Source organism: Streptomyces sp. NPDC104761 (genome assembly GCF_055583445.1).
The window spans coordinates 390,024-440,702 of record NZ_JBVJNZ010000006.1 but is presented as its reverse complement, the minus strand read 5'-3'; the positions used below and the strand labels follow the sequence as shown (position 1 = coordinate 440,702).

At 71.7% G+C, this 50,679-nt stretch carries 45 protein-coding genes and 1 pseudogene (1 of these 46 cut by a window edge); 27 read left to right on the top strand and 19 right to left on the bottom strand.

The window, feature by feature from the left end:
* Positions 1–143: 143 nt before the first annotated feature.
* From ACZ63F_RS19675 to ACZ63F_RS19665, 3 genes are all read right to left on the bottom strand, one after another.
* Positions 144–2,234 carry a SpoIIE family protein phosphatase gene (locus ACZ63F_RS19675; protein ID WP_469712464.1) on the bottom strand — a complete coding sequence of 697 codons (2,091 nt, stop codon included), beginning with the start codon at positions 2,232–2,234 and terminating at the stop codon, positions 144–146.
* Positions 2,235–2,538: 304 nt separating this feature from the next.
* On the bottom strand, positions 2,539–3,252 hold the full coding sequence (fomD, locus tag ACZ63F_RS19670; RefSeq protein ID WP_469712463.1) for a cytidylyl-2-hydroxypropylphosphonate hydrolase: 714 nt from the start codon (positions 3,250–3,252) through the stop codon (positions 2,539–2,541).
* Positions 3,253–3,336: 84 nt separating this feature from the next.
* Positions 3,337–4,722 (bottom strand): class II fumarate hydratase, encoded by a 1,386-nt coding sequence (locus ACZ63F_RS19665; protein ID WP_469712462.1) that lies wholly within the window; start codon positions 4,720–4,722, stop codon positions 3,337–3,339.
* Positions 4,723–4,907: 185 nt separating this feature from the next.
* On the opposite strand from ACZ63F_RS19665, the gene ACZ63F_RS19660 reads away from it, so the two are divergent.
* Complete coding sequence (locus tag ACZ63F_RS19660; protein ID WP_352354459.1) at positions 4,908–5,282, top strand: hypothetical protein; 375 nt, start codon at positions 4,908–4,910, stop codon at positions 5,280–5,282.
* A 358-nt stretch (positions 5,283–5,640) separates the two neighbouring features.
* Here the strand turns inward: ACZ63F_RS19660 and ACZ63F_RS19655 are convergent, their stop codons facing one another.
* Positions 5,641–7,311: a fumarate hydratase gene (locus ACZ63F_RS19655; RefSeq protein ID WP_352366510.1), complete on the bottom strand. Its 1,671-nt coding sequence runs from the start codon at positions 7,309–7,311 to the stop codon at positions 5,641–5,643.
* A 181-nt stretch (positions 7,312–7,492) separates the two neighbouring features.
* On the opposite strand from ACZ63F_RS19655, the gene ACZ63F_RS19650 reads away from it, so the two are divergent.
* Positions 7,493–8,194, top strand: a complete 702-nt coding sequence (locus ACZ63F_RS19650) for a DUF1707 SHOCT-like domain-containing protein (protein ID WP_469712461.1) — start codon at positions 7,493–7,495, stop codon at positions 8,192–8,194.
* Positions 8,195–8,347: 153 nt separating this feature from the next.
* Positions 8,348–8,731, top strand: a complete 384-nt coding sequence (locus tag ACZ63F_RS19645; protein WP_089099070.1) for a WhiB family transcriptional regulator — start codon at positions 8,348–8,350, stop codon at positions 8,729–8,731.
* A gap of 153 nt (positions 8,732–8,884) precedes the next feature.
* On the opposite strand, the gene glpX is transcribed toward ACZ63F_RS19645, so the two are convergent.
* Positions 8,885–9,922, bottom strand: a complete 1,038-nt coding sequence (gene glpX, locus ACZ63F_RS19640; protein WP_093499329.1) for a class II fructose-bisphosphatase — start codon at positions 9,920–9,922, stop codon at positions 8,885–8,887.
* 126 nt (positions 9,923–10,048) lie between these two features.
* Between glpX and ACZ63F_RS19635 the strand changes: the two genes are divergently transcribed.
* Positions 10,049–10,573: a DUF4245 domain-containing protein gene (locus ACZ63F_RS19635; RefSeq protein ID WP_351959530.1), complete on the top strand. Its 525-nt coding sequence runs from the start codon at positions 10,049–10,051 to the stop codon at positions 10,571–10,573.
* A gap of 91 nt (positions 10,574–10,664) precedes the next feature.
* Here the strand turns inward: ACZ63F_RS19635 and ACZ63F_RS19630 are convergent, their stop codons facing one another.
* The 4 genes from ACZ63F_RS19630 to ACZ63F_RS19615 all read right to left on the bottom strand — a co-directional run bounded on the left by ACZ63F_RS19630 (position 10,665) and on the right by ACZ63F_RS19615 (position 13,100).
* Positions 10,665–11,255 carry a malonic semialdehyde reductase gene (locus tag ACZ63F_RS19630; protein WP_352366515.1) on the bottom strand — a complete coding sequence of 197 codons (591 nt, stop codon included), beginning with the start codon at positions 11,253–11,255 and terminating at the stop codon, positions 10,665–10,667.
* Between the two features lie 163 nt (positions 11,256–11,418).
* Complete coding sequence (locus ACZ63F_RS19625) at positions 11,419–11,655, bottom strand: exodeoxyribonuclease VII small subunit (protein ID WP_469712459.1); 237 nt, start codon at positions 11,653–11,655, stop codon at positions 11,419–11,421.
* Positions 11,656–11,690: 35 nt separating this feature from the next.
* Entirely contained in the window at positions 11,691–12,899 is a 1,209-nt protein-coding gene (gene xseA / locus ACZ63F_RS19620) for an exodeoxyribonuclease VII large subunit (protein ID WP_469712457.1), read from the bottom strand.
* A gap of 66 nt (positions 12,900–12,965) precedes the next feature.
* A complete protein-coding gene (locus tag ACZ63F_RS19615) occupies positions 12,966–13,100 on the bottom strand; it encodes a hypothetical protein (protein WP_469712455.1) in 135 nt (44 codons plus the stop codon).
* Between the two features lie 151 nt (positions 13,101–13,251).
* On the opposite strand from ACZ63F_RS19615, the gene ACZ63F_RS19610 reads away from it, so the two are divergent.
* Positions 13,252–14,265 carry a 4-hydroxy-3-methylbut-2-enyl diphosphate reductase gene (locus ACZ63F_RS19610; RefSeq protein WP_469712454.1) on the top strand — a complete coding sequence of 338 codons (1,014 nt, stop codon included), beginning with the start codon at positions 13,252–13,254 and terminating at the stop codon, positions 14,263–14,265.
* Between the two features lie 76 nt (positions 14,266–14,341).
* On the top strand, positions 14,342–15,091 hold the full coding sequence (ppgK, locus tag ACZ63F_RS19605) for a polyphosphate--glucose phosphotransferase (protein ID WP_469712452.1): 750 nt from the start codon (positions 14,342–14,344) through the stop codon (positions 15,089–15,091).
* 50 nt (positions 15,092–15,141) lie between these two features.
* On the opposite strand, the gene ACZ63F_RS19600 is transcribed toward ppgK, so the two are convergent.
* Positions 15,142–15,705, bottom strand: coding sequence for a DUF6542 domain-containing protein (locus ACZ63F_RS19600; RefSeq protein WP_469712450.1), 564 nt, complete (start codon positions 15,703–15,705; stop codon positions 15,142–15,144).
* 197 nt (positions 15,706–15,902) lie between these two features.
* On the opposite strand from ACZ63F_RS19600, the gene ychF reads away from it, so the two are divergent.
* The 3 genes from ychF (at position 15,903) to ACZ63F_RS19585 (ending at position 17,951) form a co-directional block, all read left to right on the top strand.
* A complete protein-coding gene (ychF, locus tag ACZ63F_RS19595; protein ID WP_469712449.1) occupies positions 15,903–16,991 on the top strand; it encodes a redox-regulated ATPase YchF in 1,089 nt (362 codons plus the stop codon).
* 280 nt (positions 16,992–17,271) lie between these two features.
* The gene (locus tag ACZ63F_RS19590; protein ID WP_081551891.1) at positions 17,272–17,556 is read left to right on the top strand and encodes a hypothetical protein; all 285 of its coding nucleotides are present in this window, start codon (positions 17,272–17,274) and stop codon (positions 17,554–17,556) included.
* Positions 17,538–17,951: a DNA-binding protein gene (locus ACZ63F_RS19585; RefSeq protein WP_469712447.1), complete on the top strand. Its 414-nt coding sequence runs from the start codon at positions 17,538–17,540 to the stop codon at positions 17,949–17,951. The genes ACZ63F_RS19590 and ACZ63F_RS19585 overlap by 19 nt, the downstream gene beginning before the upstream one ends.
* A gap of 113 nt (positions 17,952–18,064) precedes the next feature.
* Here ACZ63F_RS19585 and ACZ63F_RS19580 read toward each other — a convergent pair whose 3' ends face one another.
* A complete protein-coding gene (locus ACZ63F_RS19580; RefSeq protein WP_469712445.1) occupies positions 18,065–18,373 on the bottom strand; it encodes a hypothetical protein in 309 nt (102 codons plus the stop codon).
* 36 nt (positions 18,374–18,409) lie between these two features.
* On the opposite strand from ACZ63F_RS19580, the gene ACZ63F_RS19575 reads away from it, so the two are divergent.
* On the top strand, positions 18,410–18,607 hold the full coding sequence (locus ACZ63F_RS19575; RefSeq protein ID WP_469712444.1) for a hypothetical protein: 198 nt from the start codon (positions 18,410–18,412) through the stop codon (positions 18,605–18,607).
* A 931-nt stretch (positions 18,608–19,538) separates the two neighbouring features.
* Here the strand turns inward: ACZ63F_RS19575 and ACZ63F_RS19570 are convergent.
* The 3 genes from ACZ63F_RS19570 to ACZ63F_RS19560 form a co-directional block, all read right to left on the bottom strand.
* Complete coding sequence (locus ACZ63F_RS19570; protein WP_469712443.1) at positions 19,539–21,029, bottom strand: aldehyde dehydrogenase family protein; 1,491 nt, start codon at positions 21,027–21,029, stop codon at positions 19,539–19,541.
* 39 nt (positions 21,030–21,068) lie between these two features.
* Positions 21,069–22,262, bottom strand: coding sequence for a serine hydrolase domain-containing protein (locus ACZ63F_RS19565; protein ID WP_469712442.1), 1,194 nt, complete (start codon positions 22,260–22,262; stop codon positions 21,069–21,071).
* Between the two features lie 120 nt (positions 22,263–22,382).
* The gene (locus ACZ63F_RS19560) at positions 22,383–23,816 is read right to left on the bottom strand and encodes an aldehyde dehydrogenase (RefSeq protein WP_469712440.1); all 1,434 of its coding nucleotides are present in this window, start codon (positions 23,814–23,816) and stop codon (positions 22,383–22,385) included.
* Positions 23,817–23,970: 154 nt separating this feature from the next.
* Between ACZ63F_RS19560 and ACZ63F_RS19555 the strand changes: the two genes are divergently transcribed.
* Together ACZ63F_RS19555 and ACZ63F_RS19550 are read left to right on the top strand one after the other, a co-directional pair.
* A complete protein-coding gene (locus ACZ63F_RS19555; protein WP_469712439.1) occupies positions 23,971–24,525 on the top strand; it encodes a TetR/AcrR family transcriptional regulator in 555 nt (184 codons plus the stop codon).
* Between the two features lie 22 nt (positions 24,526–24,547).
* Positions 24,548–25,216 (top strand): Rossmann-fold NAD(P)-binding domain-containing protein, encoded by a 669-nt coding sequence (locus ACZ63F_RS19550; RefSeq protein ID WP_469712438.1) that lies wholly within the window; start codon positions 24,548–24,550, stop codon positions 25,214–25,216.
* A 383-nt stretch (positions 25,217–25,599) separates the two neighbouring features.
* On the opposite strand, the gene ACZ63F_RS19545 is transcribed toward ACZ63F_RS19550, so the two are convergent.
* Positions 25,600–26,178, bottom strand: coding sequence for a Uma2 family endonuclease (locus ACZ63F_RS19545; RefSeq protein ID WP_469712437.1), 579 nt, complete (start codon positions 26,176–26,178; stop codon positions 25,600–25,602).
* A 199-nt stretch (positions 26,179–26,377) separates the two neighbouring features.
* A complete protein-coding gene (locus tag ACZ63F_RS19540) occupies positions 26,378–27,682 on the bottom strand; it encodes a M14 family zinc carboxypeptidase (RefSeq protein ID WP_469712530.1) in 1,305 nt (434 codons plus the stop codon).
* Positions 27,683–27,903: 221 nt separating this feature from the next.
* Here ACZ63F_RS19540 and ACZ63F_RS19535 point away from each other — a divergent pair, with 221 nt between their 5' ends.
* Together ACZ63F_RS19535 and ACZ63F_RS19530 are read left to right on the top strand one after the other, a co-directional pair.
* Positions 27,904–29,181: a HesA/MoeB/ThiF family protein gene (locus ACZ63F_RS19535; protein ID WP_469712436.1), complete on the top strand. Its 1,278-nt coding sequence runs from the start codon at positions 27,904–27,906 to the stop codon at positions 29,179–29,181.
* Entirely contained in the window at positions 29,178–30,422 is a 1,245-nt protein-coding gene (locus ACZ63F_RS19530; RefSeq protein ID WP_469712434.1) for a hypothetical protein, read from the top strand. The genes ACZ63F_RS19535 and ACZ63F_RS19530 overlap by 4 nt, the downstream gene beginning before the upstream one ends.
* A gap of 146 nt (positions 30,423–30,568) precedes the next feature.
* Here ACZ63F_RS19530 and ACZ63F_RS19525 read toward each other — a convergent pair whose 3' ends face one another.
* Positions 30,569–31,570: a LacI family DNA-binding transcriptional regulator gene (locus tag ACZ63F_RS19525; RefSeq protein WP_469712433.1), complete on the bottom strand. Its 1,002-nt coding sequence runs from the start codon at positions 31,568–31,570 to the stop codon at positions 30,569–30,571.
* 244 nt (positions 31,571–31,814) lie between these two features.
* Between ACZ63F_RS19525 and ACZ63F_RS19520 the strand changes: the two genes are divergently transcribed.
* From ACZ63F_RS19520 to ACZ63F_RS19490, 7 genes and pseudogenes are all read left to right on the top strand, one after another.
* Positions 31,815–33,149 carry an ABC transporter substrate-binding protein gene (locus ACZ63F_RS19520; RefSeq protein ID WP_469712431.1) on the top strand — a complete coding sequence of 445 codons (1,335 nt, stop codon included), beginning with the start codon at positions 31,815–31,817 and terminating at the stop codon, positions 33,147–33,149.
* 7 nt (positions 33,150–33,156) lie between these two features.
* Positions 33,157–34,104 (top strand): carbohydrate ABC transporter permease, encoded by a 948-nt coding sequence (locus ACZ63F_RS19515; protein WP_469712429.1) that lies wholly within the window; start codon positions 33,157–33,159, stop codon positions 34,102–34,104.
* A 56-nt stretch (positions 34,105–34,160) separates the two neighbouring features.
* Positions 34,161–34,958, top strand: a complete 798-nt coding sequence (locus tag ACZ63F_RS19510) for a carbohydrate ABC transporter permease (RefSeq protein WP_469712528.1) — start codon at positions 34,161–34,163, stop codon at positions 34,956–34,958.
* 41 nt (positions 34,959–34,999) lie between these two features.
* Positions 35,000–37,726 carry a glycoside hydrolase family 38 N-terminal domain-containing protein gene (locus ACZ63F_RS19505; protein ID WP_469712428.1) on the top strand — a complete coding sequence of 909 codons (2,727 nt, stop codon included), beginning with the start codon at positions 35,000–35,002 and terminating at the stop codon, positions 37,724–37,726.
* 139 nt (positions 37,727–37,865) lie between these two features.
* Positions 37,866–40,844: a glycoside hydrolase family 2 TIM barrel-domain containing protein gene (locus tag ACZ63F_RS19500; RefSeq protein WP_469712425.1), complete on the top strand. Its 2,979-nt coding sequence runs from the start codon at positions 37,866–37,868 to the stop codon at positions 40,842–40,844.
* Positions 40,845–41,029: 185 nt separating this feature from the next.
* A pseudogene (locus ACZ63F_RS19495) lies at positions 41,030–41,298 on the top strand (ATP-binding protein); the annotation flags it as partial.
* A 56-nt stretch (positions 41,299–41,354) separates the two neighbouring features.
* The gene (locus tag ACZ63F_RS19490; RefSeq protein WP_469712424.1) at positions 41,355–42,182 is read left to right on the top strand and encodes an oxidoreductase; all 828 of its coding nucleotides are present in this window, start codon (positions 41,355–41,357) and stop codon (positions 42,180–42,182) included.
* A 177-nt stretch (positions 42,183–42,359) separates the two neighbouring features.
* Here ACZ63F_RS19490 and ACZ63F_RS19485 read toward each other — a convergent pair whose 3' ends face one another.
* Positions 42,360–43,538 (bottom strand): serpin family protein, encoded by a 1,179-nt coding sequence (locus ACZ63F_RS19485; RefSeq protein WP_469712423.1) that lies wholly within the window; start codon positions 43,536–43,538, stop codon positions 42,360–42,362.
* Positions 43,535–44,740, bottom strand: coding sequence for a serpin family protein (locus ACZ63F_RS19480; protein WP_469712421.1), 1,206 nt, complete (start codon positions 44,738–44,740; stop codon positions 43,535–43,537). The genes ACZ63F_RS19485 and ACZ63F_RS19480 overlap by 4 nt, the downstream gene beginning before the upstream one ends.
* A gap of 100 nt (positions 44,741–44,840) precedes the next feature.
* On the opposite strand from ACZ63F_RS19480, the gene ACZ63F_RS19475 reads away from it, so the two are divergent.
* From ACZ63F_RS19475 to ACZ63F_RS19450, 6 genes are all read left to right on the top strand, one after another.
* Complete coding sequence (locus ACZ63F_RS19475; protein WP_469712419.1) at positions 44,841–46,058, top strand: DUF4190 domain-containing protein; 1,218 nt, start codon at positions 44,841–44,843, stop codon at positions 46,056–46,058.
* 147 nt (positions 46,059–46,205) lie between these two features.
* The gene (locus ACZ63F_RS19470) at positions 46,206–46,958 is read left to right on the top strand and encodes a GntR family transcriptional regulator (RefSeq protein WP_469712418.1); all 753 of its coding nucleotides are present in this window, start codon (positions 46,206–46,208) and stop codon (positions 46,956–46,958) included.
* 327 nt (positions 46,959–47,285) lie between these two features.
* Positions 47,286–47,483, top strand: coding sequence for an SPOR domain-containing protein (locus ACZ63F_RS19465; protein ID WP_352365188.1), 198 nt, complete (start codon positions 47,286–47,288; stop codon positions 47,481–47,483).
* 21 nt (positions 47,484–47,504) lie between these two features.
* On the top strand, positions 47,505–47,912 hold the full coding sequence (locus ACZ63F_RS19460) for a (deoxy)nucleoside triphosphate pyrophosphohydrolase (RefSeq protein WP_469712417.1): 408 nt from the start codon (positions 47,505–47,507) through the stop codon (positions 47,910–47,912).
* A gap of 226 nt (positions 47,913–48,138) precedes the next feature.
* Positions 48,139–48,549, top strand: coding sequence for an ATP-binding protein (locus ACZ63F_RS19455; protein ID WP_469712415.1), 411 nt, complete (start codon positions 48,139–48,141; stop codon positions 48,547–48,549).
* 250 nt (positions 48,550–48,799) lie between these two features.
* Positions 48,800–50,679: the 5' portion of a SpoIIE family protein phosphatase gene (locus ACZ63F_RS19450; RefSeq protein WP_469712413.1), read on the top strand. The gene runs 709 nt beyond the window's last position; only the first 1,880 of its 2,589 coding nucleotides appear in the window; it begins with the start codon at positions 48,800–48,802; the stop codon falls past the right edge of the window.

Below are 50,679 nucleotides of genomic sequence, written 5' to 3'. Positions count from 1 at the left end.
CGTGCCCTGCTGCCGCGTGCGCTCTCCCTCTCCTTCTCCCCCCCTCCTCCCCCCTCCCCCCCCCCCCCCCCCCCCCCCCCCCCCCCCCCCCCCCCCCCCACCGGCCCGCAGCTCCCGGACGACATCAAGCAGCCCCCACCGCGCTACCTGTTGAGCTCGAACCAGACGACCTTCCCGGTACTGAGCCGCGTCGCCCCCCACCGCCGTGCCAGCCGGTTCACCAGGTACAGGCCCCGGCCGCCCTCGTCCGTCGCGCGGGCCTGCCGCAGCCGGGGCAGCTGGGGCACGTCGTCCCCGACCTCGCAACGCAGCACATCGGTCCGCAGCAACCGCAACGTCACCGGCCGCGACGCGTACCGCACCGCGTTCGTCACGACCTCGCTGACCAGCAGCTCGACGGAGTCGGTGAGCTCCTCGAGGCCCCAGCGGGCCAGCGCCCGCCGCGCGAGCCGCCGGGCCCGCCCCGGCGCCGCGTCCTCCGGCTCCAGGAACCAGTACGCCACGTCGCTCGGCGCGATCCCGTCGAACCGGGCCGCGAGCAGCGCGATGTCGTCGTCGCGGTCACCCGGCCCGAGCATGTCGAGCACCTCGTCGCACAGGGCCTCGAGCGGCGGCGGATGGTCCGGCCCCGTCAGCTGCGCCGTCGCGGCGAGCTTCTCGCGCAGCTGCTCTATGCCGGTCCACACGTCCCGCAGCCGGGACTCCACGAGACCGTCGGTGTACAGCAGCAGCGTCGCCCCCGCCGGCGCGTCCAGCTCCACCGCCTCGAAGTCGACCCCGCCGACGCCGATCGGCGCCCCGGCCGGCACCCGCAGCACCTCGGCGTGCCCGCCCAGGTGCAGCAGTACCGGCGGCGGATGACCGGCGTTGGCGATGGTGATGCGGTGCGACACCGGGTCGTAGACGGCGTACAGGCAGGTCGCCATCCGGTCACTGCCGAGCCGCTGGGCCTGCTCGTCCAGGTGGTGCAGGACCTCCTGCGGCGGCAGATCGAGGCCCGCCAGCGTCTGCGCGGTCGTCCGGAGCTGGCCCATGATGGCCGCCGACGTCATGGAGTGACCCATGACGTCACCGACGACCAGCGCCACCCGGCTCCCGGGCAGCGGGATCGCGTCGTACCAGTCGCCGCCCACCCGGGCCGTCTCGGCGGCCGGCAGGTAGCGGGACGCCAGCCGCACGCCCGTCGCGCTCGGCAGGTTCTCCGGCAGCATGGTCCGCTGCAACTCGTCGGCGATGTACGCCTCCCGGCCGTACAGCACCGCCTTGTCGATGCCGAGCGCGCTGTGCGTGGCCAGCTGGGCGGCGACCAGCAGGTCGTCGGTCTCGAACGCCAGCCGCTCCGGGCGGCGCAGGAACAGGGCCGCGCCGATCACCCGGCGCCGGCCGCGCAGCGGGGCGAGGATCGCGTGCTGGGCACCGGGGACGAGCGACTCGTTGCCCTCGCCGAGGAGTTCGGGCAGCGCCGCGCGTGCCGCGGGGGAGTCCGCGAAAACCGGACGCACGCCCCGCAGCACCTCGTTCAGCGCGCCGCCCGGCCGTACCTCGCACAGCTCCGCGGTGAGGGCGGCCAGGCCGATGTCGGCGGGATCCGGCTCCGGGACCGGCAGGGGCGGGAAGCCCTCGCCGTCCCGCTCCTCCGGGATCCGGTCGGTGCGGCGCAGCCGCAGCACCACCGGGCCGACGGGCCGCTCGTCGCCGACCGGCAGCGGGTCGCGCAGATAGACCAGGATCGCGTCCGAGAAGGTCGGCACGGTCGCCCGGCACAGCCCCATCACGATCTCGTCCAGGTCGATGCCCCGGGCGATCCGCCGGGTCGCGGCGCCCACGAAGCGCAGCCGGTCGCCGTCCCGCCGCATCGGCATCGGCCGGCCCGGCGGCAGTCCGCGTCCGGTACGCCGCTCCTGCGCGCTCGCCACCCGCTCCGGCTCGGCGGCGGGCTGCGGCGGGATGCCGTCGGGGGCGGGGCGCGGCCGGTGCGGATCGGGCTCAGCGCTGGTGGGCTGGGCGTGCTCGGGGCCGTTGACGGAGTGCTCCTCGGACGTGCTGGTACCGGGGCCGGAAGGCGTCTCGCCCGCGCGGGCCTGTGCCGGTAAGGCGGTGCCGCCGCGCGGACAGGGCTGGGGTTGTCCCTGCGTCTGCAACTGCGGCTGCGGGGTACGCAGGAGCGCCCCGCGGGCCTCCGCGGGGTCGGCGCCCGGCTGTGGGCGCTCGTAGGAGGTGGGGTGCTCCGTCACGCGTGTCGAATCCGTCCGTCCGGGGCTGCGCGCCGGGCGCGCAGGTGGTCCCGCCGAAGTGCCGATACCCGGATTACGTGTCCCAGGAACGGAATTTCGGCGTGGCTGGAGGCTGTTCCTGTGCCACCGGCGAACGATCTGCGGCCCGTGCGCCGCTCGCCGGTGTTGCCCTCGTACCCCTCGCTCACGTCCTGCCGCCCCTCGGTGACGTTCGGTCAAGCCCGGCGCATGATCCGGGAGTTGTGCTCACGCTTCCTTGCGGAGGACGATCCTACGGTTGTGGACCGGGGGCGCATCAAGGGTCTCATGAGGACACGTGCGCGGGCGTACGGTCCCAGTCCTTCGGCAGTGACGGTACCTCCCAGGACGGGTCCGGGCGCCAGTGCTGCCAGCCGGCCGAGAAGGGCGCCTCCCAGGCCTCGACGGCGGCCACCGCGGCCAGGCCCGCCGCCCGCACCGCCGCGGCCGTCTGTGCGCCCATCAGCCCGTCCCGCTGGGCCTGCGCGAACTCGTCCTCGTCGAGCCACCGCCAACTGCGGTCCGGGTGCACGGAGATGTCCAGAAAGTGGTCCTCCGAGTCCACTCCGCCGTCCCAGCGGGCCAGCGGCTGCTCCAGGTTGACGTACCAGTTCTTGAACTGCCAGCCCGGCTCCCAGAACAGCCACACCGACCAGGGCTGACCGGGCCGGGCCAGCTTCAGCACGCCGGTGCCGTGCCAGTGGCCGTGCGTGACGGACCGGGGTTTGGTGTAGCGGGACTCCAGCGGTTCCTCACCGACCGACGAGCCGTCGGCGAGCACGGGTCGGACGCACTCGGTGCCGGGGGCCAGCCAGACGGCGAGCAGCTCCTCGTCGTCCCGGACGACGGTGACGGGGCGCGCGATGTGGAAGCCGTGCCCGGCGTTCTCCCGGTACCGCCACAGGATCTGGCTCCCAGGAGTCCAGAAACCGGTCCCGTCGCCGGTCGCACCGCCCGTTTCCCCGCGCATCACGCGTCTCACCGCTCCACCGTCTGCCATGGACAGATATTAGGTGCCGTAGGCATACGACGCTGCGGTGGACGTCACGGTTCTGGCCGGGCGGCGCGAAACGTTCGCACGTGGTTACGGCCGTGTCATCCGCAGGACATCCAGCGCCTCGTCCAGCTGCTCGACGGTCAGGTCGCCCCGCTCGACGTACCCGCTCTCGATGACCACCTGGCGGATCGTCTTACGTTCCGCGAGCGCCTTCTTGGCCACCTTGGCGGCCTCCTCGTACCCGATGTACTTGTTGAGCGGCGTGACCACGGACGGCGACGACTCGGCGTACTCCCGGGCCCGCTCCCGGTGCGCCGTGATCCCGTCCACGGTCCGGTCGGCCAGCAGCCGCGAGACGTTGGCGAGCAGCCGGACGGACTCCAGCACGTTCTTCCCGATGACCGGCAGCATCACGTTGAGCTCGAAGTTCCCGGCCGCGCCGGCCACGGCGATGGTCTGGTCGTTCCCGACGACCTGCGCGGCCACCATCAGCACGGCCTCGGGGATGACCGGGTTGACCTTCCCCGGCATGATCGAGGACCCCGGCTGCAGGTCGGGCAGCGAGATCTCGGCGAGCCCGGTCCGCGGCCCCGAGGACATCCACCGCAGGTCGTTGGCGATCTTCGTCAGGCCGACCGCGACGGTCCGCAGCTGCCCGCTGGTCTCCACGATCCCGTCCCGGGCGCCCTGCGCCTCGAAGTGGTTGCGGGCCTCCGTGAACGGCAGCCCGGTGACCCGCGCGACCTCCTCGATCACCGCGGCGGAGAACCCGGGCGGGGTGTTGATCCCGGTGCCCACCGCCGTCCCGCCGAGCGGCAGTTCGGCCAGCCGGGGCAGCGAGGCCCGCAGCCGCTCGACGCCGTACCGCACCTGCGCCGCGTACCCGCCGAACTCCTGCCCCAGCGTGACCGGCGTCGCGTCCATCAGATGGGTCCGCCCCGACTTCACCACATCGGCGAACTCCTCGGACTTCCTGGTGAGCGAGTCGGCGAGGTGCTCCAGGGCCGGAATCAGGTCACGGGTGACGGCGGCGGTGGCGGCGATGTGGAGGGACGACGGGAACACGTCGTTGGAGGACTGCGAGGCGTTCACGTGGTCGTTCGGATGGACGTCCCGCCCCAGCCGCTCGGTCGCCAGCGTCGCGAGGACCTCGTTGGTGTTCATGTTCGACGAGGTGCCGGACCCGGTCTGGAACACGTCGACGGGAAAGTGCTCGTCCCACTTCCCCGCGGCGACCTCCTCGGCCGCCTCCTGGATCGCTTGCGCGACGTCCTTGTCGACCACCCCCAGCTCGGCGTTCACCTTGGCCGCCGCGCCCTTGATGCGGGCCAGCGCCTCGATGTGCGCGCGCTCGATCCGCTGCCCGGAGACGGGGAAGTTTTCGACGGCCCGTTGCGTCTGGGCCCGCCACTTGGCGTGCGCGGGGACCCGGACCTCGCCCATGGAGTCGTGTTCGATGCGGTAGTCGCTCATGCCCTTGTCAGCGATCGGGGGGCGGCGGTTGTTCCGGGCGCCTGCTGCATTGGCACCACCGACGTCACCGGGTCGGGGGACTGCCCCTCCGCTCGCCGGGCGGGACATCCAGGACAAGTGTGACGATCAGCCCAAGGCGGCAGGGCGACTCCCTGCCGTCACCACGGCTACCAGGAGGGCCACTCATGAACTTCACTCCAAAGGGTCTGCTCGGCGCCCTGGCGGCGGTGTCCATAGGCACGGCGACCCTGCTGGGCGCGGGCGCCGGCACCGCCGCCGCCGACGGCGGAGCCCACCGGGCCCACTGCGACCGCGCCGAACGCCCGGTGTGGAGCGGCGATCCCAGCCGCAACATGACGAGCCACGGCTGCACCCTGCCGTCCAGCAAACGTCCCTGGTACCGCGTCGCGATCGACAACCTGGCGCAGCCCCACCACACGACGGACTACGCGAACGGCCCGGTCGACCACACCGAGAAACTGCACGACGAAACCGTCCGGTGCATGGGCTACACCAAGGACGGCGACTCGGTGAACTGGTTCGGCTGCATCCCCGACTGACGACGCTCGTTCATCACCCCGCACGGCGGACGAGGCAGGCCGGCACCCCCACTGTCCGGCCTGTCCGGCGTTCGGGGACGAGGCCGGCCCGCACCTCCACCCTCCAGCCCGTCCGGCGTTTGAGGACGACGACGGGCCCGCGCCCCCACTGTCCAGCCCGTCCGGCGTTTGAGGACGGCGACGGGCCCGCGCCCCCACTGTCCAGCCCGTCCGGCGTTTGAGGACGAGGCCGCAGGCCGATGCGGGGGTCCGGGGGCGGCAGCCCCCGAACCGGGCGGTCGAAGGGGGCCCACCCCCTGGAGGGACGGGACGGGTAGGGGCGGCGGGGGCGACATCCTCCCTCGCCGCCCCGGACGCACTACGCCAGCCCGGGCCCTCGCACCGGGATCGTGGTGAACGTCGGAGCCGGGGCGGGGTCCTGGAAGAAGTCGTTGCCCTTGTCGTCCACGACGACGAACGCCGGGAAGTCCTCGACCTCGATCTTCCAGACCGCCTCCATGCCGAGCTCCTCGTACTCGACGACCTCGACCTTCTTGATGCAGTCCTGCGCGAGCCGCGCGGCCGGCCCCCCGATGGAGCCGAGATAGAACCCGCCGTGCGCCTCGCACGCGTCGGTGACCTGCTTGCTGCGGTTCCCCTTCGCGAGCATCACCTTGGAGCCCCCGGCCGCCTGGAACTGCTCGACATAGGAGTCCATGCGCCCGGCCGTCGTGGGCCCGAAGGACCCGGAGGCGTACCCCTCGGGCGTCTTCGCGGGCCCCGCGTAGTACACCGGGTGGTCCTTCAGGTACTGCGGCATCTCCTCACCCGCGTCGAGCCGCTCCTTGATCTTGGCGTGCGCGATGTCCCGCGCCACGACCAGCGGCCCGGTGAGCGAGAGCCGCGTCTTGACCGGGTACTTGGTCAGCTCGGCGAGGATCGTGTCCATCGGCTGGTTGAGGTCGATCCGCACCACGTCCGAGGACTCGTCGAGGTGCTCGTCCGTCGTCTCCGGCAGGAACCGCGCCGGGTCCGTCTCCAGCTGCTCCAGGAACACGCCCTCGGCGGTGATCTTCGCGACCGCCTGGCGGTCCGCGGAGCAGGAGACCGCGATGGCGACCGGGCAGGACGCGCCGTGCCGCGGCAGCCGCACCACCCGCACGTCGTGGCAGAAGTACTTGCCGCCGAACTGCGCGCCGATCCCGATCTTCTGGGTCAGCTCGAAGACCTTCTGCTCCAGGTCCTTGTCCCGGAAGCCGTGCCCGAGCTCCGAGCCCTCGGCGGGGATCTCGTCCAGGTAGTGCGCGGAGGCGTACTTGGCGGTCTTCAGCGCGTACTCGGCGCTCGTACCGCCCACCACGATCGCCAGGTGGTACGGCGGGCAGGCGGCCGTGCCGAGCGAACGGATCTTCTCCTCCAGGAACTTCATCATGGAGGCCTCGTTGAGGACGGCCTTCGTCTCCTGGTAGAGGAACGACTTGTTGGCCGAGCCGCCGCCCTTCGCCATGAAGAGGAACTTGTAGGCGCCGCCGTCGGTGGCGTACAGCTCGATCTGGGCCGGCAGGTTCGACCCCGTGTTCTTCTCCTCCCACATGGTGAGCGGAGCCATCTGCGAGTAGCGCAGGTTGAGGTTCAGGTACGCGTCGTAGATGCCGCGGCTCAGCGCCGCCTCGTCGCCGCCCTCGGTCAGCACGTTCTGCCCGCGCTTGCCCATGACGATCGCCGTGCCGGTGTCCTGGCACATGGGCAGCACGCCGGCCGCCGCGATGTTGGCGTTCTTCAGCAGGTCGAGCGCGACGAACTTGTCGTTGCCCGACGCCTCCGGGTCGTCGACGATCCGGCGGAGCTGGGCGAGGTGGGCCGGGCGCAGGTAGTGCTGGATGTCGTGGATCGCCTCCTCGGCGAGCTTGCGCAGCGCCTCCGGCTCCACCTTGAGGAACGTCCGCCCGTCCGGTCCCTCGACGGTGGACACGCCCTCCGAGGTCACCAGCCGGTACGGGGTGGTGTCCTCGCCCTGGGGGAGCAGATCGGTATACGCGAACTCAGGCATCTCAGCCCATTCCTCACTCTGACGGACGGCCGCCCGCCGACGCTGGCGGGCGCTGTCCAGCGTAGAACCTGCCGCTGACACGGAACCTGTGAGGTAAGGCTCAGTTCGCGGAGCGTACGGGTTTTCCACAGGTCGCGGCGAAGGGTAGTCGCGATCTATCGCGTTTCGGTACGCTGCTGCCGTGGACCTTCAGAAGCAGACCCCTCAGGAGCGGGCCGGGGCGCCGGTGGCCGAGCTGCGCGCCTCCGACGCGGACCGCGACCGTATCGCCGACATCCTGCGGGAGGCCCTCGCCGAGGGGCGCCTGACCGCCGACGAGCACGCCGAGCGCGTGGAGGGGGTGCTGAACGCCAAGACGGTGGGCGAGCTGGAGGTCTTCATACGGGACCTGCCCGCGGCCCACGCCCGCCCGGCCGCCCCGGCCTACACGCCGGTGCCCCCGCGGCCCACTCCCGGCGCGATCCCCGTCGAGGCGGACAGCAACGTGGTCGCCGTCTTCAGCAGCGCCCGCCGCCGCGGCCGCTGGCGGGCCGGCCGCCGGCTGCACGCCTACGCGGTCTTCGGCTCCGTCGAGCTGGACCTCACCGAGGCGATATTCGAGTACCAGCAGGTCGTCATCAAGGCGATCTCGGTCTTCGGCGACATCCAGATCCGCGTCCCGGAGAACGTGTCGCTGCGCGGCACTGGGGGCGGCGTGCTCGGCAACTTCGAGGCGGACACGCTGGATTCGGTCGACTCCGACGCGCCGGTCGTCTACGTCGACGGCTGGGCCGTCCTCGGCAACGTGGAGGCGCGGCCGAAGCGCGGAAAGCTCATCGCCGACATCCTGGACCGGGTTCAGGACAAGGTCGACCGGACGGTGCGCAAACACCTGGACCGTTGACGGTCGCGAATCACTCCTTGCCCAGCGGCCCCAGGGGTCGTGAACAAGCCTACGGGCTACGGCTGTTGAGAACGCTGTGCATAGGCCCGCGCACAGCGGGTAGGCCTTGCTGCATCGTCTCTCGCTCGCGAAGCCGTCGTCAGGAGTAGACCCGTGCTGCAACCGCCGCATTCGTCCCTGCAGGTAGCTGCCGTTCCGGCCCAGCGGGTGCCAGTGCGGGACAGGGACCAAGACGCACCCTGGCACACCGAGGCGGTGTGCCGGCGCGACGAGGCCGGCCTGTTCTTCGCACCCTCCAAGGAACCCACCGCCGCCCGGCTGTCCCGCGAGGAGGCGGCCAAGCGGGTCTGTGCCCGCTGCCCTGTGATGGTCGAGTGCCGCGAACACGCGCTGCTCCAGCCCGAGCCCTACGGCGTCTGGGGCGGCCTCACCGCGGCGGAGCGCCGCGTGGTCCTGGCCCGCCGCAGGCGCCGCGACATGGAACTGAAGAAGGCGGCGCGAGCGGCAGCGGCGAACCGCATAGCGCAGGCAGGCTGACGAAAAGGCGTCCTCTCCGCACCGAGGGCGCCTTCTCGCTTGCCGAGGGGGCATCGCCCCTGTCTTTTTTAGGGGCGCTGGGGGAGGAACTGCGCGACCAGCCACGACGCGCCCGCACTCACCGGCGCACCGCAGCCCCCTGCCCCGACCGCGTTACTTCGGCCGGTCGAAATCCACCGTGCTGTACGCCCGCAGCTTGCGCAGCCGGTGCTCGGAGTCGATCCGCCGCACCGTCCCCGACTTCGACCGCATCACGATGGACTCGGTCAGCGCGGTCTCCGACCGGTACCGCACCCCCCGGAGCAGTTCGCCGTCGGTGATGCCCGTCGCGACGAAGAAGACGTTCTCGCCGGTCACCAGGTCCTCGGTGGTCAGCACCCGGTCCAGGTCGTGCCCGGCGTCGATCGCCCGCTGCCGTTCCTCGTCGTCCTTGGGCCACAGCTTGCCCTGGATGGTCCCGCCGAGGCACTTCACGGCGCACGCCGAGATGATGCCCTCGGGCGTGCCGCCGATCCCGAGCAGCATGTCGACGCCCGTGCCCTCGCGCAGGGCGTAGATCGACCCGGCGACGTCACCGTCGGAGATCAGCTTGATGCGCGCGCCGGCCTCCCGGATCTCCTTGATGATCCCTTCGTGCCGCGGCCGGTCGAGGATGACGACGGTCACGTCCTCCGGGGTGGCCCGCTTCGCCTTGGCGACCCGCCGGATGTTGACGGAGACGGGCGCGTCGATGTCGACGAAGTCCGCCGCCTCCGGGCCCGTGACCAGTTTGTCCATGTAGAAGACGGCGGACGGGTCGAACATGGCCCCGCGCTCGGCCGCGGCCAGCACGGCGATCGCGTTGGGCATGCCCTTGGCGGTCAGCGTCGTCCCGTCGATCGGGTCGACGGCGATGTCGACCTCGGGCCCGGTGCCGTCGCCGATGCGCTCTCCGTTGAAGAGCATCGGCGCCTCGTCCTTCTCGCCCTCGCCGATGACGACCACGCCGTTCATCGACACGGTGGAGACGAGGGTCCGCATCGCGCGCACCGCGGCGCCGTCGGCGCCGTTCTTGTCGCCGCGGCCGACCCAGCGTCCCGCGGCCATCGCGGCGGCCTCGGTCACCCGGACCAGCTCCAGGGCGAGGTTGCGGTCGGGGGCCTCGGAGGGAACATCGAGTTCGGACGGCAGGTGATGATGATTCTCGGTCATCGGAGCGCACCTTTCTGATACGACGACGGCCGGATGAGGGTTTCCCGTCGACTCTATCGCCAGGCTGACAAAATGAGCAGGGGACCCCACGGATGAGCGCAGCGGGCACCTGCGACGATAGGGGACGTGGCAGGCACGAACGGCAAGCAGAAGACGGTCCGGGACATGATTCTCTCCCTGGCCCTGATCGGCCTCGCGGCGGGCTTCATCTACCTGCTCGTCCCGCACGACGATCACGCTCCCGACATCCAGCGGGTCGACTACCGGGTCGAGCTGCTGACGGCACGGCGCGCGGCGAGCTATCCGGTGGCCGCGCCCCAGGGCCTGCCCAGCACCTGGAAGGCGACCTCGGTCCGCTTCCAGGGTGAGGCCGGGGACCGCTGGCACCTCGGCTACCAGACCCCCGACGGTCAGTACGTCCAGATCGAGCAGTCGACTCAGAAGCGCGCGGACTTCATCGACGACGCCAGTCAGGGCGCGTCGGCCACGAAGACGACCGAGAAGATCGGCGACCGCACCTGGACGCACTACACCGGCGGCCGCTACGACGCGCTGGTGCTCGACGGCACCACCGGCTCCACCACGGTCGTGGCCGGCACCGCCTCCTTCACCGAGCTGACGAAGATGGCCGCGGCCCTGAAGCTGTCCTGACGGAAGCTGTCCTGACGCGGGCGTCACGACGTGAACGCGAGAGGCCCCCGGCGCCGTTGCCGGGGGCCTCTCACCGTTCTTTCCGGCGGGCTCAGACGGTCGTGACGACGTCGTCGTAGGCCAGGCGCGGGGAGCGCGGGAACCAGGCGTCCGGGCCCGGCTTGCCGATGTTGACGACCACGAACGGGGTGTGGTCGTCGTCCAGGAACTCCTTCTGGATGCCCGCGAAGTCGACGCCGGTCATCGGGCCGGCGGCGAGCCCGGCGGCACGGATGCCGATGATGAAGTAGGCGGCCTGGAGGGCGGCGTTCAGGGCGGCGCTGCCCTCGCGCACCGCGCGGTCGCCGAAGAAGGCGTCCTTGGCCTGCGGGAAGTGCGGGAAGAGCTCCGGGAGCTCCTCGTGGAACTCGTTGTCCGCGGCGAGGATCGCGACCAGCGGGGCGGTGGCGGTCTTCTTCTGGTTGCCCTCGGCCATGTGCTGCACGAGGCGCTCGCGGGCCTCGGGGGAGCGGACCAGGACCACGCGCAGCGGCGACTGGTTCATGGAGGTCGGGCCGTACTTGACCAGGTCGTAGATCGCCTGCACCTGCTCGTCGGTCACCGGCTCGTCGGTGAAGGTGTTGGCGGTGCGGGCCTCGCGGAACAGCAGGTCCTGAGCGGCGGGATCGAGAACGAGAGACATGGTTGAACTTCCTGGGGGTCACATCGCGTTCAAATCCGGACCGCGGTCCGGATAGCCTGACGGCACGACCATACGCCAGGAAGGTTCAAGGTTCAACAAAGACCGGACCTCGCTCGGTGATCCGCCTCACACCGGCACCACGAAGCCCCCGCGAGCCCCCCGCTCAGCCCTCCGCCTCGGCCTCGTCCCCCCCGTCCTCCTCCTCGGCCAGGGCCGCGTCCAGCCGGGCCCGCGCCCCCTCCAGCCACCGCCGGCACACCTTGGCCAGCTCCTCGCCCCGCTCCCAGAGCGCCAGCGACTCCTCAAGGCTCGTCCCGCCGGCCTCCAGCCGCCGCACGGTCTCGATCAGCTCGTCCCGCGCCTGCTCGTAGGAGAGCGTCTCCTCGGCCCTGCCGCTCATGCACACACCTCTCTCATCCGCCCGTACGGCATGGACTAGCCGTCCACCCGCACCGTGAACTCACCCTCGGCGACGCGCGCCCGCAGCGCCTCGCCCGGCTCGACCTCCGCGCCGTCGCGCACCACGTGGCCGTCGCCCTTCTGCAGCACGGCGTAACCGCGCTTCAGCGTGGCGGCCGGGGAGAGGGCCACCACGCGCGCGTGCGTGTGCGTCAGCTCGGAGTCGGCGCGGTCGAGCAGATGCCCGAGGGTGCGCCGCGAACGGTCCACCAGCGAGGCGACGTGATCGGCCCGCTCGTCGACCATCCGGTGCGGGTCCTCCATGGCCGGCCGCGCGAGCGCGTTGGCCAGTCCCCGCTCCTCCCGCGCCACCAGCGCGTCGACACACCGCCGCCCGCGGTCCCGCAGCATCCGCACCCGCTCCGCCTCTTCCCCCACGTCCGGGACGACCTTCTTCGCGGCGTCGGTCGGGGTGGAGGCGCGCAGGTCCGCGACGTAGTCGAGCAACGGGGTGTCGGGCTCGTGCCCGATGGCGGAGACGACCGGCGTACGGCACTCCGCGACGGCCCGCACCAGCTGCTCGTCGGAGAACGGCAGCAGATCCTCCACGCTGCCGCCCCCGCGCGCGACGATGATCACATCCACCTCCTCGATCGCGTCCAGCTCCTTCACGGCCTGCACGACCTGCGGGACGGCGTGCACGCCCTGCACCGGCACGTTCCGCACCTCGAACCGCACCGCGGGCCACCGGTGCCGGGCGTTCTCCAGCACGTCCCGCTCGGCCGCCGACGCCCGCCCGCACACCAGCCCGATCAGCTGCGGCAGAAACGGCAACGGCTTCTTCCGCCCGGCGGCGAACAGCCCCTCGGCGGCCAGCGCCTTCTTGAGCATCTCCAGCCGCGCCAGCAGCTCCCCGACCCCTACCGGCCGTATCTCGGCGGCCCGCAGGGACAGCTGCCCACGCGGCGCGTACCACTCGGGCTTCGCGTGCACCACGACCCGGGCCCCCTCGCCGACCACGTCGGCCACGGCGTCGAAGACCTGCCGGAAGCAGGTCACGCCGATCGAGATGTCGTACGACGGATCCCGCAACGTCAGAAACACGACCCCGGCCCCCGGCCGCCGCGACAGCTGCGTGATCTGCCCCTCGACCCAGACGGCCCCGAGCCGGTCGATCCACCCCCCGATGAGCCGGGAGATCTCGCCGACGGGCACGGGAGCTTCAGCGGACGTGTTCAAAGCCATGCGCCGAGCGTAACGGCGCGCACCGACAGCGCCCTCCAGCCCGTGCGGGGCTGCGGACGAGGCCGTTCAGGCCGCGGCAGGGGGCCGGCCGCGCTGCACGACGAGCACCACCAGCCCCACCGCCAGCCACACCACCCCCACCACCTGCGCCGCCCCGGAGGCCGCCACGATCACCGCGACCGTGATCGCAACCCCGGGCACCGGCATCACCACGTGCCGCCCCCGCCGCACCCGGGCCCCGCCCCCGCCCTGCCCGCGCACCCCGGGTCTTCCGTGTCTTCCGTGTCTTCCGCCGTTCTCCCCGGGATCGTCACCCGGAGGCGATCTTCGAGCCCCCGAACGCGGCCTTACGATGGGTGCCATGACTGCTTCGCCTGGCCGCCGTGTCCTGCTCGCCGCCCCCCGTGGCTACTGCGCGGGTGTGGACCGCGCCGTGATCGCCGTCGAGAAGGCCCTGGAGCAGTACGGGGCCCCGATCTATGTCCGGCACGAGATCGTCCACAACAAGTACGTCGTGCAGACCCTGGAGAAGAAGGGCGCGATCTTCGTCGAGCGGACCGAGGAGGTCCCGCCGGGGAACATCGTGATGTTCTCCGCGCACGGCGTCGCCCCCGTCGTCCACGAGGAGGCCGAGCGCGGCCGCCTCGCCACCATCGACGCGACCTGCCCGCTCGTCACCAAGGTCCACAAGGAAGCCGTCCGTTTCGCCAACGAGGACTACGACATCCTCCTGATCGGCCACGAGGGCCACGAGGAGGTCATCGGCACCTCCGGCGAGGCCCCCGACCACATCCAGCTGGTGGACGGCCCGGCGGACGTCGCCAAGGTCGAGGTCCGCGACGAGTCCAAGGTCGTCTGGCTCTCCCAGACCACCCTCTCCGTCGACGAGACGATGGAGACCGTCGACGCCCTCAAGGAGAAGTTCCCGCAGCTCATCTCGCCGCCCAGCGACGACATCTGCTACGCCACGCAGAACCGTCAGCTCGCCGTGAAGCAGATGGGCGCCGAGGCCGAGCTGGTCATCGTGGTCGGCTCCCGCAACTCCTCCAACTCCAAGCGGCTGGTCGAGGTCGCCAAGCTGGCCGGCTCCCGCGCGGCCTACCTGGTCGACTTCGCCGACGAGATCGACGAGGCCTGGCTGGACGGCGTGACGACCGTCGGCGTCACCTCCGGCGCCTCCGTACCCGAGGTGCTGGTCGAGCAGGTCCTGGAGTGGCTCGCCGAGCGCGGCTACGGTGACGTCGAGATCGTCAAGGCGGCCGAGGAGTCCATCACCTTCTCGCTGCCCAAGGAACTCCGCCGTGACCTGCGCGAAGAGGCGGCCGCCCTGGTCTCCGAGCGCGGCGGCACCGGCGCCGGCGCGTGACCACCGTCCGTACGACTGTGTGACCGCGGGCCCGTCCGACGTCGTGACTGTCAGTCGTACGACGTAACGTGGAGCCATGCAGATCTTCGGCGTGGACATCGGTGGTTCCGGGATCAAGGGCGCTCCCGTGGACCTGGACAAGGGCGACCTGGCCCAGGAGCGGTGCAAGGTGCTCACCCCGCACCCGGCGACGCCGGACGGCGTCGCCGACGGGGTCAAGCAGGTCGTCGACCACTTCGGGTGGAGCGGCCCGGTCGGGCTCACCTTCCCCGGGGTGATCACCGACGGCACCCACATCCGTACGGCGGCGAACGTCGACAAGAGCTGGATCGACACCGACGCGCGCACGCTGTTCAGCGAGCGGCTCGGCGGTCTCCCGGTGACCGTGGTCAACGACGCGGACGCGGCGGGCGTGGCCGAGATCGAGTTCGGCGCCGGCCGGGGCCGCAGGGGCGTCGTCCTCCTGCTCACCTTCGGTACCGGCATCGGCAGCGCCCTGTTCGTCGACGGCGAGCTGGTCCCCAACACCGAGCTCGGCCACCTGGAGCTGGGCGGCCACGACGCCGAGAAGAAGGCCTCCAGCAAGGCCAAGGAGGACGAGGACCTGAGCTGGGAGCACTGGGCGCGCCGGGTCAACAAGTACCTGGCGCACGTCGAGATGCTCTTCACCCCGGACCTGTTCATCATCGGCGGCGGGGTGAGCCGCAAGGCCGAGAAGTTCCTGCCGTACATCGAGGGCGTCAAGGCCGAGATCGTCCCGGCCCAGCTGCAGAACAACGCCGGGATCGTGGGCGCGGCGATGCGCGCGGCACACCACGCCAAGTAGGCGGCACCCCCTGCCCCCGCCGCACCCTGACCCCGGCCCGCCTGCCGGGGTCAGGTCCGGCGGCGCCGGACCGCCCGGGCCGTCCGGACCACCCGGATCCGGCGGACGATGACGATCACCCCGGCGATCAGCGTCCCGCCGTAGAGCCAGCCGGCCTGCGTGGACAGGGCCGTCACCAGGCCCATCACCGCGCCCAGGAAACCCCCGCCGCCGTCGTCGGCGACGGTCGGCAGGCCGACGGCGAAGGCGATCGGGATGACGACGGGAGCGGTCAGCAGGTCGCCCCCGCGCACCCACAGCGCGGTCAGTGCGGACACCGGCAGGGACAGCACGCCGTACACGGTCAGGGACGCCCCGAGGAGCAGGTCGTCCAGGAAGCCGAGCGTGAGCATCGCGGCCATGCAGAAAAGGCCGCAGCCGAGCCCCGTGAGCCGTGGGTTCGGCAGCCTCGCGGGCTGCGTCACCGGTGCCGTACGCGACCTCCCAGGAGCGGGCCGGCGCCCTGCCGTCCCCGGCCGCGTCCCCGGCCGCGGTCTCGCCTGCGGAGGCAGCGGCGGACGGGGGCCGCCTCGACGCGGTCCGGGCTGTCGGGGTCGGGTCCTGTGATGCTCCACCGGACCAACCTAGGTCTGTTTATGTGCCCAGTCGCAGCCCAGACACGCCGAAACCAAGCCGAAGAGCGGCCCTTGGCCAGGTGTTCGACGCGGCCGCCGGCAGGGTGCCCCGAACCCCGTAAACTGGTGGATCGGCCGGCCCGCCGGCACTGGCAGCCCCCCGGCTCACTCACCCACTCACTACGGGAAGTCGCAACGTGTCGCTCACGATCGGAATCGTCGGCCTGCCGAATGTCGGCAAGTCGACCCTGTTCAACGCCCTGACCAAGAACGACGTGCTCGCGGCCAACTACCCGTTCGCCACGATCGAGCCCAACGTGGGTGTCGTCGGCGTCCCCGACGCCCGTCTGGCCAGGCTGGCGTCGATCTTCAAGTCGGAGCGCATCCTTCCGGCCACGGTCGACTTCGTCGACATCGCGGGCATCGTGCGCGGCGCCTCCGAGGGCGAGGGCCTGGGCAACAAGTTCCTCGCGAACATCCGTGAGTCCGACGCGATCTGCCAGGTCATCCGGGCCTTCAAGGACGAGAACGTCGTGCACGTCGACGGCAAGGTCTCGCCGAAGGACGACATCGAGACGATCAACACCGAGCTGATCCTCGCCGACCTCCAGACCATCGAGAAGGTCCTGCCGCGGCTCCAGAAGGAGTCGCGCATCAAGAAGGACGTGGCCCCCAAGGTCAAGGCGGTCGAGGAGGCCAAGGAGATCCTGGAGAAGGGCGACACGCTCTTCGCCCACGGCATCGTCCAGGGCTCGGAGCGCGCCGAGCTCCTGCACGACCTGCACCTCCTGACCACCAAGCCGTTCCTCTACGTCTTCAACGTCGACGAGGACGAACTGGTCGACGAGGACTTCAAGACCGAGCAGCGCGCCCTGGTCGCCCCCGCCGAGGCGATCTTCCTCAACGCCAAGCTGGAGCAGGACCTCGCCGAACTCGACGAGGAGGACGCCCTGGAGCTCCTGGAGTCGGTGGGCGCCGAGGAGCCCGGCCTCGCCACCCTCGCCCGCGTCGGCTTCGACACCCTCGGCCTGCAGACCTACCTCACGGCCGGCCCCAAGGAATCCCGCGCCTGGACCATCAAGAAGGGCGCCACGGCCCCCGAGGCGGCCGGCGTGATCCACACCGACTTCCAGAAGGGCTTCATCAAGGCCGAGGTCATCTCCTTCGCCGACCTCGTCGAAACCGGCTCGGTGGCCGAGGCCCGCTCCAAGGGCAAGGCCCGCATGGAGGGCAAGGACTACGTGATGCAGGACGGGGACGTGGTGGAGTTCCGCTTCAACGTGTAGCGGCTGACGTATCACCACGTCACTGATCTAGCAAACGTGCAGGTCAGAGAGGGTCCGGCTCTTCGGGGTCGGGCCCTTGGTCTTTTCCGTGCTGGGATGGTGCTGGGATAGCTGACCCCTCGTCACCTGTCGTCATCCCTGGTCATCCGTACCGTGCTGGGATTGTGCTGGGATGGGATGAGGGCGCCCGTGCTGGGATTTGTGCGAGCAGGGCGCTGGTCGAGCTGTGAAGGTCGTGCGGACGTGGCAGTTTTCCTACTCGTTTGACACAATCGGGGGTATGGGTGAGACGACGTACAGCATCGGGGAAGGCCCGGCGACGCGGGTGAGCCTGTCGCTGCCCGAAGGGACCGCGGAGGCGATCCGGGCGCGGGTGGGGAAGCGGGAGTTCTCCGCGTTCATCACCGAGGCGGTCGAGCGTGAGCTGCGCGGGCAGGTTCTGGACGAGTACCTGGCGGATTACGAGAGCCGCAAGGGGCCGGTCTCCGAGCCGGCGCGGCAGCGGGCGCGGCAGGTCTTCGACGAGGTGTTCGCCGAGGAGGCCGAATGGCCCGCCGCAGGCTGAGTCACGAGGGGACGCTGGTACTCGACAGCGAGGGGCTCTCGAAGCTGCTCGCCGACGACGAGCAGGTGGTGGCTCTGATCGCTGAGGCGCGCTCGCGTGGCATGGAGGTCATGATCAGTGCGCTCACCATTATCGAAGCGGTCCACGCGCGTACGAACAAGTCCCGCCTGAACTGGGTGCTTTCCGGGCTGCGGGTCGTCCCGGTCGGTGACGAGGAGGCGAGGGCTGCCTCGAAGTTGCTGATGAATGCCGGGTTGCACGGGCACAAATACGCGATCGATGCGGCCGTCGCCGAGGCCGCGCTGCGACAGCATCGCCCCGTGGTCATGCTGACTTCCGATATTGACGACATGGCCAAGCTGTGCGGTGAGCGGGTACGGCTCGTGGCGGTGTGATTCCCCTGGTCGGCTTTCTGCCTTTCGACGGTTGGTCAGTGAGTGGCGGTGGAGCTCGAAGTATTCGGTGGATCTCCGGTTTCGGTAACCGGCGATCCGCCGTATGTTGCCGCTCAGTAGGAGCGGGGACCGTAGGGGCTCCAGTGGCCGAGGAAGGGCTTGAGGTCGTCGCTGTTGGGCTTCGGCGGCGTAGGAAGTTTCGGCGCTGAGACCGCTTTAGTGAAGTGTTGCAGGTGCGCGTCCGCGAATGCGAGCCACGCCTCGATCTCGGTCCGTTCCTGCCCGGGCGGCAGTGATGCGGCATGGTCGCGTACTGCTGCGATGTATTCGGTCAGGTGGTTGGCCTTGTGCCAGGCGTCTGCCTGTTCTCCGAGGTGTTTGACGCGGTAGGCGTGGGCATAGGCGGCGCGGGCTTCCTGCATGGCGGCTTCCCACCGCTTTTGCTGCACCTCTCTGGCTTGCTGGTTCGCAAGGCGTTTGCGTTCCGCGGCTTCGCCGCGCAGGCCGATCTCTTGTGCGATCTCGGCGAGTTGGTCTTCGAGCGGCCGGTCGGGGAGGTCGGTCCGTTCGCTGGCGCGGTGCGGGCTGCCGCCGCGGAGGATGAAGCGCAGGCGGTTGGAGGGGGTGTAGTCGAAGCGCGGGATGCGCTTCCATGAGTGCTTTTTGGCGTCGGCGAGTTCCTTGTCGGTGGGGATGTGTTCGCTGCGGTCCTGTTCTTGAAGGACGAGGAATCCGACGCTTCGCCTTGGGCGGTGATGAGGGTGTGGATGATGCGCAGGGCTCGGCCCTGGAGGGGCTTGGTCAGGCCCATGGGCTGCGGCTGCTTTTGGAGGGCGGCCACGACGGCATGGGGTTTGGTGAGTCTGGCCGGCACAGGGAGCGGAGCGGGTTCGGCGAGGCGCCAGGCGGGGATGTCGACGAGCTTGATTTCGTAGCCGCTGTGGGTTGGGTATCCGTGGAGTTCCTGGGTGCGGGGGATCTTGCCGGACTTGCGGGCGGCGCTGACGCGTGATGCCCAGTTCACCGCGTGCAGGCCGGATTCGATGGGCTTGATGAGACAGCCATCGTTCGCGGCCAGTTCTTCGAGTAGTTGGTCCGCGTAGTTCGTACGGGCCTTCGGTGCGGCTCTGGGACGGGGTGGTGTCGGCTTCCGGGCGGGCCGTTCCGGCGGCCGGGTGCTCTGCTCCACGGGGTGGATGCCGCGTTCGATGAGATGCTGCCGCCCCTTCTCGGTGCGGTGGGCGCTCCACTGTCCGCGGCGCTTGGTGACTTTGACGAGTCCTCGGTTCTGCAGGGCCTGTCCGCTGGTCTTGTACGCACTGTCCGGCCAGACTCCGTCGGGACACCCCTGACCCACCCAGTCGAGAACGGCCTGCTGCCGATCGTTGAGGGCCTGGTACATGTAGCCTCCCGCGTTCTGGGCGCCCTGCCACCGGAGACAGTGCCCGTCTGTTCCGGGGCAATTCGGAGCGGGATGAGAGAGCCTTCGATCGGATGAGGCGTGCTTCGTTGCTCGAACACAACTGACCATGCAGGGGCGGCAATAGGTGGCACCGTCTGGTGCGGCGCATGGCGGCCAGTCGCCGCCTACCGCGTCGAGTGCTGGGGCGCGGGCTGTGCCAGACCGGTCATGCGCAGGATGGCCTTGCGCGGCCGGTCGTTCTTCCACGGCGGCGCGGCGTCAGCGCTGAAGCGGGCCATCAGACGGCCCTGGTACAGCACGGACTTGGGGTTGCTGAACGCTTCGAAGCCGATCTGGCCGCCCTTGTAGCGGCCCATGCCGCTGGGGCCGACTCCGCCGAAGCCCATGCTGTTGGACAGGGCGTGCAGGGCGAGTTCGTTGACGGAGACTCCGCCGCTGGAGGTGCGCGCGATGATGGTGTCGGTGGCGTGGCGGTCGTGGCCGAAGACGTAGAGGCCCAGCGGCTTGGCCTTGGCGTTGACGATGTCGATGGCCTGGTCGAGGGTGCGGTAGGTGTACACGGACAGGACGGGGCCGAACACCTCGGTCTGGTGCAGCCGTAGTTGGTCGTCGGGGTTGACGACGATGCTCAGCGGGAGTTGACGCGTCTCGGCCGGTGCAGGCTCGTTTGCGTAGAGGTCGGGCTGCAGGACGCGGAAGCCCTTGGCGCGGGCCTCGTCGACGAGGGCGGTGACGCGGTCGTAGGAGCGCTGGTCGATGAGGGCGGAGACCTCGGGGTTGTCGTGGAGGGTGGGGAAGTCCTCGTTGTTCTTGCGCAGGACGGCGGCGAGGAATGCTTCCAGGGAGTTCTCGGGGACGAGGGCGTAGTCGACGGCGAGGCAGACCTGTCCGCCGTTGCCCAGCCGGCCCTGGGCGACCTTGGCACCGATGGCGTCGATGTCGGCGTCGGGCAGGATGAAGGCGGGGCATTTGCCGCCGAGTTCGAGGATGACCGGGGTGAGGTTCGGGGCGGCCGCGGCGAGGATCTTGCTGCCGATCTCGGTCCCGCCGGTGAACACGAACTTGTCCCACGGCAGGGCCGAGAAGTGCGCGGAGACCTGGGCATCGCCCTCGACGACGGCGAGGACGGATTCGTCGAACGATTCGGCCACCAGCCGTTTGAGCAGCGAGGTCAGGCGAGGGGTGGATTCGGAGGGCTTGATGATGACGCTGTTGCCGGCGGCCAGGGCCTCGATCGCGGGGTCGAGGGCGAGGCTGACCGGGGCGTTGAAGGGCGACATGACGCCGACGACGCCGAGCGGTTCGTAGACGAGGCGGCTGCGCACGCCGGCCAGTCCGAGCGCGCCGGAGGAGCGGCGCTGCGGGCGCATCCACCGCTTGAGGTGGCGCTTGACGTGCCGCAGGTGCAGCAGTGGCGGCATGATGTCGGCGGCGAGGATCTGGTCGCGGCTGCGGTGGCCGAAGTCCTCGACGAGCGCGTCGCTCAGCGCGGTCCAGTGGGTCTTGAGGAGCTGTTCCACGCGGTCGAGGCGTTCGATGCGCTCGCGGTAGGTGGGGCTCTTGCCCGGTGAGTACGCCGCCTTGTGGAGGGCGAAGACCCGGTCGATGTCGGCGAGGGGGTCGGAGGGCGCGAAGGGGGTGGTGGTAGTGGACATGACGTCAGCTCCGGTGGGGATTGGGTGAGCGGGGCGGGTTCAGTGGCCCTGGCGGGTGAGGCAGGTGGTGAGGGCTTCGGTCCACGGCAGCCAGCGGGCGTCGGCTCCGGCCGCGTAGTCCCAGGCCAGGCGGTTGCAGACGTAGCCGACGGCGGTGTCGCGTTCGGGGTGGGCGAAGGCGAGGCGGCCGCCTGCGCCGGAGTGGCCGAAGGAGCCGGGGCCGAGCATGGGTTCTCCGCCGCGGTCAAGTTCGTAGCCGAGTCCGAAGCGCAGCGGGATGGGCGCGGGGAGGCGGTCGAGCGGGGAGGGGGAGGTGAGATGGTCGGTGCGGGGCGTGCGGGCGGTGTCGATGGTGGCCGGCTCGAGGAGGCGGATCCCGTCGACTTCGCCGATGGTGGCTGCGTAGAGGCGGGCCAGGGAGCGGGCGTTGGCGATGCCGTTCGCGGCGGGGATCTGTGCGGCGTGTACGGCGCGGTTGTTGAGTTCGGTGCCGTCCACGTTTCCGGCGGCGGCTGCCATGTAAGCGAGGGCCAGACGGTTCTCGGCGGCGTCGCCGGCCAGTAGACCGTCCGGTGGCGTTGGGGCTGCGGGGGTGTCGTCGGTCTGCGGTACCACCCGGGGTTCTTCGTCGGCGGGCAGCCCGATCCACAGGTCGAGGCCGAGCGGGGTGGCGATCTCGTCTGCGAGGAACTGCCCGGGGCTGCGGCCGTCGATGCGGCGGATCAGCTCGCCGACGAGGTATCCGTAGGTCACCGCGTGGTAGAGGAAGGCGCTGCCGGGCGTCCACAGCGGTTCCATGCGCGCGAGTGCCTGGGTGCAGGTGTCCCAGTCGAGCAGGTCGGCCAGGGTGATCTGCTCGACCGGGTCGAACGCGGCCAGGCCGGACCGGTGGGCGAGCACGTCGGCGACGGTGATGGCCCCCTTGTCGGCGGCGGCGAACTCGGGCCAGTAGGCGGCGACCGGGGCGTCGTAGTCCAGCAGGCCGCGCTGGGCAAGGAGGTGCACGCAGGTGGCGGTGACTCCTTTGGTGCAGGACATGATGATGCTGAGCCGGTCCGGGCCGAAGTCTCCGGTGCCGGGCGCCAGGGGGCGGGTGGTCCACAGGTCGACCACGGACCGGCCCTGGTGGTAGACGCAGAGCTGGGCGTTGCCGGGATCGGTCTCCTGGGCCCGGGCGAAGGCTTCTTTGACGTCCTCGAAGCCTGCGGCGACGGTTCCTTCGATGCGGTGCATGGGTGCTCCCTGCGGGGATGCGGCCGTAGGTCCCGGCCGTCCATGAGGCGAGTGGGGGGGATGAGGGGGCCGGTCGGTGGGCCGCGGCGGTCCGCCGACCGGATGCCCGGGAGGGCGGCTTCAGTGCGTGATCGACTTGTGCTCGACGTACTGGGTGAGACCGACCGTGCCGAACTCGCGGCCGATGCCGCTGGCCTTGTAGCCGCCGAAGGGGGCGTCGAAGCCGCCGGGGGCGCCGTTGACCAGGAACGTGCCGGTGCGGATGCGGCGGGCCAGGGCCAGGCCGCGCTCGGTGTCGCTGGTCCAGACTCCGCCGCTCAGTCCGTAGGGGGAGTCGTTGGCGATGCGGACCGCGTCGTCCTCGTCCTCGTAGGCAATGACGACGAGGACCGGGCCGAAGATCTCCTCCTGGGCGATGCGCATGGAGTTGTCGACGTCGGCGAAGACGGTCGGGCGGACGTAGTTGCCCTGCTCGAAGCCTTCGGGTGTCCCCGGGCCGCCGGTGACCAGACGGGCGCCCTCGTCCAGGCCGGACTGGATGTAGCCGAGCACCCGCTCCTTCTGCGCGGCGGTGACCAGGGGACCGACGAAGTTCCCGGGATCGGCCGGATCGCCCAGGGTGACCTTCTCGGCCGCGGCCCCGATGGCGGTGACGAACTCCTCGTAGCGACTGCGCGGCACCAGCAGGCGGGTGTGCGCGGCGCATGACTGGCCACTGTTGGTGAACGCCATCATCGGCGCGGCCTGGGCCACGGCGTCGAGGTCGGCGTCCTCCAGCACGATCGAGGCGGACTTGCCGCCCAGCTCGAGGCTGACCCGCTTGAGCTGCTCACCGGCCAGGGCCGCGATACGGCGCCCGGCGCGGGTGGAGCCGGTGAAGGCGATCTTGTCGACTCCCGGGTGGGCGACGAGATACTCGCTGGTGTCGCGACCGGCGGGCAGGATGCTCACCACGCCCTCCGGGAAGCCCGCCTCGGTGAACAGCTCCCCCAGCAGCAGCCCGTCCAGCGGCGTCTCGGGCGCGACCTTGAGGATGACGGTGCACCCCGCCAGCAGCGCAGGGATCACCTTCACCAGGGCCGACTGGTGCGGGGCGTTCCACGGGATCACCGCGGCCACGACGCCCACCGGCTCGCGGCGCACAAGGGCCCGGGCACCGGAGGGGCTGATCACCGGCTCCTCCCAGCCGAACTCCTCGGCAGCCCGCAGGTACGCGGCGGTCTGCTCGGGCACCTGGGTCTGCAGGGCCTGGGTGAACCAGGCCGGGCTGCCGTTCTCCGAAGTGACGAGAGCGGCGAACTCGGCGGCCCGTGCAGCGTGCAGCTCGTTGAAGCGCGTCACCAGGGCCTGACGCCGCTCCGGCGGCAGCGTCGGCCACGGCCCGTCGTCGAAAGCGGCGCGGGCCGCGGCCACGGCGGCGTCGACATCGGCGGGTGCCGCCTGTGCGGCACGGCCGACCAGCGATCCGTCGTGCGGTGACCGCACCTCGATCCACTCGTCGAGGGTCGGGGCCGTCCAGCGGCCCCCGATGTACAGCTGCTCCACATTGATCATCCCGTGCTCCGGAAGAAGAACGCGCCCGGGGTGTCGTCCAGAAGGACCAGCAGGGACGCTCCGAGTAGTGCAAGTAGGTGGTTACCTACTTTTCGACGGTACGACTGGGTCCGCGTCTTTGCAAGTAGGAACCTACCTACATATGATGGTGGGCATGGCAGGCAATGCAGACGAGACCCGACGCAAGATCCTGGAGGCCGCTACCGAGGAGTTCGCCCAGTACGGCATCGCCGGCGCCCGGGTCGACCGGATCACCAGGAACGCCGGCGTGAACAACGCCTTGCTGTACCGCTACTTCGGCAGCAAGGTCGAGCTCTTCGACATCGTCTACAGCCGCCTGGTCGCCGAGATCGTCAACGCTGTCCCGATAGAGCCGACCGACCTGCCGGGCTACGCGGGCCGCCTGTACGACTACTACCAGGCGCATCCCCAGGTGGTCCGGCTGGCGGCCTGGCGACAACTGGAGCGCCCCGAGCACAAGCTGCCCCAGGTCGTCTACGACGAGCAGCAGGCGAAGGTCGACCGTATCGCCGAGGCCCAGAAGGACGGCCTCGTGCCGACGACCCTGCCGGCCGGAGAGCTGCGTGATCTCATGATCCTGCTGTCGCTGAGCAATACCCCCCTCATGCCCGCCGTGGGATCCGACGTGGACCGCGAGCGTCGCCGCGCGACCATCGTCGCCACCGCGGCGGCCATCCTGCGCGCGTGAGCCCCACCATCAGGAGCCTTCCGTGAACATCGTCATCTTCGGGGCATCGGGCATGGTCGGGCAGGGAGTCCTGCGCGCCTGCCTCATGGACGCCGGCGTGACCCGCGTCCTGGTCGTGGGCCGACACCCGCTCGGCGTCACGCACCCCAAGCTGCGCGAAGTCGTGCACCAGGACTTCGCGGACCTGTCCTCGATCGCCGGCCAACTCACCGGTCTGGACGCCTGCTTCTACTGCCTCGGCGTGTCCGTCGCCGGCCGCAACAAGGCCGAATACACCCGCATCACCTACGACTTCACCCTCGCCGCGGCCCGGGTGGTGTCCCAGGCGAACCCCGGCATCACCTTCACCTACGTCTCCGGCGAAGGCACCGACAGCTCCGAGCGCGGCCGCGCGATGTGGGCCCGGGTCAAGGGGCGTACCGAGAACGCCCTGATGGCCATGGACATGAACGCCTACATGTTCCGCCCCGGCTACATCCGCCCTCGCCACGGGGCCGTCTCCAAGACCCGCTCCTACCGCGCCGTATACACCCTCACCGCCTGGCTCTATCCGGTGCTCCACCGCATCGCCCCGCGGCACACCACGACCACCGACGCTCTCGGGCGCGCCATGCTCGCCGTTGCTCGCTCCAGGCCCGCCGAACCACGGATCCTCTACAGCCAGCACATCAACCAACTGGGCAGGGGCTGATTCATCGAGGCCGATGAGTTCCCCTCGCTGGTGACTCCTCGATCTCTCTTCGGGTGCCACTCGATGCCTATGGCCCGCCCCCGGCGGTACACCCCGCCCCGACCCTTGTGGAGAAGTCCATCGGATCTCAGTTCGCAGGTCGGCCGTGTTGTGTAGCGTTGGCGACCCTGGGTCCGCTTGTACTTTGCAGCGCATCCCGTGCTGGGATGGTGCTGGGATGCGCCCGCATTTCCGCAGGTCAGAGCCTTGTGGTGGAGTTCCGCTTCAACGTGTGACCCTCGCGTCATCGTGCGCCAGGCGAGTCGTCAAGCATCAGGTCAGAAGGGGCCGGCCTCTCGTAAGCCCGGCCCCTTCCGCGTCCCTGCGCTGACTTGGTGCCGGCGTCAGTTGCTCCGCGGTGGCGTGAGCTTGTCGAGGTCCAGGCGGATGTCGAAGGGCACGGGGCGCTTGAGGGTGCCCCGGAAGATGCCTGCGGGCGCGTAGGCGCCGGTCGGTTCATCGAGTTCGTAAACGTGCACGACGGGAGCCCCGTCCTCGTCCTCGATGCACCAGTAGTGCGGGATGCCGGCCTCCGCGTACTTGCGCAGCTTGACCGTGCGATCCCGGTGCGCGGACTCGGGTGAGACCTCGATGACGAGCCGTACCTCGTCCGGCGCGAACCAGGTACGGTCTCCGTCGTAGTCGGCCGTCGTCAGCAGCAGGTCCGGCTCAGGCCGGTTTCGCTCGTCGAGCTTTATGGTCATCTCACGGCCGACCCTGACATCGTCGGGCGCCTGCTCCATGAGAGCGACGGTGAGCATGGTGACGAGGTGGCCGTGCCACCACCTCTGCGGCGACATCATGAAGACGAGCGCTCCGTCGATCAGCTCGGTATGGCGTGGTGCCTCGGGGAGGCGGTCCAGATCCTCCGCGAACCAGCCTTCCGCGCGCGGCGGGCGCATCCAGTCGGGCAGCGCGGTCATGGCTCAACCGTAGCCACTCGGTGGGAAGAGGACCACGAGATGGTCAACGCATGGCGGCCTCGAACCGCCCTGTCGTGTCATGTGCAAGGCTGCTCCGAGGAGGGCCTTCAGCGTGATGCTTTCGGGGTGCGGTCGCTTCGACGAGTGCGTACCGCGACGTTCCGGCTGCCGCGTTCGACGGGTTCAGCGTGCGACGGGTTCAGCGTGCGACGGGCCCCGTCGCCAGCGCGGTTTCGGCGGCTGTCAGGACCGTTCGGGTCTGGAGTGCCACCTGGTGGTGGACGGGTGTCGGGCGTAGCCGCAGGGACTTCTCGAAGTCCGTGCACCAGGTGGTGAAGAGGTCGTCCAGGTCGCGGTAAAGGTCCGGTGCGGCGGGGTGGTCCGCCGCCCTCAGCAGTTGTAGCAGGAGGCCCGCGGCGCGGAGCGGCTGGCGCCGGGCCACGACGTCCAGGGCGCAGACCTGGGCCGTCGTCACCCGCAGCGGACCGTCGGCGGCCTGGCGGGCGAGGGGCTCCCAGGAGCCGGCGACCAGGTCGTAGAGGCCGTCGGCCATCCACTCCAGGACGCGGCGGGGCGGGCTGACCCGGGGAGGCGGCAGGAAGGCGCGGGCCTTGTCGAGGACGGCGGTCACCTGGCGGCCGCCGTGCCGTACCAGGCCGGCCAGGTCGCGCAGCACGGCGGCGGCCTCCGGGTGCGGGGACGGGTCGGCGGCCAGGTCGCTCGCCCACATGGGCACTTCGACGATCGCGGTGACGCCGCCGTACCGCTGCGGGGCGCACCAGGTGGACAGACCGATGTTCTCGGACCCGGCCGCCAGGCGGGCCGTGCTCTCCGGCGGCGGCAGGACGTAGACCCCGGGGCCGGGGTTCTCCCAGTACAGGGCGTCGAACGTGCCGCGCTGGACCGGGATGCCGAGTTCCGCGGCGGAGGTCCGGAAGGGGGCGGCGAGTCCCGGGAGCGCCTGGGTGAGCTGGACCCAGCTGCCGCCCGCCTCGACGCCGTGCAGGGAGCACTGGAGGAACGGCCGGAGTTCGTCGATCACATCGAACAGCGCCCGGCTCTCGGGGAGTTGCCGCGACTCGATCGGTGCCCACTCCGGCTGTTCGGCGCCGACCGGGCGGTAGGCGGTGCGGTAGTAGTCGTACACGGAGGGGGCGGGCCCCGCCGTGGCCTCCTCGAGCCCCTGGCTCAGCGCGGCGCCGTCCGGGTCGAGGCACAGGACGATGTCCCAGGTGACGACGGCGGGGTCGGTCGCGGGGGACCGGTGGTCGCCGCGGGCCACCTGCTCCGCCAGGGCGAGTGCGGTCGTACCGCCGACCGGCTCGTCGGGATGCGGCCGGGCGACCACCAGGACGTGACGCGGCCCGTGCCCCACGGACAGCATCTCGATCGGGCGGCCCGCGCGGGACGTCCCGATCCGGCGCAGCCGCACGGCTCCCGGGTACCGGGACACCAGCCGCCGCGCCGAGTCGGTGACTTCCGCGACCGTGAGGTACCGGTCCATCATCCGCGTTTGGTCACGAGCCGCCGTTGCCACCGCTGTCGCCGGTGGTCTCCTTCTTGTCGAGCGGCCTTATCTCGATCTTGTTGGCCATACCGTGTCCTCCTGTCGCCGGCTGTGGTCTGCCGTGGTCGAGGTGCTCTTGTCAGAGTTGGCTCGTCCGACAACTCTTGTCAACGTCCGGTTTTGTGTGGGTAGTTGAGACTGACGAGATTGGCGCGAAGATGACGGTGCGCACCATGCGGCGGCCCCGGATCAAGCCGGAACACCGGGCCTACCGGACCGTCGACGGCCATGTCCGGATCGGGAGCGTCGTGCACGGCATCGGCGCCGAGGTCCTCGATCCCGACGGCTGGGTGTGGACGCTGGTCGAGACCATGGACGGGACGCGGGACACCGCGGACATCGCCGCCGAGGTCTCCCGCCGCCACCCGGAACTGCGGCTGCCGGAACCGGACGTCGTCCAGGCGATGACGGACCTGGCCCTGGCCGGCTACGTGGAGGACGCCGGCGCCGAACCGCCCGCCGAGCTGTCCGCACGGGAACGCGAACGCTACGGCAGGGGCATGGCCCTGCTGCGCTGGATGGACCTGCGGCCCAGGGAGAGCGCCTGGGAGCCGCAGCTCCGGCTGCGCCGGGCCCGGGTGCTGCTGGTCGGCGTCGGCGGCACCGGCGGAGCCGCCGCACGGGACCTGGTGGCCTCCGGGGTGGGGCGGCTGCACTGCGTGGAACCTGACGTCGTCGAGTTGTCCAACCTCAACCGGCAGACCCTCTTCCGCGAGCGCGACCTCGGTACGCCCAAGATCGACGCGGCCCTGACGGCTCTGCGCGCCCTGAACTCGGACACGACGGTCACCGGCGAGCGCCGCGAGGTACGCGGCCCGGCGGACCTGGAAGACCTGCTGGCCGGTGCCGTGGGCGACTCGGCCGACGGGTCGGCAGGCGGCAGGGCAGGAGCCGGGGCGGGCGGCGCGGCCGGCGCGGCCGGCGGCTCGACCGGCGGCTCGGGGTACGACGTGCTCCTCCTGGCAGCAGACCGGCCCGCGGTGATCCGCAGATGGGCCAACCAGGTCTGCCTGGCCACCGGCACGGCGTGGGCGGAAGCCGGTTACCGCGGCCCGCTGGTGAGCGTCGGGGTCTTCGCGCCCGGCCGGGGCGCGTGCTGGGAGTGCCTGCGCAGCGCCGAGATCGAGCGGCGCGATCTGCGGCTGGCGCCCGGCCAGGACGAGGAGGCCGCCTCGCCCCGCATGCCGTGGAACCCGGTCAACGCGGTGACCGCGGGCCTGTCCGGCAGCCTGCTGGCCCATGCCGCGCTCATGCTGCTGTGCGGGATCCCGCCGATCGAACCCGGTTACCGGTCCGGCCTCAACCTGATGATGCCGGGCGACCCGGTCATGCAACGCTCGGACCGCCGCCCCGACTGCCCTGCCTGTGGGACGACCGGGGCCGCAGGCGAAGCACGGGAAACCGGGGAAACCGAGGCAGCCGGGGACCTCCCGTGACGGACACCGCGGCGCAGGAACCGCTGCCGATCGAGCCGTCGGTCCGTGTCCTGCTGCACGACCTGGGGGTGCGGCAGGACCGGGACGAGTGGATCGTCGGCCGCATGGCCACCCGGACCTTCGTCGCCCTGCCGGCGGTCGGCGCACGTGCGGTGGCACTCCTGGGCGAGGGGCTGAGCGTGGCCCGCACCGCGGAGATCCTGCGGGCCGAGACCGGTGAGGAACTCGACATCCCGGACTTCGTCCGGGACCTGGCGGCCCTGGGGTTCGTGGCGCGGATCGGCGACCACCCGGTCCCGGACACCGATCCGCCGCCGGCGTCCCTGCCGTGGCTGCGTCCCCACCACGTCCGGTACGCCCTGCACCCGGCGCTGCCCGTCCTCGTCGGAGTACTGCTGCTGGCGGCCGGCGTCGTCCTGACCCGCCGCCCCGACCTGCTCCCCGGCTACCGCGACCTGCTGTGGAGCCCGCACGGCAGCCTGGTCCTGCTCACCGGGGCGGCCGCGGGCTGGACGCTGGTGCTGGCCCACGAGCTGGCGCACCTGGTCACCGCTCGCGCAGCGGGTGTGCCGGGAAGGATACGGCTGGGCACCCGGCTCCAGTTCCTCGTCATGCAGACCGACATCAGCGGCATCGAGCTGGCGCCCCGCCGGCACCGGCTGACGGCCTACCTGTCCGGCATCGCCCTCAACCTGTCCGTCGCGTCGGCCGCGCTCCTGGTCCTGGCCCGCACGGACACCGCGACGACGGCCCACCGGCTGCTGGCCGCGGTCCTGCTGCTGGCGCTGCTGCCGCTGCCTTTCCAGTTCATGGTGTTCACCCGCACCGACCTGTACTTCGTCCTCCAGGACCTCACGGGCTGCCGGGATCTGTACGGCGACGGTCTCGCCTACGCCCGGTACGTGTTCCGGCGGCGGACGCGGCGAGGGCCGGGCGGCGGCGCTGCCAGTGACCCGAGCGTCCGGCTGCCCCCGCACGAGCGCCGGGCCGTCCGCCTCTACAGCGTCGTCCTCGTGGCCGGGACGGTGGCCTGCCTGGCCTTCATGGCGGCCGTCACCCTGCCCGCCGACGTCACCCTGCTGGTCCGTGCGGCCCGCGGGCTGGGCCCGGACCACGGCCTCGCGGCCAACGCCGACTCCGCGGCGGTGCTCGTCACCCTCGGCGGCGTCAACGTGCTGTGGGTGGTCACCTGGTGGCGCAACCGCCGCTCGCGCGGGGGCGGCCGGTCCCGAACGGGCTGAGGGCAGAAGCCGGCCGACGCGCACGACACAAAGCGGCCGACGCGCACGGCAGAAACGCGGCCCCCGGGCCCCCGGCCCCCACTCCGGTCCCCGGCCCCCACTCCGGTCCCCGGCCGCCATCCCGGCCCTCGCCCGCCACCCCGGCGCTACCCCGACTCCCGCACCCGCAGCTCCGCCCCCACCGTCAGCTGGTCGGCGGGCAGCGGGTCGCTGCCGGTCAGCAGGCGGGCCGCCTGTTCGACGGTGAGGGCGCCGAGGCGGCGGGTGTCCAGGGCCACCGTGGTCAGCGGGGGGTCGACGAGCGTGCCCAGCTGCAGGCCGTCGAAGCCGATCACGGCGAGGTCCCGGGGGACCTGCCGGCCGAGCCGGCGTGCGGCGCGCAGCGCTCCTATGGCGATGATGTCGTTGAAGGTGAACACGGCCGTCAGGTCCGGGTGCCCGGCGAGGAGTTCCTGGAGCGCGTCCTCCCCGCCCTCGACGCTCTGGTCGGCACGGGCCACGGAGGTGGAGTCCAGCCCGCACGCGGACATCGCGGTGTCGAACCACCGATGCCGGATGCTCGGTTCGGACCGTTCGGCGTGGTCGAGCATGCCGATGTGCCGGTGTCCCGCCGCGGTCAGGTGCCTGATCGCCGCGTGCACGCCGCTCTCGCCGTCGATCCGGATCGAGCTGAACCGCTGGGTGCGGTGCTCGCGGTCGATGAGCACCACGGGGAGGCCCAGGGTCAGCCGGTCGATCTCGTCCTCGGGCAGGCTGAGATAGCCCACGACGGCGTCGACCTGGGAGGCGATCACCTCCAGCGTGCCCCGCTCCTCCTCGGCCCGGTCGCCGGTGTCGTACACGACGACGTGCCAGCCGCGGTCCCGGGCCGCCTCCAGCGCGGCCGCGGCGACCTCGGTGAAGAACGGGTTGAGCAGGTCGGGGATCACGAGGCCGACACTTACGGTGTCCTGCCGTACGAGCCCCCGGGCGAACCGGCTCGGCCGGTAGCCGAGCGCCAGGGCGGTGTCGAGCACGCGCTGCTTGGTGGAGGCGCCGATCTCGCCCTTGTCGTTGAGCGCCCGTGACACGGTCTGCCGGGACACGCCCGCGGCCTCGGCCACATCGTCGATCGTGACCCTGCGGGGTCCGGTCCCCGACGACGCCATCACTCACCTCCGCGTAATTGCCGACGCGCCAGCGTCGCAGGGACCACCGAGTATGCCCTGGTGCGTCGAAACCTTGACACTCCGGCGTTCGGAAGCCCACACTCCCAATCACTTCCCGTTACCGCTCCCGTGAGCGCTCACGTTACCGCTCACGGAACCTGATTCCAACCAGAAGGCATCCGCCTCCAGGTGTCAACGTCGACCCGCCTGGGCCCGTAACCAGGCGTTCTCTGGAACGGAAGACATGACAAGCACAGCCACGCGCACCCGCCTCGCCGCAGCAGCCGCGACCGCAGGCATCGTCGTACTCGCCGGGTGTTCCTCGTCCGGTTCGTCGGACAAGGCGTCCGCCGCGTCCTGCGAGCCCGCGAAGGGCAAGGTCACCCTCCAGTACTGGAACACGGTTCCTGGCATGGACAAGGTCGTCGACCTGTGGAACAAGCAGCACCCGGACATCCAGGTCGAGACGAAGAACATCTCCAACGACCAGTACGGCACCCTCGGCAACGCCCTCAAGGCGAACAAGGCCCCGGACCTCGCCCAGGTCGGCTACGACGAACTGCCCAACCTGCGCACCCAGAGCGCCTTCGTGGACGCCTCCGCCTGCAAGGCGGCCACCGCGGCCAAGTCGAAGTTCGTGCCGTGGACCTGGTCGCAGACCAGCTTCGGCGACACCGGCGTGTTCGCGATCCCGCAGGACACCGGCCCGATGGCGCTGTACGTCCGCAGCGATCTCTTCAAGAAGTACAACGTTGCCATCCCCACGACCTGGGACGAGTACGCGACGGCCGCCGAGAAGCTGCACAAGGCGGACCCGAGCCTCGACATGACGTTCTTCGACCCGAACAACGCCGAGTGGTTCAACGGGCTCCTGTGGCAGAACGACGCCAAGATGTACGGCTACTCCGGCGACAAGTGGCAGGTCTCCGTCGACTCGGCGCAGAGCAAGCAGGTCGCGGACTACTGGCAGAAGCTGATCTCCGAGAAGGTCGTGCGCACCGACCTCGCCCACGGCTCCACCCAGATGTACGCGGCGTACCAGAAGGACCAGCTCGCCACCTACGTCGGCGCCGCCTGGGGCTACAGCATGTTCCGCGACAACCTGCCCAAGCAGTCCGGGAAGTGGTCGATCGTCCCGATGCCGACGCGGGGTGCGAACGGGTCCTCCGGCGACTGGGGCGGCTCGACCGTCGCGTTCATGAAGGGCAGCAAGCACCTCTACGAGTCGGTCGAGTTCAACACCTGGCTGAACACCGACCCGGACGCCCTGGCGCTGGAGAACAAGCTCGGCGGGCTCTACCCGGCGGCCACCGCGGGGCTGGACCTGCCCGCGCTGAAGCAGGGCGTGCCGTACTACGGCAACGAGAAGATCTTCGACGTCTTCGCCGACGCCTCCAAGAAGATCGACACCAGCTTCGCCTGGGGACCCACGCAGAAGACCGTGAACCTGGCCCTGCAGGACGCGATGGCCAAGGCCGCGGCCGGCAGCGGCACCCTCGACGACGCGCTGGCGACCGCCCAGGCCGCCGCGCTGAAGTCGATGAAGGACCAGGCGATCCCGGCGACGGCGGGCAAGTGACCGCGGTATGACCGACCTCGCAACCCGCTCGGCCGGCGTGCGCACCACGCCCCGGGGCCGCCGCCGCCCGAACGGCGGCGGCCCCGGGGCGGCCACCGTCGCCGCCTTCGTGACCCCGTTCTTCCTGCCCTTCCTGCTGTTCTACCTGGTGCCGGTCGGCTACGCCCTGTGGCAGAGCTTCCGCGTCGTGCGCCGCTCCGGCGGCCAGTACGGCACGTCGTACACGACGTTCGGCGGCTTCGAGCAGTACGGGCAGGTGCTCCAGAACCACGAGTTCTGGTCCAGCATCGGCCGCATCGGGCTGTTCGGCGTCGTGCAGGTGCCGGTCATGCTCTTCGTGGCCCTGATCATCGCGCTGCTCCTCGACACGCCGCTGCTGCGAGCCAAGGGGTTCTTCCGCATCGTCGCCTTCATGCCGTACGCGGTACCCGGCGTGATCGCCGCGATCATGTGGTCGTACCTCTACTCGCCCCAGCTCAGCCCGGTCGTCGACCTGCTGAACGGCATCGGGCTGCACCCCGACTTCCTCGGCCCCGGCGCCGTGCTCTGGTCGGCGGCGAACGTCTCCACCTGGCTGTGGACCGGCTACAACATGCTGATCATGTTCTCGGCGCTGCAGTCGATCCCGCAGGAGCTCTACGAGGCCGCCAAGCTCGACGGCGCCTCCAACTGGACGATCGCCTGGCGGGTCAAGGTGCCGATCATCGCGCCGTCGATCGTGCTGACCACCGTCTTCTCGATCATCGGCACGCTCCAGCTGTACGCCGAGCCGGCCGTGCTGCGGCAGATCTCCTCCAACATCTCCAGCACGTTCACGCCGAACATGCTCGCCTACACGGTGGCCTCCGGGAACAACTACCAGCAGGCCGCGGCCATCTCGGTGGTCATCGCCGTCATCACCTTCGTCTTGAGCTTCGGGTTCATGCGACTGACCTCGAAGAAGGCCGGACTGTGAGCGAACCGACCATCGACCGTGAAAGCCGGGTCAGCCGTACGGCCGCGACGGGGCTGATGCTGCTCCTCGCCGTCTACTTCCTGCTCCCGGTGTACTTCCTCGTCGTCGCGGCGACCAAGCCGCAGGGCGACCTCGCCGCCACCAACGGCCTGGCGTTCTCGCACTTCAACCTGTTCGACAACCTGCACACCCTGTTCACCCGCAGCGACGGCATCTTCGGCCGCTGGGCCCTCAACACCGTCCTGTACGCGGTGCTGGGCGCGGCCGTGGGCACCCTGATCTCCGCGCTGTGCGGCTACGCCCTCGCCAAGTTCACCTTCCGCGGCCGGGAGTTCCTGTTCTCCGTGATCCTCGGCGGCGTCCTGGTGCCCACCACCGCGCTCGCCCTGCCGCTGTTCCTGCTGTTCTCGGCGACCGGGCTCGTCAACACCTACCTCGCGGTGTTCCTGCCCAGCATCGTCAGCCCGTTCGGCGTCTACCTGGCGCGGATCTTCGCCAACGCCTCCGTGCCGCAGGAGCTGATCGAGTCGGCGCGGCTGGACGGCGCCGGCGAGTTCCGCACGTTCTTCTCGGTGGCGTTCCGGCTGATGACACCGGCCCTGGTGACCATCTTCCTGTTCCAGTTCGTGGCCATCTGGAACAACTTCTTCCTGCCGATGGTCATGCTGCAGAAGGAGTCGCTCTTCCCGATCACGCTCGGCCTGTACGAGTGGAACGGCCAGACCGCCCGCTCCCCGCTGCTCCAGGAGTCGATCATCACCGGATCGCTGGTGTCGATCCTGCCGGTGATCGTCGTGTTCATCCTCCTCCAGCGGTTCTGGCGCACCGGCCTCGCCGCCGGCTCGCTCAAGTGACCCCCCACGCACAGCCCCACGCACAGAAGGTGTTCCCCGCCATGCCCAACCCGGCTGTCTTCGTGCCCCACTTCCACTGGGACCGGGAGTGGTACGAGCCGTTCCAGGTGTTCCGGCACCGCCTCGTCACCGCCCTCGACACCGTGCTGGAGACGGCCGAGGCCGACCCGGACTTCCGGTTCACCGTCGACGGGCAGATGGCCGCCGTGGAGGACTACCTGGAGATGCGGCCCGAGAACCGCGACCGGGTCGCCGCCCTGGTCCGCGAGGGCCGGCTGGCCGTCGGGCCGTGGCTGATCCTGCTCGACGAGTTCCTCTGCTCCGGCGAGACCATCGTCCGCAACCTGCAGATGGGCTGGGCGGCCGCCGAACGGCTCGGCGGGGCCATGCCGGTCGGCTATCTCCCGGACATGTTCGGCCACGTCGCGCAGATGCCGCAGATCCTGGCCCGGGCCGGCATCGAGCACGCGGCGCTGTGGCGCGGGGTGCCCGGCACGGTCGACGGACACGCCTTCCGCTGGCGCGCCCCCGACGGCTCCGAGGTCCGCACCGAGTTCCTCTTCGACGGGTACGACAACGGCCTCGACGTCCTGCTGGTACCGGACCGGATCCGGCAGGCGCTCGCCGAGTACGCCGGGATGACGGCGCGCCGCTGGGGCGGCGACCCGGTGCTCGCCATGTCCGGCACCGACCACAACGCGCCCGACCCGCGGCTCGCGGACTGGCTGCGCAAGGCCTCCGACGAGGAGCGGCCGATCACCGTCGCCACCCTCGACGAGTACGTCCGGGGGCACGTACGGGACGACGTCACGGCCGTCGTCACCGGTGAGCTGCGCAGCCACGTGCGGGGCAACATCCTCCCCGGTGTGCTCTCCGTGCGGCTCGGGCTCAAGCAGCGGATGGCCGCCGCCGAGCGGACCGTCGACCACGCCGAGCGGATGAACGCCCTGTGGTCGGCCCGCGACGACGCCAACTTCCTCGCCCTCGCCTGGCACAAGATCATCGAGTCCACCGCGCACGACTCGGTGGTCGGCTCCGGCACCGACGAGACCTGCGACCAGGTCGCCGCCCGCCTCGCCGAGGCCGCGCAGACCGCCCGCGCCGTCCGGGACGCGGCCCTCGCCGAGCGCGCCGCCCTGGTGCCCAGCGACGCCTGTCTGGTCGCCAACCCGCTGCCGTCGCCCCGTACCGCACTGGTCGAGGTCGACGTGGTGGCCGCCCCGGAGGGCGGCACGCTGGTCGCGACCACCGCCGACGGCACGGCGCACCCCGTACAGCTGGTCTCCCAGGCCCCGACCGTGCTCAGCGACGAGCGGCTCGACGCCTCCCAGCTGGAACGCGTGCTGCGCCGCATCCACCGCCGCGAGCTGTTCGGGCTGCTGATCAACGGTTACGACCTCACACCGAACTCCCTGGTCTTCCACCTCGCCGAGGTCCCGGAGGGCCCCTTCGACCTGATGACCCTGCGCGGCGAGGTCGCCGCCGCGGCCGCCGCGCACCCGGGGGAGTGGCGGGTGCGGACCCTGGCCCAGGCCCGGGCCACCGCGCTGGTGGCCGTCCCCGTCCCCGCCGCCGGGCTGGCCGCCTTCCGGGTCGGCACCGGCGACCTGCCCGCAGCCCCCCCGCCGCAGGGTGCGACGGCGACTGCGGACAGCCTCTCCAACGGCCTGGTCGAGGTCGCCGTCGCCGCCGACGGCACCCTGGACGTGACCGGCGCCGACGGCACCGTCCTGTCGGGCGTCGGCCGCCTGGTGGACGGCGGCGACCGCGGCGACAGCTACAACTACGCCCCGCCCGCCCACGACGTACTCGTCTGCGAGCCGGCCCGGGTCGCGGTCGAACTCCTGGAAACCGGCCCGCTGCGGGCCCGGCTGCGCGTCACCCGCGTCTACGAGTGGCCGCAGGCGCTCGCCGACGGCGACCGGGACCGGCGCAGCCGGAGTACCGTCCCGACCCCTGTGGACATGCTGGTGGAGGTCCGCGCGGGCGAGCCGTTCGTCCGGGTCGCCACGTCGTTCCTGAACCGGTCCGCCGACCACCGGCTGCGCCTGCACGTCCCGCTGCCGCGGCCCGTCACCACGTCCGCGTCGGCCGGGCAGTTCGCGGTCACCGAGCGCGGCCTGACCGCCGAGGGCGGCTGGGGCGAGTACCCGCTGCCGACCTTCCCCGCGAGCACCTTCGTGGCGGCGGGCCCGGCCACCGTCCTGCTCGACCACTCCGCCGAGTACGAACTCGTCGACGACGGCTCCGCACTCGCCCTCACCCTGCTGCGCGCCATCGGCTCCATCAGCGTCAACATCCACCCCCTGCGCGACGAACCCGCGGCGAGCGAGATCCCGGCACCCGGCGCCCAGGACCTGGGCATGCGCGTCGAGAACCGGTTCGCCGTGCTGCCCTGGGCGTCCGGCTGGCAGGGCGCCGGCGCGGTCGCCCTCGCCGAGGAGTTCCGCAGCGACGCGCTCGTCACCCGCGGCACCGCGCCCGGCGGCGCCCCGCTGCCCCCGGACGCGGCCGGCCTGCACGTCGACGGCCGGGACGTGCACGTGTCCGGCATCCGCCGGATCACCGACGCCGAGCACGGGCCCGGCACCGAGGTCCGGCTGGTGGCGATGCGGGACACCGGGACGAGCGTGCGCGTGACCGGAGCGTTCACGGAGGCCACCACGGTCGATCTGCTCGGCCGGCCGCTCGACCCCGAACCGGTCCGGGACGGGCTCGAACTCGATCTCGGCCCCTGGGAGATCCGCACGGTGGTGCTCCGCCGGTAGGGCCACGATGTGCCGCCGTCTGTCGTCTGCCGGTCCGTCGTGGCTGGTCGCGCCCACGCGGCGGAGCCGCATATTGACACAGCCCCGCGCCCCTTACGGGGCGCTGTCGCTCCCCCCGTCTCAAGAAAGTTGTGACGTCTTGTCCTCCGAGCTCACCGCGTACGTATCGGACCCCGCCCCCTGGCACGGCGCCCTGCGCCCGGCCCGTTCCTGGCTGCACTCCGACGCCCCCGCCCTCTCGCTGAACGGCTCCTGGCGCTTCCGGCTGTCGGCCACGGCGGCCGTGGCCGCGGAGTTCACCGCCGAGGACTTCGACGACCGGGGCTGGGACAGCATCCCGGTGCCCGCGCACTGGGTGCTGGAGGGCGACGGCGCCCACGGCAGGCCGGCGTACACGAACATCCAGTTCCCGTTCCCGATCGACCCCCCGCACGTCCCGGACGACAACCCCACCGGCGACTACCGCCGCCACTTCGACCTTCCCGCGGGCTGGCCGGACGCCGAGCGCGTCCTGCTCCGGTTCGACGGCGTGGAGTCGCTGTTCAAGGTGTGGGTCAACGGCGTCGAGATCGGCAGCGCGAGCGGCAGCCGGCTGGCCCACGAGTTCGACGTGACCTCGGCGGTGCGCCCCGGCGACAACGTCGTCGCCGTCCGCGTCCACCAGTGGTCGGCCGCCAGCTACCTGGAGGACCAGGACCAGTGGTGGCTGCCGGGCATCTTCCGGGACGTCACCCTGCTCGCCCGTCCGGCCGGCGGCATCGAGGACGTCTGGCTGCGCACCGGGTACGACAACGGGCGAGGCCGCGTCGAGGCGGAGGTCACCGCCGGCCCGGCCGCCTTCCCGGTCACCCTGCGCATCCCCGAACTGGGCGTCGAGCGGGTCTGGGAGACGGCGGCCGACGTGGCGCCCGTCGACGTCCCCGAGGTGGAGCCCTGGTCGGCCGAGGTGCCCCGGCTGTACGACGTGACCGTGTCCTCGGCCGCCGAGAGCATCAGGCTGCGAGCCGGTTTCCGCACGGTCGAGATCCGCGGCGACCAGTTCCTGGTCAACGGCCGCAAGGTCGTCTTCCACGGCATGAACCGGCACGAGGCCCACCCCGCGCGCGGCCGGGTCTTCGACGAGGCGCACGCCCGCGCCGACCTGGCCCGGATGAAGCGGTTCAACGTGAACGCCATCCGCACCAGCCACTACCCGCCGCACCCCCGGCTGCTCGACCTCGCCGACGAACTCGGCTTCTGGGTCGTCCTCGAGTGCGACCTGGAGACCCACGGCTTCGAGAAGGTCGGCTGGACCGGCAACCCGACCGACGACCCGGCCTGGCGCGCGGCCTGCCTGGACCGCATCGAGCGCACCGTCGAACGGGACAAGAACCACCCCGGCGTCGTCATGTGGTCGCTCGGCAACGAGGCCGGCACCGGAGCCAACCTCGCCGCCATGGCCGCCTGGGTGCACGCCCGCGACCCCGAGCGCCCCGTCCACTACGAGGGCGACCACACCGGGGAGTACACCGACGTCTACTCCCGGATGTACGCGACCGTGCCGGAGACCGAGCAGATCGGCACCGACGGCTCCACCGCCCCGCTGCTTGGCTGCACCCCCGCCCAGGGCGCCCGGCAGCGCACGAGGCCGTTCCTGCTCTGCGAGTACGCCCACGCGATGGGCAACGGTCCTGGCGCCCTCGACCAGTACGAGGAACTGGTCCGGCGCCACCCGCGGCTGCACGGCGGCTTCGTCTGGGAGTGGCGCGACCACGGCATCCTGGCCACCGCCCCCGACGGGAGGCCGTACTACGCCTACGGCGGCGACTTCGGGGAGGTCGTGCACGACGGCAACTTCGTGATGGACGGCATGGTGCTCAGCGACGACGTGCCGACGCCCGGCCTCCATGAGTTCAAGGCGGTCGTCCAGCCGATCCGGTTCGCCTTCGACGGCGACAAGCTCGGCATCACCAACCTGCGGCACTCGGCCGACACCTCCGATCTGCGGTTCCGCTGGCGCGTCGAGTTCGACGGCATCCCCGTCGAGGCGGGGGAGCTGGACACCCCGCTGCTCGCGGCGGGCGAGTCGGCACGGGTGCCGCTGCCCGGGCTCGCGGTGGCCGCGGACGCCGAGACCTGGCTGACGGTCGAGGCGGTGCTGGCGACGGACACCGCCTGGGCCCCGGCCGGGCACGAGGTCGCCACCGCCCAGCTGGACCGCTCGGTACGGCGGCCGGTGCCCCCCGTCCGGCCCCGCACCGGCTGGCGTCCCGGCGAGGGCACGCGCACCCTCGGCATCGCCGAGTTCACCGGCGGCTCCCTCACCCGGCTCGCCGGACGCCCCGTCACCGGACCGCGGCTGGAACTGTTCCGCGCCCCGACCGACAACGACGAGGGCACCGCCGACCGGCTGGAGGGCAGCGACGCCAGCGCCGCCGGGGTGTCCAGCGCCGAACTGTGGCGCCGGGACGGCCTCGACCGCCTGGTCACCCGCCGGATCGGCGTGGAGCACGCCACGGACGCCCTGCGCACCGTCGACCGGGTCTCCGCCGCGGACTCCGCGCTCTCGGTGACGGTCGAGTCGGTCTGGTCGGTCGAGGACGGCGGACTGGAGCTGCGCGTCGACATCGAGCCCTCGCGCGGCTGGGCGACGGTGTGGCCGCGGATCGGGATCCACTTCGAACTGCCCGACGGCACGGCCCCCGTGGACGGCGCCGAGTGGTTCGGCCTCGGCCCGCTGGAGTCCTACCCCGACAGCCTCCGTGCGGCCCGCACCGGCCGGTTCACGGCCACCGTCGGGGACCTCTCGGTGGACTACGCGCGCCCCCAGGAGACCGGCCACCGCTCCCGGCTGCGCCGGCTCACGCTGACCAGCGGCGACACCGAGGTCCTCCACATCGACGCCCTCCCCGACACCCGCGGGCGGCGCCCCGGCTTCACCCTCGCCCGCCACACCCCGCAACAGCTCGACCGGGCCGCCCACCCCTACGAACTCCCGGAGTCCGCCACCAGCCACCTCATCATCGACGCGGCCCAGCACGGCCTCGGCTCCCGCGCCTGCGGACCGGACGTGTGGCCGGAGTTCGCCCTGCGCCCCGAGGCCCGCACCCTCCGGCTCCGCTTCACGGCAGGCGCCTGAGCCGCGGGACCCGGCAGCTGTCCCACAGTCCGGACCCACGCGTCTCAGGGCCCGGCGGTGGACCGCGGGCTGCCCGGCCCGGAGGGCCCGGAGGTGCTGCGGCGCCTCCGGGCCCGGCGGCCGGACCTCCGCCCGGGAGTTCGAGCTGCTGCGCTGATGCCGGGCCGCCTGCCGGCCGTCGAGTCGACGGCCCCGGCATCCCGCCAGATACCTGCTGCCCCGCGTCTTCGGGCGCTTCGCCCGCGGCGACGCCTCGCGCTCGCGGGCCGCCGGCGGCAGGGGCCTCGGCCTCGCCATCGTCGCCGCCGTCCGCGCCGCCCACGGCGGCTCCGCCGGGGCCACCAGCGAACCGGGCCGCACGGTGTTCACCGTACGGCTGCCGCTGTGCCCCGCGTACGCCGGTGGGGTGAACCCGCCCCGGAAATGCGTTGGACGTGAACTCCCTTACGGGTGAGGCTGGTCGGCTGAACCGGCAGTGCAGAGCAGCCCCGAGCGGCAGGGAGACGGCACATGACCAGGATCTGGCTCATCACCGGCGCGAGCAGCGGCTTCGGCCGGGCGCTCGCCGAGGCCGCGCTCGCCGCGGGCGACACGGTCGTCGGGGCGGCGCGGCGCCCCGACGCCCTGGCGGAGCTGGCCGCCGCCCATCCCGGCCGGGTGGACCCGGTCCGCCTGGACGTCACGGACACGGCCGCGATCGAGCCCGCCGTACGGGACGTGATCGCCCGGCACGGCCGGATCGACGTCCTCGTCAACAACGCGGGCCGCACGCACGTCGGCGCCTTCGAGGAGACCACCGACGCCGAACTGCGCGACCTGTTCGACCTGCACGTCTTCGGTCCCGCCGCGCTGGTCCGGGCGGTCCTGCCGCACCTGCGCGCCCGGCGCTCGGGGGCGATCGTCCAGATGAGCAGCATGGGCGGGCAGATGTCCTTCGCCGGCTTCTCCGCCTACAGCGGCACCAAGTTCGCGCTGGAGGGCATGTCCGAGGGGCTCGCCGACGAGGTGCGGGAGTTCGGGATCAAGGTGCTGATCGTGGAGCCGGGGGCCTTCCGCACTGCCCTCTTCGAGACAGGCAGGGCGGGCGCCAGCGACGACACCGGCGTCTACGCCAAGGTCGCCGAGACCCGCGCCGCCGTCGAGGGCGGCGACGGCAGCCAGCCCGGTGACCCGGCCAAGGCGGCCGCCCTGATCCTGGCCGCACTCGACGCCGAGCAGACCCCGCTGCACCTGCCCCTGGGCGACGACGCGGTGACCGCCGTACTGACCCAACTGGATGTCGTACGAGCCGACATCGCCGCCTGGGAGAAGCGGACACGGGCGACCGGCTTCGACTAGACGCTCCGCTGGTTGTGCCGTTGTCCGGCTGCGGGCGCGTGGTGGTTGCTCGCGCAGTTCCCCGCGCCCCTTACGGGGCGCCACAGCCGACGTCCGCAACAACGCGCCCTCAGGGGGCGCGTTGAACTGCGCGACCAGCCACGCCGGTGCCGCACGAACGACGGCGCATGGCGGCCTCTACGGCTCGCCCACGACCCTCGGCTCCGTCACCCACCCCGCCGCCAGCACCAGCCGGCTCTCCCGGTGCACGGCGAGGAAGCCGAACGGGCGGTCCACGGTGACCCGGACCACCGTCGACTCGTACCGGTACTGCGGCGGGCCCCCGCCCGGCGCCGCCACCACGGCGGTGACCGCCGCGGCCCGGAAGCCCAGCGGCCCGAACTCGGCGACCGCGGACTGCCCGGCCGCCCCGATGGCCAGCGGCGCGGCACTGATCCCGGGGAAGTGCCCCTCGCGGGCGTCGGCGGCCGTGGAGAGCCCGAACAGCCCGTGCAGCTGCAGCAGATCGTGGTCGGCGCGGACCGTGAAGCCCGGGGTGGTCACGTCGAGCCGGATCGGGTCCGGGGCGACGGACGGCTGCCGCTCCACGACCACACCCGGCCCCGCGGGCCCGTAGGGGAGCTGTCCGCCGGTCGTCACCGGCAGGGCCCGCTCCAGGACGCCGATGCCCGTGTGCAGCACCTGCCCCGGCGCCATCCCCTCCGTGCCCAGCAGGAGGTGCACGTCGAGACCGTTGTCGCCGAGGACCTTCAGCGTGGTGACGTGGCCGTCCGGGCCGGCGGTCACCCCGATCCGGTCGGGCCGGACGCTGCTGCGGTGCAGACCGGCCAGGTCCAGCCCCTGCCAGGGCCCGGAACCGGGCCGCAGCACCGTCTCCCGGAACGGGTGCTGCCAGTCCGTGCGCAGCGCCAGCGCGGTCGCCAGCACCATCCGGGCGCCCTCGGAGAGCCGCACCGGCAGCCGCTCCACCAGCCCCTCCGTGCGCTTCGCCGCCCACGCGTCCAGCGCCTGACGGGAGACCACGGGATCGGCGCCGAGCACCCCGTGCGCGTCCGCGGGCAGCCCCGCCGCCCACGGCTCCCGCAGCTCCAGCGCCCGGTCGGTCCACAGCCCGAGCGCCGCCCCGACCCCCGGCATCGAGTCCAGCCACGCGAGTAACTCCCGCGCACCGGCGGCGGCCTGATCGGCTTGCCTGCCCACGGCCCGGGTCAGTTCGTCCCGCGCCGGGCCGGCCGCCCCGTCGGCGAGGAAGGCCAGCAGCGGCCAGACACCGGCGGCCGAGAAGACCGTGCCCTGTCTGGTCTGCCGCGCCCAGCGTGCGGTGAGCGCGTTGACGGCGCCGACGGTCTCGTTCATTCGTCGTCCTCCCAGGGGTACTCGGGGAAGGGCAGGGGATCCGTGACCCAGCCCGCCGCGAGGACGAGCCGGGAGTGCCGGTGCAGGGCGAGGAAGCCGAAGGGGCGGTCGAAGGCGGCGCCGATCCGGGTGGTGACGTAACGCCGCTCGGGCGGAGGGCCTGCCACGGCAAACCCGAACGCCGTGACCGCCGCCGCCTCGAAGCCCAGCGCGCCGAACTTCGCCATGGTGGCCTGCCGGGCGGACCCGACGGCCAGCGGTAAGGCGCTGATCCCGGGGAAGTGACCGCGGCGGCGGTCCATCGCCGTCGTGAGCCCGAACAGCCGGTGCAGTTCGAGCAGGTCGTGGCTCGCCGTCACGCCGTACGCCGCCGTCGTCACGTCGAGCCGCGGCGGCTGCGGTGTCTCGGACCGCACCTTCGCCACGGTCAGCCCCGGTCCGGGCTCGCCGTAGGGCAGCCGCCCGCCCGGCACCACCCGGTGCAGGCCGTCCAGGATGCCGACACCGGCCCCCAGCACCTGCCCCGGTGTCATCCGCTCCTCGCCGAGCAGCAGATGGACGTCGAGGGCGTTGTCGCCCAGCACCTTCAGCTCGGTGACGAAGCCGTCCGGGGTGTCCGCCAGGCCGATCCGGTCCAGCTGTACGCCGGAGCGGCGCAGACCGAGCCGTTCGACGGCCGCCCAGGGCTCGTACGCCGTCTCCAACGGCACCTCATCGAAGGGCGCGAGCCACCGCGTACGCAGCGCCAGCGCGTCCGCCAGGACCAGCTCCGGGCCCTCGTCCAGGCCGACCGGCATCCGTTCGATCAGCCCGCCGGTGCGGTCCGCGGCCCAGGCGTCCAGTGCCGCCCGGTCCGCCGCCGCGTCCCCGGTCAGCACCCCGCGCGTGCCGGCGGGCAGCCTCGCCGCCCAGTCCTCCCGCAGCTCCAGGGTCCGCCTGGTCCACACGCCCACCGCGGTGTGCAGACCGCGCATGCCCGCCATGCCGCCGAGCAACTCCCGTGCCACCCCGGCCGCTTCGTCCGCGGGGACGCCCAGCGCGTCCGCGAGTTCGCCGCGCGCCCCGCCGTCCGCCCCGTCGGCGAGGTAGGCCAGCAGCGGCCACACCCCGGCCGCCGAGAACACCGTGCCGCCCTGCGACGCGGCGGCCCAGCGCGCGGTCAGCCCGTTCACCGCGCGCGCGGCCGCCGTCCCCACCCTCATTCCGCCCCCGTTCACGGCGCGCTTACGATGCGCGCAGTCGTACGTCAGTTCAGCCGTCCGTTTCCGCGCGGCCCGACGCCCCCTCAGGAGCACGGTACCGGTGTCCATACCTCCGCCCCCCGGCCCCCACCAGCCACAAGGGCCCTACCCACCGCCCCAGTCGGGCCTGCCGCAGTACCCGCAGCACCCGCAGGCGCCGTACGGGCAGCAGCCGCCGTATCCGGGGCCGTACCAGCAGTGGGGGCAGGGGTACGGCCCGTACGCCCCGCAGCCGCCCGTCAACGGGCTCGCCATCGCCTCCCTCGTGCTCGGGGTGCTGTGCTGTCTGCCGGGGGTGGGGCTGGTGCTGGGGCTGGTCGGGCTGGGGCAGATCCGCAGGCGGGGGGAGCGCGGCAGGGCGATGGCGGTCGTCGGGTCGGTGTTCTCCGTGCTCGGGCTGGCCCTGTGGGTGGTGGCGCTGTCCACCGGCGGGGCGGCGCAGTTCTGGGAGGGCGTCAAGGAGGGCGCGAACGACGGTTCAAGCCTCTCGCTGTCCACCGGCGACTGCTTCGACACCCCCGACGGCACGCTCACCGGCGACCTGGTCTCCGACGTCACCGTGGTCGACTGCGAGAAGGCGCACGACGGCGAGGTCTTCGCCACCTACACGCTCAAGGGTTCGGACTACCCGGGCGACGACAGCGTCGGCGACTCCGCCGACCGGCGCTGCTACGCCCTCGAGGACGGCTACGCGATGGACGGCTGGGCAATCCCCGGCGACGTCGACGTGTACTACTTCACGCCCAGCGCGGACAGCTGGGAGTACGGCGACCGGGAGGTCGCCTGCGTCTTCGGCAACACCACCGAGGGCCGCACCCTGTCCGGCTCGCTGCGCAACGACGAGAGCATGCTCGACGCCGACCAGGTCGCCTACCTCGACGCCGCGCACGTCCTGAACACCGCCCTCGCCGGCGCTCCGGAGGCCGAGTACGTCGAGGACGACCTGCCCGGCTACCGGCGGTGGGCGCAGCAGGTGACCACGGCCCTCGGCAGGCAGACCGCGATGCTGCGCGCGCACGCCTGGGACCCGGACGCGAAGAAGCCGGTGGACGACCTGGTCGCGGACCTCGACAGGGCGAAGGCGGAGTGGGCGAAGGCCGCGAAGGCCACGGACGCGGACAGCTATTACACCCATGACGACAAGGGTTCGGCGCTCCTCGACCCGAAGCGGACCGTCACCGCCCGCAAGGCTCTGGGCCTCGCCACGACCCCGCCCTCCTACGGCGACGGAGGCGGCGGTGCCGGCAGCGGAGGAAGTGGCTCCGGCGTGGAGGTGTGATCGCGGCCATAACGGGGAGAAAATGCCTGCGTAAAGCATCCCCGGGCCGCATGTCATCACATCGAGTGATTCTCTGGCCTTTGCTTGCATGGCTCAACCCACGGTTGCCACGCTGTTGCTGTCTGTACAACCTGATGGGAGCGGCCAGTGACTTTCGGTGAGCAGCCGGCGTATCTGCGTGTCGCGGGTGATCTCCGCAAGAAGATCGTCGACGGTTCGCTGCCGCCCCATACCCGGCTGCCCTCGCAGGCCCGCATCCGCGAGGAGTACGGCGTCTCGGACACGGTCGCCCTGGAGGCCCGCAAGGTGCTGATGGCCGAGGGGCTGGTCGAGGGCCGGTCCGGCTCCGGGACCTATGTGCGCGAGCGGCCCGTGCCCCGGCGGGTGGCCCGCTCCGGGTACCGCCCGGCCGGCGGCGCCACCCCGTTCCGGCAGGAGCAGTCCGACGCGGCGGCGCGCGGCACCTGGGAGTCCAGCAGCGAGCAGACCGGGGCGGGCGCCGCGATCGCCGACCGGCTCGGCATCCACGTCGGCGACCGCGTCATGCGCACCCGCTACCTGTTCCGGGACGCGGGCGAGCCGATGATGCTCTCCACCTCCTGGGAGCCCCTGGCCGTCACCGGCCGCACCCCGGTGATGCTGCCCGAGGAGGGCCCGCTCGGCGGGATGGGCGTGGTCGAGCGGATGCGCGCCATCGACGTCGTCGTGGACAACGTCACCGAGGAGGTCGGCGCCCGCCCCGGCCTCGCTGAGGAACTGCTCACCCTGGGCGGGGTCCCCGGCCATGTCGTCCTGGTGATCCAGCGGACGTACTACGCCTCCGGCCGCCCGGTGGAGACCGCGGACGTCGTCATCCCCGCCGACCGCTACCGGGTCTCCTACCACCTTCCGGTGCGGTAGCGCGCGTACCACCTGTTCGTGAAGTAGCGCACACCCTTGCGAGGGCCGGCGCCTTCACGACCCGGGTCCGGGCCGGAGCCCGCCGCTGGAATCCGGCCGTTCTCGCAGGTGGCCCGGCTCCCCTCGGCGTGCCTGCGACCCGATGTGCGGGGCGCGCGAACGGCGCATTCGTTGTCGTGCGCCCCCACCGTTCTGGCTGGTTGCGTACCTCTTTGTGAAAAGGCGTATTCGCTGCGTAAAGGTTAGGCGTACGCTCGGGCATATGCGGAGTGCGGTTTCCTTAGTGGGGCGGGGATGGGCGGGAGCCGGGAGATGCGGAGGGGCGCGATGACGGAAGGCACGGTCTCTCTCCCCTGGCTTGTCATACGGCAGGACGACAACGGCAATCGCTACCGCGTCGGCCGGTACGCGACCCGGGCCGAGGCGCAGAAGATCGCCGACAGTCTCGACGACCGCGGGCACAAGCAGCTCTACTGGGTCGAGCGCATCGGCCACAGCAACGGAGACGGGGCCACCCGGAACTGAGGCTCCCGTAGGCTCCGGCCCATGAGCGAACGGATCGTGGTGGTCGGAGCCGCCCTGCTCGACACCGGCCGCCTCCTCGCGGCCCGCCGCAGCGCGCCCCCCGAGCTGGCCGGCCGCTGGGAGCTGCCCGGCGGCAAGGTCGAGCCCGATGAGACCCCCGAGCACGCCCTCGTCCGCGAGCTGCACGAGGAGTTGGGCGTCGAGGCGGAGGTGCTGACGCGGGTGCCGGGGGAGTGGCCGTTGCGCGCCCCGTACGTCCTCCAGGTGTGGACCGCCCGCCTCCACACCGGCTCCCCGCAACCCGAGCCCCTCCAGGACCACGACGAGCTGCGCTGGCTCACCCCGGCCGAGATCTGGGACGTCAACTGGCTGGACCAGGACGTCCCGGCGGTACGCGAGGTGGCCGCGATGGTGGGACACGGGGCGTAGCCCCGACAAAGGGGCGCGGGGAACTGCGCGACAAACCTCCACGGCGCCGCACCCGCCCGACAGTCGCACCTCCCGAGCTCGTAGGCGCACCGCCCTGCCGAACGCAAGCCGCCCGTGCCACAGTGCGCCCTCTCGTGCGGTACTGCCCCCACACAACCGGGTATGTGCCCATTAACCCCACGAAACCGGACAGCGCCGGGCTCGCAGCCGGGGAAGCGACTGGGAAGTGATCGGTGTGATCGACACCGAAGGTGACACCGTCGAGTGGACCTTTCCCGCGGAACCGGGCGCCGTGCGCACCGCCCGGACCGCGGTCCGGGACAAACTGCGCGGCTGGGGCCTGGACGGCCTCGCCGATCTCGCCGCCCTGCTGGTCAGCGAGCTGGTGACCAACTCGCTCCGGCACGCCACCGGCCCCATCGGGGTCCGCCTCGTCCGCCCCCCGGAACCCGGCGACACCCTCCGCGTCGAGGTCTCCGACCCGCTCCCGGACCCGCCGCGCGAGCGCGCCGCGGGCCCCGACGACGAGAGCGGCCGCGGACTCCAGCTGGTCGCGGGTTCCTCGCGCCGCTGGGGTACCCGCCCGGGGGACAACGGAAAGACGGTCTGGTTCGAGCTGGCCGTACCAACGGGGTGAAGGGGGTGTACACGCAGTGCTACCGCGTCCACCCGCGGGAGTGGCTGATCAACGTGTGCCGGAGTACGTGATTCGAGGGCGTGTTCCCTGGTTAGAAGACTGGAAGTGTTGTCACGGTCCGGTCCGGAAATCGTCGGGACCGTGCTGTGATCGTGAACACCGTGTCAGGCGGCACCGTAGTGCTGGATACTGCGGGCAGCCGCACCCGGTGACCGGTGCCGGACGCGGTGAGCTGGAGGGGACGGTTCGCGTGAGCGAGATACCAGCTAAGGCCACGGAGTCCGAGGACCCGTCGGACGGCGCGAGGGCGGGGACCGCGGAGACAGCCGCGGCCCCCGGCGACGCCGTGTGGCAGAGCAGCCCGCCCGGCTCGATCTACGACTACATCAAGGTCGCCTCGTTCTCCATCGGCGCCGACGGCCTGGTCGACCAGTGGAGCCTGCGCGCCGAGCAGATCTTCGGCATCCCGGCCGAGCGCGCGGTCGGCATGGACCCCATAGAGGCGTTCGTCGACCCGGACCTGCGCGAGCGCGGCCAGCGGAAGATGGCCGAGATCCTGGACGGCCGGGAGTGGACCGGCGTCGTCCCGTTCCGGATGCCCGAGAAGGCGGACGGCGGGCGCGGCGAGGAGGGCATCGCCGAGGTCTACGTCATGCCCACCCGCACCGCCGAGGGCGAGAACGCGGCCGTGTGCATCGTCGTCGACGTCCGCACCCTGCGCAGCATCGAGACCGACCTGGCGGCCTCGCAGTCGATATTCGGTCAATCTCCGTTCGGCTTCCTGCTGATCGACACCGACCTCCGGATCCGCCGTGCCAACGTGCGGTTCTCCTCCATCTTCGGCGGCACCCCCGAGGACCACCGCGGCAAGGGCGTCCACGACTACCTCCCGCGCTCCGAGGCCGAACGGGTCGCGGCCACCCTGCGCCGGGTCCTGGAGACCGGCAACTCCATCACCGACATGCACGTCACGGGCTTCGTCCCGGGCTCCGAGGAGCGCCGGCACTGGTCCATCAACCTCTACCGGGTGCACAGCGGCAGCGGCCGGCCCATCGGCATCGCCTGGCTCGGCCTCGACATCACCGCCCGCCGCGCCGCCGCCCGCGAGGCCGCCGCCGCCCGGCGCAACCTCGCCCTCCTCAACGAGGCCGGCGCCCGCATCGGCAACTCCCTGGACCTGGAGACCACCGCCCGCGAACTCCTCGACGTGGTCGTCCCCGGCTTCTGCGACCTCGCCACCGTCGACCTCTACCAGGGCCTGCTGGCCGGCGACGAGACCCCGCCCGGTCTCGCCGACGGCAGCGCCGAACTGCGCCGGGTCGCCTTCGCCAGCGCGGTCTCCGACGCGCCCTTCGTGGGCGGCGGCGCCCCGGTCGCCGTCGGCGCCGTCCACCACTACCCCTTCAACTCCCCGTGCGCGGACGCCCTGCGCACGGCCCGCCCGCAGCACGTGCCGGCGGCGGAGGGCGGCCTCGTCCAGTCCACGCTGGCCGTGCCCATGGTCGCCCACGACACGGTCGTCGGCCTCGCCCAGTTCGCCCGCACCAAGGGCAGCGAGCCGTTCGGCGACCGCGACCGGGAACTCGCCGTGGAGCTGGCCGCCCGCGCCGCCGTCTGCATCGACAACGCCCGCCTCTACCGGCGCGAGCACGAACGCGCGTTGATACTGCAGCGGTCCCTGCTCCCGCCCGGCGACCCCGAGGCCTCGGGCCTGGACATCGCCTGCCGCTACCTGCCCGGCAACGCGGCCACCGAGGTCGGCGGCGACTGGTTCGACGTCATAGAGCTGCCCGGCCACCGCACGGCGCTGGTGGTGGGGGACGTGATGGGCCGGGGTCTACGCGCGGCGGTCGCGATGGGTGAACTCCGCACCGCGGTCCGTACGCTGGCCCTGCTCGACCTCGAACCGGCCGAGGTCCTCTCGGCGCTGGACGAGATCGCCCGCGGCCTCGGCACCCCCGGCGGGGTCCAGCAGGCCACCCGTACGGCCCGCCAGCCCCGCGACGCCGACCTCTCCGAGGTCTACCTCGCCACGTGTGTGTACGCCGTCTACGACTCCGTCACCAGGCGCTGTACGTTCGCCAACGCCGGCCACCTGCCGCCCGTCCTGGTGGAACCGGGCGAGGCCGC

Coding starts and splice junctions, on each gene's coding strand:
- fomD (WP_469712463.1), bottom strand. CDS start 3,252: ATGGCAGACGGTGGAGCGGTGAGACGCGTGATGCGCGGGGAAACGGGC.
- ACZ63F_RS19665 (WP_469712462.1), bottom strand. CDS start 4,722: ATGAGCGACTACCGCATCGAACACGACTCCATGGGCGAGGTCCGGGTC.
- ACZ63F_RS19660 (WP_352354459.1), top strand. CDS start 4,908: ATGAACTTCACTCCAAAGGGTCTGCTCGGCGCCCTGGCGGCGGTGTCC.
- ACZ63F_RS19655 (WP_352366510.1), bottom strand. CDS start 7,311: ATGCCTGAGTTCGCGTATACCGATCTGCTCCCCCAGGGCGAGGACACC.
- glpX (WP_093499329.1), bottom strand. CDS start 9,922: ATGACCGAGAATCATCATCACCTGCCGTCCGAACTCGATGTTCCCTCC.
- ACZ63F_RS19630 (WP_352366515.1), bottom strand. CDS start 11,255: ATGTCTCTCGTTCTCGATCCCGCCGCTCAGGACCTGCTGTTCCGCGAG.
- ACZ63F_RS19625 (WP_469712459.1), bottom strand. CDS start 11,655: ATGAGCGGCAGGGCCGAGGAGACGCTCTCCTACGAGCAGGCGCGGGAC.
- xseA (WP_469712457.1), bottom strand. CDS start 12,899: ATGGCTTTGAACACGTCCGCTGAAGCTCCCGTGCCCGTCGGCGAGATC.
- ACZ63F_RS19610 (WP_469712454.1), top strand. CDS start 13,252: ATGGGTGCCATGACTGCTTCGCCTGGCCGCCGTGTCCTGCTCGCCGCC.
- ppgK (WP_469712452.1), top strand. CDS start 14,342: ATGCAGATCTTCGGCGTGGACATCGGTGGTTCCGGGATCAAGGGCGCT.
- ACZ63F_RS19590 (WP_081551891.1), top strand. CDS start 17,272: ATGGGTGAGACGACGTACAGCATCGGGGAAGGCCCGGCGACGCGGGTG.
- ACZ63F_RS19585 (WP_469712447.1), top strand. CDS start 17,538: ATGGCCCGCCGCAGGCTGAGTCACGAGGGGACGCTGGTACTCGACAGC.
- ACZ63F_RS19580 (WP_469712445.1), bottom strand. CDS start 18,373: ATGCAGGAAGCCCGCGCCGCCTATGCCCACGCCTACCGCGTCAAACAC.
- ACZ63F_RS19570 (WP_469712443.1), bottom strand. CDS start 21,029: ATGTCCACTACCACCACCCCCTTCGCGCCCTCCGACCCCCTCGCCGAC.
- ACZ63F_RS19565 (WP_469712442.1), bottom strand. CDS start 22,262: ATGCACCGCATCGAAGGAACCGTCGCCGCAGGCTTCGAGGACGTCAAA.
- ACZ63F_RS19560 (WP_469712440.1), bottom strand. CDS start 23,816: ATGATCAATGTGGAGCAGCTGTACATCGGGGGCCGCTGGACGGCCCCG.
- ACZ63F_RS19555 (WP_469712439.1), top strand. CDS start 23,971: ATGGCAGGCAATGCAGACGAGACCCGACGCAAGATCCTGGAGGCCGCT.
- ACZ63F_RS19545 (WP_469712437.1), bottom strand. CDS start 26,178: ATGACCGCGCTGCCCGACTGGATGCGCCCGCCGCGCGCGGAAGGCTGG.
- ACZ63F_RS19540 (WP_469712530.1), bottom strand. CDS start 27,682: ATGGACCGGTACCTCACGGTCGCGGAAGTCACCGACTCGGCGCGGCGG.
- ACZ63F_RS19535 (WP_469712436.1), top strand. CDS start 27,904: ATGACGGTGCGCACCATGCGGCGGCCCCGGATCAAGCCGGAACACCGG.
- ACZ63F_RS19525 (WP_469712433.1), bottom strand. CDS start 31,570: ATGGCGTCGTCGGGGACCGGACCCCGCAGGGTCACGATCGACGATGTG.
- ACZ63F_RS19520 (WP_469712431.1), top strand. CDS start 31,815: ATGACAAGCACAGCCACGCGCACCCGCCTCGCCGCAGCAGCCGCGACC.
- ACZ63F_RS19515 (WP_469712429.1), top strand. CDS start 33,157: ATGACCGACCTCGCAACCCGCTCGGCCGGCGTGCGCACCACGCCCCGG.
- ACZ63F_RS19510 (WP_469712528.1), top strand. CDS start 34,161: ATGCTGCTCCTCGCCGTCTACTTCCTGCTCCCGGTGTACTTCCTCGTC.
- ACZ63F_RS19505 (WP_469712428.1), top strand. CDS start 35,000: ATGCCCAACCCGGCTGTCTTCGTGCCCCACTTCCACTGGGACCGGGAG.
- ACZ63F_RS19490 (WP_469712424.1), top strand. CDS start 41,355: ATGACCAGGATCTGGCTCATCACCGGCGCGAGCAGCGGCTTCGGCCGG.
- ACZ63F_RS19485 (WP_469712423.1), bottom strand. CDS start 43,538: ATGAACGAGACCGTCGGCGCCGTCAACGCGCTCACCGCACGCTGGGCG.
- ACZ63F_RS19480 (WP_469712421.1), bottom strand. CDS start 44,740: ATGAGGGTGGGGACGGCGGCCGCGCGCGCGGTGAACGGGCTGACCGCG.
- ACZ63F_RS19465 (WP_352365188.1), top strand. CDS start 47,286: ATGACGGAAGGCACGGTCTCTCTCCCCTGGCTTGTCATACGGCAGGAC.
- ACZ63F_RS19460 (WP_469712417.1), top strand. CDS start 47,505: ATGAGCGAACGGATCGTGGTGGTCGGAGCCGCCCTGCTCGACACCGGC.